This window comes from Neobacillus citreus (assembly GCF_018343545.2).
GTDB classification, from domain to species: Bacteria; Bacillota; Bacilli; order Bacillales; family Cytobacillaceae; genus Neobacillus; species Neobacillus citreus.
Genome location: NZ_JAGYPE020000013.1, coordinates 1 through 57,671, shown reverse-complemented (window position 1 = coordinate 57,671; position 57,671 = coordinate 1). Strand labels below are relative to the sequence as shown.

Genomic DNA, 57,671 nt, shown 5'->3' with positions numbered 1-57,671 from the left:
TGCTGTGCTTGCTCCAGAGCATGCTTTGGTGGATAAAATTACAACTGCTGAGCAGCGGGAGGCGGTTGAAGCTTATTTAGATAAAGTAAAATCAAAGAGTGACCTCGAGCGTACCGACCTTGCAAAGGAAAAAACTGGGGTGTTCACTGGAGCCTACGCCATCAATCCTGTTAATGGGGAGAAAATGCCAATCTGGATTGCCGACTATGTTTTAGTCAGCTATGGTACTGGAGCAATTATGGCTGTTCCTGCGCATGATGAACGCGACTTTGAATTTGCGAGGAAATTCAAGCTGTCGATTAAGGAAGTTGTTGCCGGCGGCGATGTAGAGAAAGAAGCCTATACCGGCGATGGAGAACACGTCAATTCCGATTTCCTAAATGGTCTAAACAAAGTAGATGCGATTAAAAAAATGATTTTCTGGCTTGAGGAAAAGGGTATTGGTACGAAGAAGGTAACCTTCCGTCTCCGCGACTGGCTGTTTAGCCGCCAGCGTTATTGGGGTGAACCGATTCCAATTATTCAATGGGAAGACGGCACTATGACAGCCGTACCTGAAGAAGAGCTTCCATTAATGCTGCCAAAAACAACCGAAATCAGACCGTCCGGGACAGGTGAATCACCGCTAGCCAATATTAAGGATTGGGTAAATGTGGTTGACCCTGTTACAGGCAAAAAGGGTCGCCGTGAAACCAACACGATGCCGCAGTGGGCTGGCAGCTGCTGGTACTTCTTGCGCTATATTGATCCGAACAATAAGGAAGCATTAGCTTCACCGGAAAAATTAAAGCAATGGCTTCCAGTTGACATTTATGTTGGCGGTGCCGAGCATGCCGTACTTCATTTGCTATATTCACGTTTCTGGCATAAATTCTTGTATGATATCGGCGTTGTGTCTACCAAGGAACCATTCCAAAAGCTTTTTAACCAAGGAATGATTCTTGGTGAAAACAATGAGAAAATGAGTAAATCAAAAGGCAACGTCGTCAATCCGGATGACATCGTCAATACCCACGGTGCAGATACGCTGCGCCTATACGAAATGTTTATGGGACCGCTTGATGCTTCAATCGCTTGGTCCACAAACGGCTTAGATGGATCCCGCCGCTTCCTCGACCGTATCTGGCGTTTGCTGGTGGAGGAAAACGGTGAATTGATTCCAAAAATTCAGCCGAACGAAGAAGCTTCCAATCTGGAAAAAGCCTACCATCAAACCGTAAAGAAAGTAACTGAGGATTACGAAGGAATGCGCTTCAACACAGCCATTTCTCAGATGATGGTATTCATTAATGAAGCTTATAAAGCAACTGTTCTTCCAAAGCATTTTATCGAAGGCTTTGTTAAGCTTCTTTCACCAGTGGCACCGCATATTGCTGAGGAACTTTGGGAAAAACTAGGGCATAATGATACAATTTCCTATGAAGCTTGGCCTGCATATGATGAAGCAAAGCTAGTGGATAACGAAGTTGAAATCGTGATTCAGGTCAACGGCAAAGTAAAAGCGAAGCTATTAGTTCCGACTGATGCAAGTAAAGAAGCACTTGAAGGAATTGCAATGGATGATGACCGGGTTAAGGAACAAATCGAAGGGAAAACTGTTCGCAAAGTGATTACTGTTCCAGGAAAACTTGTAAACATTGTCGCTAACTAATATTATAGGAGGCTGTCCTTGGGGCAGCCTCTTTTGAAGGGGATGGATAAAATGGAAGAAATCAAAACAATCACTACTGAGGAATTGAAAAAGAAGCTTGAAGCAGGAGAAAAGCCTGAAATGGTGGATGTCAGGGAAGACCACGAGGTTGCTATGGGCATGATTCCAGGTGCCAAGCATATCAAAATGGGCGATATCCCGGTACATCTCGATTACTTTGATAAAGACAAAGAATATATATTTATCTGCCGTTCCAGCGGCCGCAGCGGTAATGTCTGCCATTACCTGCAGGAGCAAGGATATAAGGTTCGCAACATGGTCGGCGGCATGCTTGAGTGGACGGGTGAAACAGAATAACCGATTCCAATTTTGACAGGTTTACTTGTGAGGTGCAAAACGGTAAATCACAACCCTAACCACATAGCAAATCACATAATTTTTCACAACACAAATCACAGTATATTGCACAGTCCATAAGGCTTTGAGATGAAAATATCTCTAAGCCTTATTTTTATTTATCTGACAAAAGCAACCGTAAGTTGTACAAGTTCATTAGACAGAGTTTGATAAATAAGAGGAGAAATTTCCCTTAATTAGCAAATAAGATTAAGAATAACTTAAATAGGCGTAGAAATTTCCCCTATTGACTCAAAAAACCTTAGTATTGGGGATTTTGCTTTGTTTAAGCGGAAAAACTTCCCTTATTTACGCCGGAATGAGCCCTATTCTCCATTTAGCGGAAAAATCTTCGCTTATTATTATCACTAGTTACTCAATTAAGGATAAGACTTCTTATGTTTCAAAAAAATCACCTCTAAAGTAAACTCGTTATTCCAATTTGGAATCGGTTTTTTTATAAGTGTGAAGCATCAAGTTCCTTTTTCCCCTTTAATAGCAAAATCCCAAAAAACATAAATGGAAGAAGGTTTACTGCTGCTACAATAATTCCTTGAAAATCTGTACCCATCATGAGTCCATGCATGGTTGTAAAAATATATAAAATCGGGTTTAAAGCATGTACTTTTCGGAAAGCCTGATAGCCGATTGCTTTCCGGGCCTTTGATGTTACTATGGTTAAAATCAAGAAGTAGAGGGCAAGTATGCCTAGTGCCATTGGGATTGGCTGATAGTCTGTTTGAAATGGAATCAGCACATCGAACCACTGAAATGACATATACTGATCAATAAGTGTAATGACGACATGTCCTAAAGTAAGGATAAAAGCCCAGTTGGACAACGACTCATGCCAGATTAAAGGTATAGCAATTTTTTGCTTTCGTTTTTTTTGTACTTGTGTGTAAAGACCAATCATGACAGACAAGTAAAGCAATACATAGGCAATAGTTCCGGTCGTACGTATTAGGTACCACTCAAACATTTCCATACAAACTTCCTCCTTTCCAGATGCCGCAATTTTGATTGATTAAAATGGCTCCAAGTCCTTTTTCCAAAACCTTTCCCGGTCCGTCCTTTTCCCCAATTAAAAGGATGATTTTAGCCCAAACATCCGCTTCTATAGCAGTCGGGGCAGTGATAGTGGCGGAAATAATGGAACTTTCGGATGAATGACCTGTTCTTGTATCAATTAAATGGTGCTTTAATTCTCCATTTACAAACCACTTTCGCTTTGCGGAAGTAGAAGTGGCGATGGCCCCTTCTTGAACCTGAACAGATGAAATCATATTGGATAGATTCATTGGATGTTCAATCCCGATGTTCAGCGGGCGGGGCAGTGTTCCAAAAATTCGCATGTCGCCGCCAACATTGATGAATCCATAGCCATATTGTTCGAGTATTTCAGCGGCACGGTCAATCACCCACCCCTTCGCAATGCCGCCAAGGTCGATTCTCGTGTGCAGCGTAACCGCCTGCCGGCCCTGGTTTAACTTAAATGGCTGGGATGTTACCCCGATAGCATCTAGAGGCAGGTCCATATCTTGACCTCTGACAAATTCAATAGATTGATTATATCCATTTGTTTCAAGAGCAGATAAAATTCCTGGATTGAAGATTCCATTTGACTCCCAGAAAAATTTATCCGCTTCCGTTAAAATCGAAAACATTTCAGATGAGACAATGGCCTCCTTTTCAATTTGCCTGTTTAAAAGGGACAACTCACTGTCACTTCTAAAGCGGCTGCAGGTTTTTTCAATTAATTCAAATAGCTGATAGATTAAGCTCAAATCATGGTTAGGAAGCTCATAGCTAATGGCAATTTTAACGGTAGTACTCATCGAGTTAAATTGATAGTTAAATATCAGGTGCCACCTGTCGTCGTGTCAAAGCCGCCATGATGCCCAAATCCAGAGTCGCTATTTGATGAAAATTGATTTTGCCCGTTGTCATCTGAAGAGAACCCGCTGCTGGAGTCAAGGGAGCCATTATCTCCGTTTGTTTGTCCGGAATAATCCCCGCCAAAACGGTCATGGCCATGCCGGAATCCAAAGCTTCCTTGCCCATCTTGGGATTGGGATCCAAAGCTGTCCTCTCCCTGCCCAGATTGGCTTCCAAATTGCTGTGGCTGGTTTCCGGACCCATCCTGCTGCTGCGCGGCAGCCCCCTGATTCGCGGTAAATAGATTGCTGCCGTTTGAAAATCCTAGATATGACATCATTCCTGCTACTAATGCTAAACTCCCAAAGCTAACTCCCCAGGAGATCTTTTGTTTTTTATCCAAGTGAATCTCTCCTTTCTGAACTAACAACCTACAAAAAGAAGTGTATAGGCTTAACCTTAACTTCATCTTAATTTTTAGCGGAAGTTAATTTTTAAAATTTTGAAAAAATGGTCATAATGATAAAAAAAAAGAAAGGGAGAGCCCAATGATTCAGGTAAAGCTGTTTGACCGTGAGCATGAGAAGGATTTGGAGAAAGAAATGAATAGCTTTTTAAGAGGTTTGGATGATAAGAGTCTCTTGGATATTAAATATAATGTTGCGGCATTTCAGGAAGATGAGGAGGAAGATCAGATTTATTGTTTTTCGGCGATGATTATTTACCGGGCCTGATATAAAGAATCAGGCCCATTGTTTTTTGGCAGAGAGGGCAGCGTTGGTCCCTGCAAGTCTCCCGGTCACAAGTGCAGAGGTAATATTATATCCACCTGTATATCCGTGGATATCAAGGATTTCTCCGCAAAAATATAAACCATCCATAAGTTTCGATCCCATTGTTTTTGGGTCTATTTCTTTGACAGAGACCCCCCCGCCGGTGACAAATGCCTTTTCGATTGAGAGCGTTCCATTCACTTTAAATTCGAACTGCTTGCAGTTCTTAGCGAAACTGCGGATTTTTTCGTGAGCAATCGTTCCGCCCTGTGCCGAAGTATCAATCTCGTTTTGTTCGAGCAGAAATAACAGGTACCGTTCAGGCAATAATCCTTTAAACGTATTTTTGATGCTTTTTTTCGGTTCGGCTTTTACAAGCTTCATCATCTCTTGAAAAATCTCTTCCTCGTTGCGGTCAGGGAGAGCATCAAGACTCATGGTTACCTGTGTTAAATTCCACTTTTTCATCGCCTTGACAATAAACTGGCTGCAGCGCAGAACGGCTGGCCCGCTGATTCCGAAATGGGTAAAAATCATGTCCATACGGTGGGAAATCAAGGGTTTCCCTTTTGGGTTCAATACACTTAATTCAATATCCCGGAGTGACAAACCTTGGAGGGTTTTATTTTTAATAAAAGACTCAGCGGAAGTTACTGGCACTTCGGTAGGGAATAAATCTGTAATATTATGGCCAGCTTTCTCGGCCCAGGCATAGCCATCCCCGGTTGACCCTGTATGCGGAACGGATTTGCCCCCGACTGCAATTACAACCGATTTCGCGGCAATCGTTTGTCCGTCCCTTAACAGGACTCCTGCGGTTTGTCCATTTTCATATAAGACCTCGGCGACAGCGCAATTTTTAAAAATTTTGACCTGTAATTTTTCTAATTGAGATAACAGTGCATCGACGACTGATTGGGCTTTGTCTGTTACCGGAAACATCCGCCCATGGTCTTCTTCCTTTAAGGTAATTCCCAACCCTTCAAAGAAACGAATGATATCTTCATTATTAAATATCGAAAAAGCACTATATAAAAACTTGCCGTTTCCGGGAATATGCTTAATAATTTCTTCAACAGGCAGGCGGTTTGTGACATTGCAGCGGCCGCCTCCGGAAATGGCCAGCTTTCGGCCAAGCTTGTCTCCTTTATCAATTAACAGCACCTTAGCGCCTTTTTCCCCTGCGGCGATGGCTGCCATTAGTCCGGATGGCCCGCCGCCTATGACTATACAATCAAATTCCATATATACACCAACTTAAAATATATTCACTTCATTATAAGCATAACATAAGGAAAATAAACGACTTTTCACAAATTTGCTTTGGTTGTGAGTAGCATCGAGGGAGAAGAAGTTGTAAACTATCAATAGTGTGCAAAAAAAGTCGAATTTTTTTCTAAACGAATGCGCACGTATTTCTGCAAGCAGGAAGGGATTCTATGCAATCTAAGCTATTAAGAGGAACCTTTATATTAACGGTTGGAACGATTCTTTCAAAAATTCTCGGACTTATTTATGTTATTCCATTCTTTCAAATAGTTGGCCGGGAAGGGACAGTTCTTTACCAATTTTCGTATGTCCCATATACCATTTTTATCAGTATTGCAACGGCCGGAGTTCCGCTGGCTGTTTCTAAATTTATTTCCAAATATAATGCACTCGAAGAGTATGCGGTTGGCAGGAAGCTGTTTAAATCTGGCTTAGTGATCATGCTGGCAACTGGTTTTGCCGCCTTCTTGGTAATGTATATTGCTGCACCCGTTTTAGCGGAAATGAGTATAGGTGATGAAAAAGCAAACATAGGAAATGTTACCACTGTCATGCGAGCAGTCAGCTTTGCCTTAATAGTGGTTCCATTTATGAGTCTCATTAGAGGCTATTTTCAGGGCCATCAATCAATGGGCCCTTCGGCTCTTTCTCAGGTAATCGAACAAATCGTCAGGATTACCTTTACGCTTTTGGGAGCCTATATCGTCCTTCAAGTTTTTCATGGAAAAATGGTTACCGCCGTCAGTGTTGCAACCTTTGCCGCCTTTACCGGGGCTATCGGGGGCTTGCTCGTTTTATTTTGGTATTGGTATAAACGAAAGCCGCATTTGGACGAACTTCTAACCCATGACAAAGGCACAATACATATATCACTAAAGGAAATTTACAAGGAAATCTTTATTTCTGCTTTCCCGTTTGTGCTGGTTGGAATTGCTAATCCATTGTTTCAAGCAATTGATCAATTTACCTTTACGAAGGCCATGGCTGCCATCGGAAAGGCAAAAGTGGCGGAAGATTATTTTTCTATTTTGAATTTTGAATCGCATAAAATCGTCATTATCCCTGTTTCGTTGGCTATAGGCTTTTCTTTAGCGCTTGTCCCAAGCATCACAAAGGCGTTTGTGGAGGGGAATCGAAAAAGTTTAAATCATCAGTTGAACCAAACCTTTCAAGTGCTTTTGTTTTTGACGTTGCCGGCAGCAATCGGTCTTTCTTTGCTGGCTGAGCCTGTCTATACGGCGTTTTATGAACATAATTTATTGGGCGCGGGAGTTTTAAGCACATATGCTCCTGTTGCGATATTGTTTTCGCTTTACTCTGTAACAGCCGCAATCCTGCAGGGAATCAATGAACAGCGCTTTACGATATTGAGTTTGCTTGTCGGCTTATTAATCAAATTAACCTTAAATATACCCCTGATTGAGCTGATGGAAATAAAAGGGGCGGTGTTGGCAACAACACTTGGCTACACAGCCTCCATAATCATTAATATCATTATCATTAAGAAATTTGCCAAATATCCGTTCCGGCTGGTTTGGCGGAGAAGCTTATTGATTGCCATTTTTGCCGGACTGATGTGGGTCGGCACCGAGGTTGTTTATCGATTTTTATTGTTATTTTTATCACCGGAATCAAAGCTTCAATCTGTGGCCATCATTTTAATAAGTGCAGGGGTTGGCGCTGGTATTTATTTTTACCTTGGAGTAAAATCGGGTCTGGCCCGCCGCTTATTTGGAAATAGAGTAGACCGTTTACTATCCAAATTAAAATTATTTGGAAGGAGAAAAGCTGTTGAGAATTGATAAAATGCTTGCCAACCTTGGCTTTGGCAGCCGTAAGGAAGTCAAACAGCTTCTGAAAAATGGTGCTGTTAAAGTAGATGATGTTGTCATCAAGGATGCCAAGCAGCATGTGGATCCAAATACACAAACCGTGACATTAAACGGGGAAGTGATTGAATACAAAGAGTTTATCTATTTGATGATGAACAAGCCTCCAGGAGTAATTTCTGCAACAGAGGATAACGTAGATGAAACCGTCATTGATTTACTGGAGATGGAGGATCAGGTGTATGAACCATTTCCTGTCGGCCGCCTCGACAAGGATACAGAGGGCTTGCTGTTGATTACGAATGATGGTCAATTGGCGCATCGACTTCTATCACCGAAAAAGCATGTTCCGAAAACCTATTTTGCTGTTATTGATCGTGAAGTAACTGAGGACGATGTGAAAGCCTTCGCAAAAGGTGTTGTCCTAGATGATGGCTATTTGACCAAGCCCGGTGAGCTGAAAATCATAAAATCCGGTATCCGCTCAGATATCGAGCTGACAATTACCGAAGGGAAATTTCATCAAGTGAAAAGAATGTTCGAAGCTGTGGGCAAAAGAGTCGTCTATTTACAGCGGATATCGATGGGACCATTGCAGCTGGATGAAACGATCGAACTCGGAGAATATCGGGAATTGTCAGATGAAGAACTAGAGTTATTAAAAAATTATCAAATAACATGAAAAAAGCAGCCTAAAATTCGGGCTGCTTTTTTGATGCAAGGGGACGGTTCTTATGCTTCAAAATATGTGATTATGCACCTAAAAAGGCTTTTAACATCCAGTTATGTTTCTCAAGTTTGCCTTTCAGTCCCAAGAACATGTCGCTGGTTACTTCGTCATTGTTTTGTTCAGCTGTTTCCATTCCAGCTTGTAATTCAGCGATGATTTGTGTGAAATCCTTTACAATGGACTGGACCATTTCCTCAGCTTTCAAAGTATCTGTAGCTTCCTTGATTGTTGCGATTTCCAAATATTCCTTCAAGGTTGAGACTGGGCTGCCGCCGATTGTAAGTAATTGCTCAGCAAATTCATCAATGGTTGCTGAGGCTTCGTCATATAATTCCTCAAATTTAGCATGTAATGTAAAGAAGTGAGGTCCCTTTACATACCAGTGAAAACGGTGAAGCTTTGTATATAATACATTCCAGTTTGCAATTTGTTGGTTAAGAACTTTTTCTAGTGTCATTTAGCATTCCTCCTATTTTTCTATCTGTTTAAATTATAACATATATAATATTATAATTAATACCAAATTATAATAATTATAAACAAAGTTTTTTACTCAAAAAAATCATAGCCCCCGACGTTTTTAATCCATACCTTTGCGTTTTTACCATCAGGGTCTGAAATCCATAAGTCTCTTGTTGTCATGGCTATATCCTGATATCGCAGCCAAGTTATTTTACCGGCTGCAGGAAGATATATTGGATCGTAATCTCCATAGTCCTTTGGCGGAAAGGTAATTTGTTTCTGTAATGAATCACCGATTTTTATAAAAAATAACGATGGGTCAGGCCGCTGTTTTGGGTTATTTGACCATTCACTTTCTTTTACCCTTGAGACATAAAGAGAATGGTCATCCTTCCAAGAGAAGCCTAATTCTGCAAAATGGGCTGGTGTCAGGCTGGTGGTTTGAAAGGCAGGCAGGTCCGTGACCTTCATATCTTTGTTCTTAAAGCCGGAGACAATTCTCCCGCCTCCCGCGATATATCCAATCCGATTTTGCTGAAACGCCCATTTGGGTGCCCCCACTTCCCAAATAATTTCGTCTAAAACTTCAAACGTTTGCCCATCAGACGAAATAACACAAACCAAATTGCTGTCCATTGACCAAGAGGCAGTAGGGCTGACCATAAAGGAAATCCATTTTCCATCAGGAGAAAATTTAAAATCGGTCGCATCAATTGCTAACAAGCTAACGTTCCCTTTTTTCAATTCACTGGGAATGGTATAAAACTTGTTCACATTCTTAGTGAGGCTAGTGATTTTGTCTAAATTCCTTTCAAGCCCAATCTTGTAGAGAATAGTATTGGTCCATCCATCAGGCCTTAGGGAAGCCCCCGAGCTTGTGATGAAAGACCGTCCATCCGGAAACCAATTGTAGTCTCCCACACCAAGGGCAATATTATAAAAAGATTCAAGATTCGAGACATTTAAGACACCGCCGCTTTTAAATGCAACAAGGTTTTCCACTGGGGACCATTTCGGATTAGTTCCATCTAGAGTTATTCTCTTATGTTTTTTCGTTTCTAGATTGTATACCCAAACCTCCGTCTGGAATTCTACATTGGGACTAAGCTTCTCTTTAGGTTCGACTTGATATACAATCCATTTGCCATCATGGGACCATTGAGGCGGATATGGATATTTTGCCGGCTCTTTTGTAATTCTTTCTTCCTTTCCATATATCTTTGTCCAGAGGAACCCATCCCTTACAAAGGCAACCATCACCTTGTTGCTTCTCGGCTCTGCTCTCGTAAGGTTCGGCATTATTATTAGGAATATCAATACTATCAAAAACCTTTTTTTCATTTCTTCACCTCATTGTCAATCCTTCAATTATTTTCCTCCGAAATTTGAAAAAAATTAAGGTTTTCTTCAAAAAAATAAAACAGTGGCAACACTTTGCACCTGTTTCTAAATGATAATTCCCATAAAAATGACGATTAATGGGTAAATTAATATTATTTATAAGCGAAAAAGGTCTTTAGGGGGAAGTGAAATGAAACTAACACATCAACAACGCATCGAATTACACGGCTTTAATAATTTGACGAAATCACTAAGTTTTAATATGTATGATATTTGTTATACGAGAACAAGAGAAGAGAGGGAAGCATATTTAAAATATATCGATGAGCAATACAGTGCCGAGCGGTTAACTAGGATATTAAAGGATGTAGCAGACATTATAGGAGCACATGTATTAAACATCGCGAGTCAGGATTTCGAGCCTGCGGGAGCAAGTGTCACGATCTTAGTATCGGAAGGCCCGGTTGAAAATGCGCCGTCTGAAATCTTTGAGGAATCACCTGGTCCGTTGATGGAATCTGTAGTCTTCCAATTAGATAAAAGTCATATTACCGTTCATACATACCCTGAATATCATCCTGACGAGGGAATCAGCACATTTCGAGCCGACATAGATGTTTCTACATGCGGGGAGATTTCGCCTCTTAAGGCGCTCCATTATTTAATCCGTTCCTTTGAAACGGACGTGATGACAATTGATTACCGTGTTCGAGGCTTTACGCGTGATAAGGATGGATATAAGCTGTTCATTGATCATGAAATTAGCTCCATCCAAAACTATATTCCTGAGGACGTCGGCGAAATGTTTGATATGATTGATGTGAATGTCTATCAAGAGAACATTTTTCACACCAAATGTAAGCTGAGGGAATTTGACCTTAATCATTATTTATTTGGCTATACAAAAGATAGATTGTCACCTGATGAGGTTATTGAAATAACAGAGAGAATTAAGTTTGAAATGGACGAAATCTTTTATGGAAAAAATATTATCTAAAAAAGCTCAGGTTCTCCTGAGCTTTACTCATTTAATAAATGATGCAGCATCCTATTTTTATCTTCAAAAAACTGCTTCATAAGCCTGTAATGATTTGTGTTCTCGAGCCGGCTTTCCCTAATGCCATCTTCAGTGAATTCAAAAATTTTCGCATCAGGGTAGGCCATGATGATTGGTGAATGGGTAGCAATGATAAATTGGGAATTCTCATTCACTAAATCATGAATCCGCGTCAGCATCGACATTTGCCGTAATGGAGATAAGGCAGCTTCCGGTTCATCTAAAATATAGATTCCATTGCCTCCAAATCGATGAAGGAACGTTGAGAAAAAGGCTTCACCATGGGATTGCTCGTGAAGGGAAACCCCTCCAAAAGAATCTATGACCGGACGACCTAATATCTCACGATCCATCTCTTCAATATTAGAAGCCACATTATAAAAGCTTTCCGCTCTAAGGAAAAAACCATCCCGCGGTTTTTCTGCGCCTTTAATAACTTTAAGATATTCTCCAAGTTCTGAATGGGAGTCATAGGTGGAAAAATTAAAATTGAAGGAACCGCCTTCCGGGTTAAAGCCAAGTGTGACCGCAACGGCCTCTAATAATGTGGATTTACCCATGCCGTTTTCCCCGACAAGAAAAGTAACCTTTGGATGAAAAAATAGTTCATGCCAATTTTTCATGCACGACAGATTAAAAGGGTACCGATTGGAAGAGGGTAATTCCTCTCTCATTAATCGAACGCTTCTGAGATATTGACTACCAATTAAACTCATATTTATAACCTCAAAATGACTTTTTCTCATTTTACCATTTTCGTACCAGGAATGTGCGAATAATTTAAAGGCCTATCCCATAGATTGTCAGGGGAGGGGATGTCAATGCAATTTTACTACGGACAGCAAATGCCGTTAAGAATTTTAGACGAGGCGGAATTTTGGAAGCATCAGGAGGAAGAACATACCGTTGTTATCCGCGAGTTGGTGAAGGGGCTCGAGCCGGAGTTTGTGGATGCGTTGAAAAAATGGGAGGCAGCATTAGCTGAAACTCATCAGCAGGTTGTCCGCTACATTGAGACAGTCATTCGTTCCGGTGCCAATGTGACCAATGAATTGCACCAGCATGTCATCCAGCTGATATCGTACTGCCTGCAGGAGAGCCTGTCCTTTATCAGGCTGTGTGAACAAATCAAAAACGAAAGTGCCGCCGTCAGCGGCAATCCTACCGCGAAGGTGGTCTTAGTTCATATTATCAGAGAATCGGAATACTTTACCGGAATTGCCCAGGCTTTGCTCTATAATACACAAACCACAACTTAATCATATAAAGAAAAAGGCAGCCCCCAAAAATGTCGTCATTCAACGACCTTTTGGGGCTGCCTTTTAAAAGGGACTTGATGGATTTATGCTAAGTTTTGTGCCTCTTTTTTGTGTAAAAAATGAAAGGATAACCAATACTCCAACAGTAATTACACAAACACTTGATCCAATTAAATTGTTAGGGTTAAGCAAAAACATAATAAAAATGGTACTTAGAGAAATAACAGCGAAAATGGTAGTGTACGGGAACCATTTTACAAGAAATCTCGGTTTTTCGTTATAATATGGGCGGAGTTTTAATTGCGCAAGGCAAATACTAATCCAAATTAACATGATTGTAAATCCGGGGATGGTCATTAGATAACTGATGACCTGGCTGGGTGTTAAATAGGCAAGATAAACCCCCGCTGCAATAAAAACACTTGTAATGGAGATCCCTGCAATAGGAATTCCGTTTGCAGATGTCTTGGCTAACCCTTTCGGTGCTACACCACTTTGAGCCATTGAAAACAGTGTCCTTGAAGTTGCATAAATGCCAGAATTGGCAGCAGACAAAACAGCTGTTAACAATACAAAATTCATGATGTGGGCCGCACCCGGCAGTCCGGCGCTGCTGAATACCTGAACGAAGGGGCTATCCTCGCCAGTTACCTTATTCCAAGGCATAATTCCACAAATAATAAGGATTGGAAAAATGTAAAAAATGATTACACGGAAAATGGCACCTTTAATAATTTGCGGCAGAACACGTTCACTGTCCTTCGTTTCTGTAACAGCAACTCCAATTAGCTCTGCGCCTCCATATGAAAACATAACAACCAAAAAGGCGCTCATGATCCCGCCAATACCATTAGGGAAAAATCCACCGTTTCCTGTATAATTTGATACCGGGTCATGTACGGTGCTTGGAATAAATCCAAATATAAGTAACGCTCCTAAGATAATAAAAGCCACTAAGGCAAGGATTTTGATTCCGGCAAACCAAAATTCAAGTTCACCATAATATTTTACTTGAAAAAGATTGATCCCAACTATTACCGCTGCGCATATAAAACTTAGTAGCCATAGCGGGGCAGTCGGAAACCAAAATTGCAAGAAGCTTCCTGCTGCCAGCAATTCAACGATGGTCACAAGAATCCAGTTAATCCAATAAAGCCAGCCGACAATAAATGAAAAGCGGAATCCAAAGGCTTTATGGACAAGATGCTGGACATTGTGATTGGGGTTTGCCAGCGCCATTTCCCCCAAAGCCGCCATAACGATAAATAATAGCATCCCGCCTATTAAATAGGTGATCACAACACTCGGACCGGCAATATGCAAAGTATCAGAGCTTCCTTTAAAAATACCCGTTCCAATCATTCCTGCTAATGCCATAAACTGTACATGCCTCGGCAGCAGCCCTTTTTTTAAATCCTGTTGACTTTTTTTTAACATAATCAGACCCACTTTTTCTTTTTTACTTAAACGCTTTTAAGTGCTAAAGTATTTTATACTAATATACCATTTTTTCTTCGTTTGTCAAAGAAAATATTATACTAGGAATATTAATGTGCAACGATTCTAAGCCGATTATGTTCATTTACTCTAATATCCCATGAGGAATGTGAAAGATGAAATTTTTCATTAATAGATTTCCGGTTTTTTCTCATCCACCTGACGGCAAATTGGTTTGCGTCTTTTTCAACCCATTGTAGGGTCCTGAATTTAATGAATATGAGTGAAACTGCTGTTTGTTAAGGGAAAACTGCTGATGGTGACGGATTTCATGAAATAAACAATAGGCGCCATGGAGTTTGACTAAATGCTTATCTTTATAAGGTAAATTAAAAAGGTAAAGGAATATTATATTATGTTTAAAGTTAAAGGTTGAAAAAACACAGTTTTGAATAATAGATTTTAATAGACTGTAGCGTTCAAACAGGCTGGCGTGAGCACCTATTAATGAAACTACAGATTGTCAATCCTCGAAAAGATAAATATCAGGAAGAGGTTCTAAATTATTTGGCAATAGATTAAGAAGGAATTTCATATCTCCATCAGTCAGAATAGAAGAGTCGCTATAAATAGTCATGATAAATTCCGCCTTTTAGAGTGTTGCCAAAAAGGGTGATTACCTTGTTAAACAAAACAAAACAGCACAGGTAATTTTTCCCTGTACTGTTTTTATGTTCAAATGAAATTTTAGTTGATAATTTAAGATGACATCTTCACTTTCTTTTCTGTTGTTGTCCATTTTCCGCGGCTTGGGCTGATTACCAAGTCATTGTAGGCTAAGACATTTAAATCTCGTTGTATGGTGCGAGGAGTGATACCAAATTCCTCTACAAGTTCCTGCGTTGTTACAGTGCCGTTATTGCGGATAAACATGTAGATACATTTGATGCGGTTTAACATCCGGTTAGTTGAAGGTTTCAAAGAACCACTCCCTATCCTTTTTTCAAACCTATGGCTTAATCCCTCTACCGACAGCCTCTTTGAAGAAGATTCTTCAACATATGTAGTTTTCTTTTCCGCGCAGACATCTCCTTTTTTGGAATCATTGAAGTGGTACTTAGATGTCATACATCTAACCATATTGTACCCATAATTTCAGAAAATTTCTACCACAATAGTAAAGTTTACGTAAAAATGCTTACAAGGTTTCAAATTTTTGAGATTTTCTGCCTCCTTTTTTAGCTAATAGGAAAGCATAAATTTTTCAAATTAATACTTTCCTAACGCATAAATTCAACTACGCCTCTGACTTCGTCCTATTGGACTCGTCAATCGACGAGTTTTCATTTATTTTCATACTATAAGTTATGGGGCTACATGTTAGGATTATGATAATTTTTTGAATTTTTTGTAAAAACATCTCAATTATAACTCAAGGAAAAAAGACGAATAGGCTGTCCAGAACTTCGTTTTTCACGAAAATATTGGTAAGATATTTTCAGGAAGATTTTCTTAGGAGAGAAAACACTAGTAAAATAGTATAAAAAGGAGTATTGGACATGACTTATGCAATTTTAAATGGTACGCTGATAGACCGGTCAGAAGCTATGGTCGACATTGAAGACCGCGGCTATCAATTTGGTGATGGAGTATATGAGGTCATTCGCGTCTATAACGGAAAAATGTTTACCATTAAGGAGCATTTGGATCGCTTTGTAAAAAGTTCAGAAAGTATTGGCATAACGCTACCATACTCTACAGAACAATTATCAGAAATGCTGGAGGAATTGGTTGGAAAGAATAAGCTGCATACCGGCATCGTTTATATGCAGGTTACTAGGGGGGTTGCGCCTCGTAATCATTCTTTTCCGGCAAAAGAAGTGGTACCGGCCCTGACTGCCTATACGAAGGAGCTTCCAAGGCCGGCTGAGAATTTGAAAAATGGTGTGAAAACGATACTTACAGAGGATATCCGCTGGCTTCGCTGTGACATAAAAAGCTTAAATTTGCTCGGCAGTATCCTTGCCAAACAACAGGCCGCTGAGAAGGGCTGCTTTGAAGCAATCCTGCATCGCGGACAGGATGTGACTGAAGGAAGCTCTACTAATATTTTTATTGTGAAAAATGGCGTGGTCATCACGCATCAATCGGATAACTTGATTTTAAAAGGGATTACCAAGGACGTTGTTTTGCAGGTCTGTGCTGCCAACAATATCCCGGTTGAGGAACGGACATTTACGCTGGATGAATTGGCTGCTGCTGATGAAGTGTTCTTATCAAGTACAACAGGTGAGGTTATGCCAATCATTGAAGTTGGGGGCAAAAAGGTTGGAAACGGGGTTCCCGGCCCGTTAACAAGCAGATTACAGGAACTATTTACTCAAGAAATTGAAAAACAATGCGGATCGTTATAAGGGAAAAGACGTGGATTAGGGTCCACGTCTTTTTAAAGTCAGAGAAAAATGGGCTTTCGAGAGTAAATTTTATTTATCCGAGAGTAAACCGGGCGTATCCGAGAGTAAATCAGGATTATGCGAGAGTAAACCGGGCGTATCCGAGAGTAAACCAGGCTTATCCGAGAGTAATCCGAGCTTATCCGAGAGTAAATCAAACTTATCCGAGAGTAAACCAAACTTATCCGAGAGTAAACCAGGTAGTCCAATCATGAGGCCCTATGGATTAAAACTGAAACAAATCACTCGATAAATACCGTTCTCCTGTATCACAGGCGATGCAGATAACGATTTCATCAGGAGATAAACGCTTGGCAACCTGTAACGCGGCAAAGCAGGCTCCGCCTGATGACGGGCCGACGAGTATTCCTTCCTCCGTCGCTAATCTCCGCGCAATATCGTAGGCATCTTCATCGCTAATTTGATGAATTTCATCATAAACATCTTGGTTCAGAATTTCCGGAATAAATCCCGGGCTTGTTCCGACAAGCTTGTGCTTTCCGGGTTTGCCCCCTGATAAAACAGGCGATCCCTTTGGTTCGACGACGTGGACGGTTATATTCGCAAAATGCTCCTTTAACACTTCACCAGTCCCGGTAATCGTACCACCTGTTCCCGCTGTTGCAACAAACGCTCCAAGCGGCTTGCCAATTTCTTTAACAGCCTCGATAATCTCCAAAGCCGTGGAAGTCCGATGTGCATTGGGATTTGCTTCATTTTCAAACTGCATTGGAATAAAACTGTTTGGTATTTCAGCGGCAAGTTCCTGCGCCTTCCTAATGGCACCTGGCATTTTTTCATCTCCTGGGGTAAGCACAACCTCAGCCCCGTAAGCTTTTAAGATATTAATGCGTTCCTGGGTCATTGTATCAGGCATGATAATAATGGCTTTATATCCGCGTGCCGCTGCATTCATGGCCAGCCCGATTCCTGTGTTGCCGCTTGTCGGCTCAATGATTGTTGCGCCGGGAGTTAACTTTCCTGCCTTCTCTGCTTCTGCAATCATATTAAAAGCAGCTCGGTCCTTTACACTTTTACTTGGATTAAAATACTCCAGCTTCAAATAAACTGAGGCCCCGTCTCTAGGAACAATCCGATTGAGTTTGACTAAAGGTGTTTCTCCAATTAAATTTGCAATATTACTGACAACTTTCACTATAGGGACCATCCTTTCCTTTACTTCTATTTTCTATAATAAATAAAAATAATTTTAATGTAAAAAATATCGGATAATCTTTGTTGCAAAATAGATATAATGAGAAGAAAAAATACTAAAATGGGAATAAAGGAATGAAAAAAGCCGGTGGAACATCAAACTCATTTTTTCTATGCTTTAAGAATTCCTGAAGGAACGAAAGGAATTCTGAAAAATCATATCGAACAATTAAGGACAGCGCTTCCTTTCCAGCGCTGGGTGCACCATCTGGACCTGCACATCACATTGGCGTTCCTTGGGTCTGCTCCAGCCGAAAAGCTTGAAGCTTCCGTAAACAATGTCAAATCAGCCATAAAATCTGAACAAGCATTTACACTTAAAATTAATGATCTGGGGATATTCGGTGCGAAGGATTCCCCGAGAGTGTTTTGGGCGGACACAGAAGAAAGCCCCGAGCTGCAAGCCCTTCGAAAAAAGATATTCCAAGCATGTGAGGAAGCAGGATTTGAGCTCGAAAAAAGGCCGTTTCGCCCACATATTACAATGGCAAGAAAATGGCGTGGAGACGCTCCCTTCCAAAAGGAGCAGCTTACAATTTGGAAAGAGCTTCAGCCCGAATCGCTCCCTTTTCTAGCTGGGGAAGTGGTGTTATATCAAACACATCTTAACCAAACACCGAAATATGAAGCCATTAAACTTTTTCCTTTACAAACATAAAAAAGGTTGGTTATATGAAAGAATTATACTTTGTGATAAATCCTAAAGCCGGCAATGGCCATTGTTATAAAATTTGGAGAAAAATTGAGCTGAATTTGAAGTCAGAGGAAATTTCTTATTTGGCTTTTTTTACGGAGTATTCTGGACATGCTAGAAAACTGGCTGCGCAAATTGCGGCCCAGAATAACCATTCTAAAATCGTCGTTGCCGTCGGAGGTGACGGGACACTTCATGAAGTGGTGAATGGAATCATTAACCATCCAACTATTACGTTAGGATTTATACCGGGTGGATCGGGAAATGATTTTTCAAGAGGATTTCAAATTCCAGCGGACCCAGCTGCCGCCCTAAAAGTGATGCTTCGTCTGATGAAAAGTGATGCTCCATTGATGGATGCCGGGAAAATTACGATGCAGGACAAGTCCGATCAATATTTTATTAATAATATGGGAGCCGGATTTGATGCATTGATAGCATATCAGGTCAATCATTCGCGGGTAAAATCCCTGCTAAACAAATTCTCTTTGGGCCGTCTGGTTTATGTTTACTTTCTTCTGAAAGAACTATTTTGTTATAAAACTTCTACAATTGATTTATCAATTGACGGTAAAGAGCATAAATTTAAACAAACATGGTTTGTGACTGTCTCCAACCAACCTTACTATGGGGGCGGAATGAAAATTGCACCTGCAGCTGAAGCACAGGATGGTTTACTTGATATTACAGTGGTTCATGAGTTATCAAGATTGAAGCTTTTAATTGTTTTTATCAGTGTTTTTTGGGGGAAGCATATTTATTTCAAAGAGGTAAAATCATTTCAAGGAAGAGCAATAACAATCCGTTCAGATGTGAAACTCTATGTTCATGGAGACGGGGAGCATGTTGGACATATTCCATTAAAGGCAGAGATTATTCCAAAAGCGTTACAAGTGTTAACGCGAATGCGCTATAAGGACGAAGTTGATTTGAAAGAGAGGGACTCGAATGGAATCCACTAAAAGGATCTTTCAGGCCTATTTGGATGAAATGACCATTATTACGATACTTCTTCCCCTTTCCTACCACAATGGCCAGTCATCTTCATTTTCTTTAATCTGCGGTGCGGAAAAGAGTCCTTTGAACATCATCGATAAAATTCCTATAGAAAATTATCTGAAATACATTTGCCGGTTAGCTGATGAGATTTGTTTTGGCAAAGAATATGTGATTGCTGATGACCATGGCGGCAGGACGGATCTTCAAATAGGGGCAGTTATTAGGACAGAAGCTTTTGATAATAAGTTTTTTTATGAAGGAAATGACTTGGGAGTTACGTATCAACGTGATAGGGCCCAAATTAAATTATGGGCTCCGACTGCCACGCAAGTGAAATTAAAATTGCGCCACCCCGCCACCCAGTATGCGGAAATCATAAAAATGAAGCTTGGGGATCGAGGCGTATGGTGTTTAGATATTAATCGCGACTTGGAATTGTATCAATATAGCTTCCTGGTACAGGTTAACAAAACATGGCGGGAAGCAGTGGATCCGTATGCCAAGGCGGTATCAGCCAATGGGGAGCATGGAGTTATTGTTAGTTTAGAGAAAACAGCACGGCCAAAGGTAGAACAGCCGCCGATGACCAGTCCAGTAGAGGCAATCATTTATGAAGCCCATATCCGCGACTTTACGATTCATCCGGAAAGCGGTGTGAAAAATAAAGGACTATATCTTGGTGCTAGTGAACTAAATACCAAAGGGGTGGATGGAGAACCCACAGGCCTATCCTATGTAAAGGATTTGGGCATTACCCATCTTGAACTCCTTCCTTTCCACGATTTCGCAGGAGTCGATGAATGGAATTCAGACAAAGAGTATAACTGGGGTTATAACCCGCTCCATTTTAATGCTCCGGAAGGCAGCTATTCCACCAATCCCTCTGACCCGTATTCCCGGATATCCGAATTAAAAGATCTAATTGACCAAATTCACCGAGTCGGCCTCAGGGTCATTATGGATGTTGTTTATAATCATGTCTATATCCGTGAAGAATCCTCTTTTGAAAAAATTGTTCCCGGTTACTACTTCCGGCATAACGAAATAGGCCTTCCTGCCAATGGAACAGGCGTGGGAAATGACATTGCCTCAGAGAGGAAAATGGTCCGAAAATTTATTGTTGACTCCATCCGCTACTGGCTGGAGGAATATCATGTTGACGGTTTCCGGTTTGATTTAATGGGAATCCTGGATATTGAAACAATGAACGCGGTCAGAAAGGTATGTGATAGCCTAGAAAAGGGTATTATCATCCTCGGTGAGGGCTGGAACTTAAATACACCGCTTCCTTTTCAGAAAAAGGCAATTATCGCCAATCAGGCAAAGCTGCCCGATATTGCCCAGTTTAATGACCAGTTTCGCGATACCATCAAAGGGAGTACCTTTAATATATTGGATAAAGGATATGCTTTAGGGAATAAGCAATATCTCGAGGCGGCCTTTGAAATGATTACTGGAAGTATTGGGTTTAGGGCCAAAGGGGCAGGAATCTTTAATGAACCAGTCCAATCCATCAATTATGTGGAATGCCATGATAATCATACCCTATGGGATAAGCTGCAATCTTGTCTGCCGGATGTCGATGATGCCGTAAGAATGAGGTATCATCGTCTTGCTACAGGGATCGTTCTTCTCGCGCAGGGAATTCCTTTCCTTCACAGCGGGCAGGAATTTTTTCGAACAAAACAAGGTGAAGGTAACAGCTACCGATCTCCAGATCCCATAAACCAACTGGATTGGAATCGCAAAAGTCAATTTAAAGAAAATGGAGATTATATAAAAGGGCTTATTCAAATCAGAAAAGAATACCCTTGTTTCCGGTTAAGAACCGCAGCAGAAATTCGCAATCAAGTAAGCAGGTTGCCACTTCCATCGCCAATTTTGGGATGCTCTTTTCAACAGGGAGATTCTGTTGTTATTCTAATCACTAATCCTTCGTTAACTTCTCATAAGGTTAATATTCCAAACGGAGAATGGAGCGCTTTAGTCGACAGAGATTCTGCCTGTGTTAATGCAAAAAAAGTCTTTCGAGGTGCAGAAATTCAGGTAGAACCTATATCGTTAAATGTTTTAGTGAAAAAATAGTTTCCCAGGATTACTTGACGAAAAATAGCAATAGGAGATAAAATTTATTAAGATGGCTATTGTATGCTATTATTCAATAGCTTTTTTTTATTAATAAAACAATTCGTAAAACCTTCGCACGTCTTGGTTTTACTTCTGATTTAGATGAGGGCCCCATCCTCAAGAACGGCATAAGTTGAAGGTGAACAGTTTTGGAACATATATTAGGACAAGAGTGGGAAATTATTCCTGCCGGCGGGGCCACCGGAGAGGCCTTTTATGCGAGGCATGAAGACCAACGGCTTTTTTTGAAGCGAAATTCGTCTCCATTCCTTGCAGTACTTTCGGCAGAGGGAATTGTCCCAAAGCTTGTTTGGACAAAACGATTGGAAAATGGAGATGTCATTACAGCCCAGCAATGGCTTGAAGGCAGGGAACTGAAATCGACGGAAATGAATCAAGAGGTTGTGGCGAAACTTCTAAAGAAAATTCATCGTTCTGAGCCCATGCTTGGAATGCTGAGCAGACTGGAAAAATCACCATTGCAGCCTGAAACAATCTTTCAATCGGTGGTCTCGGGACTGGATGAAGAGCTATTTATCCTTCCGGAAGTTAAAGAAACACTAAGCTTTTTAAAAAAAGAAGCGAAGAACGTTTATTGTGAGGAAAAGGTCGTTTGCCACGGTGACGTCAATCATAATAACTGGCTTTGGACTGATGACAATCAGTTGTACCTCATTGATTGGGATGGGGCGATGATTGCGGACCCTGCCATTGACTTAGGAATGCTCCTTTATTGGTACATTCCTGAAGAAAATTGGCAGGATTGGCTGAAAATGTACGGGGAAAACTTAACCGACGATTTGAAACTTAGAATGCAATGGTATGTGGCATTGCAGACCCTATCTTCGATCCAATTTTATAAAAATAAACATCGTATGGATGAGATGAATAAGTGGATTCAATTCTTAAGGGATATACTTTAAGAAAATTGCCCAATATCATCTACCCATTGTGACAGGTTTTCTTGATGGGCTGTAATATGCCCGTCTAAATCTGCGGTTTGCGCTCCCGCCTGGCTGTAATGGTAAACTTCCTGTAAGATAGATTTGACATTTTGATCAACCTGATTGTTTACCATCAAGGATTTGATTAATCGTTCCAATTGTTCACATTCGGCAACGGACCCGCAGCAATCTGTCTGATGATTGCTTAATATATCTTTAAGCAAGGTTACTTGGTCATGATGACTTAATGGCATAAAAAGCACACCCTTTCAAGTGGGAATGAAAAAAGAATTCACAGTTAGGTTGTGAATTCTTTTTTTATTTATTCACACCAGCATCACGGTTTTACTTGCAAGACAAAAATGAGCATGCTATGTATTAAACGATAATATTTTTTAGGAGTGGCAAATAAATGAGACTCAGAAATAAACCTTGGGCAAAGGATAAAATAGAGGAGTATCCGCAATATGCAGTCCCAAATCCGGAATTAAACAAAGGAAAATGGGATGAAGTGTTTGGAAATAACAACCCGCTTCATATAGAAGTTGGCACTGGCAAAGGGCGGTTCATAACTGAAATGGCCAAAGCCCATCCGGACATTAATTATATGGGAATTGAGCTATATGACAGCGTCATTGTGGCGGCTTTGGATCGCTTGATTGAAGCGGAATTGCCTAATGTAAAGCTTCTTAATGTCAATGCCGCAGAATTAGAAAAATACTTCGCCAAGAATGATGTGGATCGGGTTTATTTGAATTTCTCCGACCCATGGCCAAAGACCCGTCATGAAAAAAGAAGATTAACCTACAAGGATTTTCTTAAATCCTATGAGAATATCCTCGTCGATGGTGGAGAGATTCATTTCAAAACGGATAATCAAGGTCTGTTTGAGTATTCCTTAATGAGTTTTTCTGAATATGGTTTGTTATTAAAGTTCCTTAGCCTTGACCTTCACAAAAGTGATTTTGAAGGAAATATCATGACCGAGTATGAACAGAAATTTTCCGAAAAGGGCAATCGGATTTACCGTTGTGAAGTGAAATATACTAACGATTCCAAGGGGCAGTCTTAAAAAGACTGTCCTCTTTTACGCTAATAGGAAAGAATAAATTTTTTCAAATTTATACTTTCCTAACGCATAAATTCAACTACGCCTCTGTCTTCGTCCTAACGGACTCGCCAATCGGCGAGTTTTCATTTATTTTCATACAATTCCGGTAATGGTAAACTATAGAAAAGGGAAGGAGAGGAAACATGCAATCATTAAAAATTGGTACTGTTACTTTGACTTGGGTTTCAGGCGGGGTTACGAATTTGGATGGGGGGGCCATGTTTGGTGTGGTCCCAAAACCGTTATGGTCAAGAAAATACCCGGCGAATGAGAATAACCAAATTGAATTGCCAACAGATCCAATCTTAATTCAATTTGATGGAAAAAATCTGCTGGTGGAGTCGGGGCTTGGCAGCGGCAAGTTGACTGAAAAGCAATTAAGGAACTTTGGCGTCACAAAGGAATCCGAACTTGATGCCTCTTTAGAAAAAATAGGCCTAACTCCGAAAGACATCGATTATGTGTTAATGACCCATCTTCACTTTGATCATGCTGGCGGATTGACTAAACTTGTGAACGGGGAGTACGTATCAACATTCCCGAATGCCCAGATTATTGCATCGAAGATAGAATGGGATGAAATGAGACAACCCAATATTCGTTCAAAAAATACATACTGGAAGGAAAATTGGGAGGCGGTGCAAACGCAGGTTGTTACCTTTGAGGAGACGTGGAGCTTTGGCCCGATTCAAATGTTTCACACCGGAGGGCACAGCAATGGGCATTCGATCCTTATAATTGAGGATGGAGGCGAAACAGCCATTCACATGGCTGACTTAATGGCTACCCACGCCCATCAAAATGCTCTATGGGTAATGGCCTATGATGACTATCCAATGGACTCCATCCGGGCGAAGGAAAAATGGCTTCCATATGCACTCGAGAAAAATGCCTGGTTTACCTTTTACCATGATGCCTTTTACCGGGCTGTTAAGTGGGGACCTGATCATAAAATAGCGGAAAGCATTAAAAGGGAAGTTTAAAGCCTAATGAAAAATAGCCGTATCATTATGATGCGGCTATTTTTCATTAAGACACCAAGTTCTCAGATAGCTTGCGGATATCCAAAATCGTTCCGGTTAAGGCATCGGCAATAAATTCATATTGTTCATTGTTTCCATCATTATTTTTTGAAATACCGCCCTTATAGACCTGATATTGCACCTGATGCTGTTCATAAGGCTCCACTTTCATATGTATCCACGACCCATTGATTGGTCCGTTTTGTTTAAATTGTGCTTTTACATGCTCTAATACCTTTTCCGGTGAAACTTTTGTTTTTTGTGAAATAATCTGTTTCGCCGCATATCCCCCAACGATACCTACCGATACTCCGATTAAAAAAGACTTCCAGTTCACTACAAAGCCCCCTTTTCTTCAAAAAAATGCCAGAATTTTTTCTCCTTTCAGTATATCGCATTTTAAAATAAGAAGATAATAATACCTATAGAAAATGAAATATTGGAAAGCTGTTTATAACTTCTGTAAAATAAAAATGATACATAGTATGAGATAAAAAGACTAAAGGAGTTTTCTACATATGAATGAACAAACCTTGAAGCTTTTTCAAACCTTAACCGAGCTGCCTGGAGCGCCAGGCAATGAACATTTAGTCCGCAAATTTATGAAAGAACAGCTTTCGCAATATGCCGATGAAATAGTTCAGGATAAGCTTGGCAGTGTTTTCGGCGTGAAAAGAGGGAATGAAGCCGGCCCGACAATAATGGTAGCAGGGCATATGGATGAAGTTGGTTTTATGGTTACGGCAATCACCGAGAATGGAATGATCCGTTTCCAGACGCTTGGCGGTTGGTGGAGCCAGGTACTTCTTGCCCAGCGCGTCCAAGTCATGACAAAAAACGGCCCGGTCATCGGTGTTGTAGGATCCATCCCGCCGCATCTGTTGGATGAATCAAAGAAAAACAAACCGATGGAAATTAAGAATATGCTGATTGATATTGGGGCGGATAACCGTGAAGACGCTGAAAGAATCGGCATTAAGCCAGGTCAGGCTATCCTGCCGATTTGCCCGTTCACTCCTATGGCAAATGAAAAGAAAATTTTAGCGAAGGCATGGGACAACCGCTATGGCTGCGGTTTGGCGATTGAACTGCTTCAGGAGCTAAAAGATGAAACATTGCCTAATATTCTTTATTCGGGGGCAACGGTTCAAGAGGAAGTAGGCCTGCGCGGTGCTCAGACTGCCTCTAACATGATTAAGCCGGATCTCTTCTTTGCGCTTGATGCCAGCCCGGCCAATGATATGACTGGCGATAAAAATGAATTTGGTCAATTGGGCAAGGGAACATTATTGCGTATCCTTGATAAGTCAATGGTAACACACCGCGGGATGAGGGAATTTGTTCTCGATATGGCCGAGACGCACAAGATTCCGTATCAATACTTTGTTTCACAAGGTGGAACAGATGCCGGCCGTGTTCACCTGTCAAATGAAGGGGTACCAAGCGCTGTTATCGGAATTTGCTCCCGTTACATCCATACCCACGCCTCCATCGTTCATGTCGATGATTACGCAGCGGCTAAGGAATTATTGGTTAAGCTAGTAAAGGCATGTGACAAAACAACTGTGGAAACAATTAAATCAAACAGCTAATTTAGCGGGGGCGTGATGTCACATCATGCCTCCTTTGCTGTATTTCTAAAAAGGAGAAACGAGCATGAAAATTATTATTGGATCAAAAAATCCTACCAAAATTACGGCGGTCAAAAATAGCTTCCAACACCTGGAGGCAGAATTTATATCCTTAGACGTACAATCAGGGGTTAGCGAGCAGCCCTTCTCAGACGAAGAAACAATAAAAGGGGCGATCAACAGGGCAAAAGGCGCGCTTGAACAAGGAAATGGAGATATCGGCATCGGACTTGAGGGAGGCGTCCATGAAACTAGTCACGGACTGTTGCTTTGCAATTGGGGAGCGCTTGCCACCCTCGATATGGAGCCGATTGTAGCTGGCGGCGCAAGATTTTTACTGCCTGAGGAAGTGGCGGTAAGATTAAGGGCTGGTGAAGAGCTTGGCCCGGTTATGGAGGATTACGCGAAAAAGAAAAACGTCAGCAAGCAGGAAGGTGCTGTCGGGGTCTTTACGAATGGAATGGTCAATCGGGCCGAGATGTTTACGCATGTTATGAAGCTTTTAGTAGGGCGATTTACCTATCAGCAAAAATTAAAAGTAAAATAAGGTATATTTTTCGACACTATTTTTCGACAAAGTCTTGTCATTTGAATATTCTGGCAGTTATTATGGAGATAGAATATTGTTTTTATAAGGGGGAGAGCAGTCTGAGACTCTTTAAAATCATAACGATCTTCATAATATCGCTGGGATTATTAACTGCATGTGGAAATGCATCATATAAAAAGGAAAGTAAAGCAACTATTAAAATTGTGAATACAACGTTTCATGAGAAGGCAAAAAAGCCTTCGAAAAAAAGTGAAAAAATTCATTTTTACCTTCCGTTCGGATATGAAATTGATGACAGCACACCGAATAATATCATTTTAAAAAATGGCTCGAAAACTTATATTTTGTTTGTGAATCCCCAAGAAGGCCCTTCAAGTGAAGTGGTGTATAAAACGACAGTTGAACAGTATAAAAAACTGGATACAAATGAGAAATTCACAGACGATAAAATGTTCGGTTATTTGACCATTAAAAAGTTAAAAGATGATATGAATGAAATGACCGTTGGTGTAGGCGGCGCGAAAATAACCACTCAGGTAAAGACTTCAAGCCTTGAAGAAGAAGCGAAAGCAATGACGCAAATAGTCCATTCGGTTACATACAAATAAAAAAACGAAGGTAATCCCTTCGTTTTTTGTTTGGCATGGTTGGTTAAGATAATAGGGGATGTCCGATTGCATATTATTGGACTGACAAGCGGATGGATTGTTATGATTGAAAAAACATTCTTTCAATACGGGGGTCGTTAATAATGAAACATTTAGAATCCATGGAGCAATTTGAGCAATTGCGTGACCAGGGAAAAACGATTTTTATGTTCTCAGCTAATTGGTGCGGGGACTGCCGGTTTATTGAACCAGTCTTGCCAGAGATTGAGTCCAAATTCACGGAATATACCTTTATCCATGTAGACCGTGATCAATATATAGATTTATGCCAGCAGCTCGATGTTTTCGGGATCCCAAGTTTTATTGCCTTTGAAAACGGTAAAGAACTGGGCCGCTTTGTTAGTAAAGACCGTAAAACACAAGAGGAAATCGAAAAATTTATTACTGGTCTAAAATAAATCAGCACAAGGCTCCATCTCCTTTTGGAGAAGGAGCCTTTTTATCTAAAAAAGAAAACTACTCCTTTTAATATCGGAGGGATATATATGAAAATGGACAGTAAAAAGATGAGGCGAGAACTAGAATCGCGTTTAGATAATGAAGATAGAGTAGTAACCTATGATCGTGATAAAGATCAGCTGCGTATTGAAAGTAAACGAACTGGAAAAGGGATTACGGTTGCTCTAGCCGGGATTGTGGCTAATTGGCACGATGAGAAGGATAAAGCGATTGACGAGGTTGTTTATTATGTGGAAGAAGGGCTTCGGGCCATGGAGGAAACCGTCCAGTTAACCGACCATGAGAAAAAAATCTTCCCGGTTATCCGCTCGACCTCTTTTCCGAAGGAAGCCGAAGAAGGGGTTCCTTTCCTGACTGACGACCATACTGCGGAAACAAAAATCTATTATGCCTATGATATGGGGAAAACCTACCGATTAATTGATTCCCGCATTATGCAAAAAGAAGGATGGGATCCATCACGGATTAAGGAAATTGCCTTATTTAACGCAAGATCGCTTTCCACATCTGTAAAGGAGGATCAGGTCGCTGGAAATATTTTTTATTTCCTTAACACCAATGATGGCTATGATGCAAGCCGGATTTTAAACAAGGGATTCCTGATTGATATGGAAAAACGGATTACCGGGACAATGGTAGTGGCCGTTCCCCATCAGGATGTCTTAATTATCGCGGATATCCGCAATGACAGAGGCTATGATGTGATGGCACAAATGGCGATGAGCTTTTTCGCAAGCGGCAGAGTTCCTATTACCGCCCTATCGTTCTTATACGAAAACGGAGAATTAGAGCCGATTTTTATTTTAGGAAAAAATAAATAAAAGGGTAGGATCACTTGATGAAGGTGATCCTGTTTTTCTGTGTCTCAAGAACGAAATTTCATATATTTTGGCTGTTTCTAAAGAATAGTGTCGAAAAAATAAAAAATGCTGATAAAATAGAGTGACAAGAAGTGAAATAGAAAGAGTGATAGTTTTGAGCTGGATCCAAAACTTTTTTCAAAAATTAAAAAAAGATGAGGAAGGGGAATTTGACAAGCACCCCTTACATAATGATAAATCGGAAGTTCCTACATTTGCTTTTCAAAGTGAAAGCACTAAGGATTTGGATGCAAGAGTTTCTTATCAATATCCAAAAAACAAATTAAAGGCACCCTTACCTTTGGAATCAATAAAACCCCTAGAAGGAAAGCGGCGGAAAAAGAAAATCGGAAGAGAGACAGAGAATCTCCCACAATCGGTTAAAGAACGGCAAAAAGTAATTCAAAAAGAACCAATTAAGGCGAAAATTGAACCGTTAAAAAAAGCCCGGGGGCCGTTTCAACCAACCGAAATTCCTTCCCCAGTATTTGGGTTCAATCGCCCGAGAAAAACAGACTCGGTAGTTGAACATGAATTAAGTCATATTTTCGAGGAAGAAAAATTAAGCCAGTCCGCTCCGCTACTGACGGAAGAAAATCCCACAATGACAATATCAAATTTTGTCCATAAGAGTTTGGAGACAGAAACTGAAATTAAAGAGAATGTGGCCCTTGATGAAATCACTCCAATGGACAATACATACTCCGAAGAGACAGATAACAGCTCTGTTCTGATTGAAGGTGTTCAAGAACCTGAAGGCAAGGTTGGTGAACTGCTACTTCGTATCGAGGAATCCACGATACCACTAGGTGTTGAAGATAACCAGAGCGATGAATCCAAACCACCACTTCGTATTGAAGATAACCAAAACGAGGAATCCGAATTACCACTTCGTATCGAAGAGGACCAATTCGAGGAATCTGAACCTCCTAAGCCTAAGCGTTCTCATCTTCCTTTCAACGTCATGATGTTAAAGCAGGATCGGGAAAAATGGGAAGTAAAGAAAAGAAGACTCGACGAAGAACGGCAAAAGCAGGCTTTAATTGCCGCTTCTCAACAAGAGCAAGTCGTGGAAAACAACAGCCTGCTTAAAGTGAAAGAGGAACCGCAAAAGCAGGAATCAATTAATACACAGCAAAAAGAAATAATCGTTGAAACCAATAGCCGTCATGAAGAGCAAAAAGACCACCATATCCAAGAGATTGCCGCAGCAGGCGAATATCAATTCCCAATGGCGGATTTGCTCCATCCCCCGGTTTCCGAAATCATCGATACAAAATGGATGCTTTATCAAGAGGAATTGCTAAACCAAACCTTGCAAAACTTTAATGTTGGCGCAAATGTGGTAAATGTAACGCAAGGTCCGTCTGTTACCCGTTTTGAAGTACAGCCTGAACCTGGTGTCAAAGTGAACAAGATTACCAATCTAAGTGATGATATCAAATTAAGCCTTGCTGCCAGGGATATCCGGATCGAAGCACCAATTCCGGGGAAACACACGATTGGAATTGAAGTGCCGAACCAACAATCAAGGCCGGTGAGAATCAGCGAAATTATCGGCAGCGGCGTTTTCAATGATACAGCATCCCCGTTAACGGTGGTGCTTGGCCTCGATATTGCCGGCAAGCCGATTGTGACAGATTTAAAGAAAATGCCCCACGGTCTGATTGCCGGGGCAACAGGATCCGGAAAAAGTGTCTGCATTAATTCGATTTTAGTTAGCTTATTATATAAAGCCAGACCTGAAGATGTTAAGCTCATGCTAATTGACCCGAAAATGGTGGAGCTTGCACCATATAACCGGATTCCTCACCTGGTCAGCCCGGTTATTACCGATGTTAAGGCAGCAACCGCTGCGTTAAAATGGGCAGTCGATGAAATGGAACGCCGCTATGAGCTATTTGCCCATACCGGCGTCCGCGATATCAGCCGCTTTAATGAACTGGCTATGGAGCATAAAAGATATTCCGACAAGCTCCCATATATCGTCATTATTATTGATGAGCTGGCTGATTTAATGATGATGTCACCGGCTGATGTAGAGGAAGCCATTTGCCGGATAGCCCAAAAGGCAAGAGCGTGCGGTATCCATTTAATTATCGCAACGCAACGGCCGTCTGTGGATGTCATCACTGGTTTAATAAAAGCAAACGTCCCGACAAGGATTGCCTTTTCGGTCTCATCCCAAGTCGATTCGCGTACCATCATTGATATCAGCGGTGCCGAAAAATTGCTTGGCCGCGGCGATATGCTCTTTTTGGAAAATGGCTCATCAAAGCCGGTCCGCTTGCAGGGCACATTTGTAACCGATGAAGAAATTGATGTGGTTGTCGCCCATGTTAGAGAACAGCGCGACCCGGAATATTTATTTGTGCAGGAAGAACTTTTAAAAAAGGCCCAAATAACGGAGGAGGAGGACGAGTTGTTTTATGATGCCTGTGAATTTATCATCGAACAAGGAGCAGCCTCAACTTCCAGCCTGCAGCGCCGCTTTAAAATTGGCTATAACCGGGCTGCACGCTTAATGGATATGCTCGAGCAGCAGGGTTATATTTCAGGTGCAAACGGAAGCAAGCCGCGGGAAGTGTTAATCAACGAAGCGGATTTGGAATCTATCCAGGATGCAAGTCTAAATATGTAAATATAGACAAATAATAAATAAAACTCAGCGATTGGCGAGTCCGATAGGACGATTCAAGTGTTGTAGTTGAACTTATGCGTTCAAATTTACAACAGTAAATTCTGATTAGCGAATAGTACCATTGGAGCAATTCGGGTTCGAAAATAGTTTTTACGGATAAACAGTGATATAATATTGAAATATGTTCAGGAAAAGCAGGTGTCCAATTCTCCCTGCTTTTTCAGATTAGCAAATACAGACAGATGTCATATACTGTTTTACAGATAGACGTTGGTTGGAGGTTCTTCTATGACAATTTACCATTTTGTCGGTATAAAGGGGTCTGGTATGAGCGCACTTGCACAAGTGCTCCATGATATGAAATTTCAGGTCCAAGGCTCCGATGTCGAAAAGCGCTTTTTTACTCAACTGGCCCTTGAACAATCGGGGATTAAAATACTCCCGTTCCAGAAAGAAAATATCGAGCCAGGGATGACAATCATTGCCGGGAACGCATTTCCTGATACGCATGAGGAAATTCAAGAGGCCATGAAACTAGGGCTTCCTATTATACGTTACCATCGTTTTTTAGGCGACTTTATGCAAAATTTCACCAGCATAGCCATCACAGGTGCCCATGGCAAAACATCCACCACGGGTCTGCTTTCGCATGTAATCGCAGGCGCGAAGCCTACTTCCTTTTTAATTGGTGACGGTACCGGTAAAGGAGAAGAAGGTGCGGAGTATTTTGTTTTTGAGGCATGTGAGTATAGACGGCATTTTCTTTCCTACTTCCCTGATTATGCCATAATGACCAATATTGACTTTGATCATCCTGATTATTTTGCCAATATCGATGATGTTTTTTCGGCTTTTCAGGAGTTGGCCTTCCAAGTGAAAAAAGGGATATTTGCTTATGGTGATGATGAGCAGCTTCAAAAAATTCAGGCTAAGGTTCCTGTCTTGTTTTATGGATTTGCGGAGGAAAATGATTATCAGGCCGCAAATATTGTGAAAACGACAGAAGGAACAAGCTTTGATGTATTTATTCGCAATACGTATTATGACACCTTTTCCATTCCAACATTCGGTGACCATAGTGTTCTAAATGCTCTAGCTGTCATTGGCGTTTGCCATTATGAAGATATTAATGTGGAAGTAGTGAAAGAACTTTTAACGACCTTCCAAGGGGTTAAGCGAAGATTTACGGAAAAAAGGATGGGCAGCCAAATTTTAATTGACGATTATGCCCACCATCCGACTGAAATCAAAGCAACCATCGATGCAGCCATGCAAAAATATCCTGATCGTGAAATTGTTGCCGTGTTCCAGCCGCATACCTTTACAAGGACGCAGGCCTTTTTAGAAGATTTTGCTGAGAGCCTAAGGCTGGCGGATAAAACTTATTTGTGTGAAATTTTTGGGTCAGCTCGTGAAAAACAAGGAAAGCTTTCTATTCACGACCTTGAGGAAAAAATCCCTGGTGCTGAAATTCTCACTGAAGAGACCACATATTTATTAGGGAACCATGATAATAGTGTCATCCTCTTTATGGGGGCTGGAGACATTCAGAAATTCCAGGAATCTTATGAAAAACAAATTGCTAAATAAGAAAAGGATTCCGCCAAGTGCGGCATCCTTTTTTCATATCAATAATATAAGGAATTTTTTTTAACAAATTGCAGGAAAACAAGACAAATCACTGGAAGTAGTATAAGATATGAACGAGGTTTAAACCATAGTTTGAACGGTAATACATAATTAATAGGATATATCGGAGGTTTTATGATGATCTTGATTTTATACATAAGCGCAGCCTTGATTGCAGTAGCTTTTTTAGTGCTGGTTTTCTATTTATCAGCGACACTTAAATCCCTGAAAATTACCCTTACGAGTGTTTCGGACACTTTAAAGGGACTGGAAAAACAAGTTGAAGGTGTCACAAGTGAAACAACACAGCTCTTACAAAAAACAAATGCCCTTGCCGAAGATTTACAAGATAAATCAGTGCGCTTAAATAGTGTCGTTGATTCTGTTAAAGAGGTTGGAACCTCAGTCAGGAAATTTAATGGAACCTTAAAGAATATTACGAATACGATTGATGAGCAAGTCGAAGAGAGCAAGGAAAAAGTTTCGCAAATTATTCAGTGGAGCAATGTATTTTTTGAATTAAAAGACATGTGGCAGGCTCGTAAGGAAGCCAAAAATGAAGAAACCATTTATGAAAGGCAAAAGGAACGTTCACATTAAAAAAGAGGAGTGAAGGGATTATGACAAAAAGAGAGTATGAATCACGTGAAACCAATCAAGTTCGAAGCGACGAATCTGGCAGCAGCAGTTTTCTGCTGGGCGTTATCGTTGGCGGTCTGGCGGGTGCTGCAGCGGCGCTGCTCTTAGGTACAAAAAAAGGCCAGGAATTTCGCCATACACTTTCTGACCAAACGGGATCTCTTCTCGATAAATCTTCACCGCTAAGGGAAAATGTAAAGTCCAAAACTATCTCACTTACCCAGGGGCTTGCCCAGCAATCCTCTAATCTAATGAATAAAGTGAAAGGGAAAACAGATACCACTTTTGAGCAGCATGAGGATTCCGAAACCACCTATATTTCGATTCAAGGTTCAAACGAAAAAACGGCATCAACAAAAGCTTCAGCAAATAGCGATGAAATTCGAAAAAAATTAGAGGAAGCTCAAAAAGCACTAGAGGAAGAAGAAAGCAAGGTTAGGATTTAAAAGGAATATAAGTTATACAGTTTGTGAAACATTACGGTGAAGTGTTAAAATTACTTCACCGTTTATTATTATCTGGAGGTAAAATTATGCTGAAAAAAATTGATTCAATTGAAGAGTTTACGGAATTACTAAATAACGAAAATTCATTTTATCTATTAAAGCACAGCTTAACTTGCCCAATCAGCCAAGCAGCCTACAAAGAATACGAGAAATTTTCGAATGAACATGAAAATATCCCAACTTACTACTTGGCAGTTCAAGATTCCCGCCCATTATCAAACGAAATCGCTGAACAATTTCAAATTAAGCACGAATCTCCACAAGCCATTCTTTTTGCTGATGGGAAACCATCGTGGAATGCTTCACACTGGAAAATAACGAATCGTTCTTTGGCACAAGCTATTCCCGTTCAGGAATAAAAAATAGTTCCATATCGCCATATAACAGTCACCTTTTTTCAAAAAACACATATATTACTTTAATATATATCAAAAAATACTTTAATACTTAAAAGCTTAAAAGCGTTTAATCGTTAAAGAAAAAAGTGATGACAAAGAAATTTATTTCGGCTATAATAACCCTAATTATAAAAAAGTTTATAATTTTTAAAAATCTTTGATTGTGAGGCAGTAAACTTAATCCTATTTAAAAAAGATAACTTTACTTAGGAATAAATGCCGACAAAAGAAAGGACGGGGACGAAAAGATGGGCAATAATGAATTGGATCAGTTAAGAGACCGTGTAGATGAGTTAAACTTGGAATTGTTGAGGTTAATAAATGAAAGAGCTCGACTCGTCCAAGAGATCGGGCAGGTAAAAGGAAGTCAAGGCGTTTTCCGCTTCGATCCAGTCCGCGAAAGAATGATGCTCGATAAAATTAAAGAGAATAATGATGGTCCATTTGAAAATTCAACAATTGATCACCTGTTTAAGGAAATTTTCAAAGCGGGGCTTGACCTCCAAAAGGACGACCATAAGAAAGCTTTGTTAGTTTCTAGAAAGAAACAGCCAGAAAATACAATCGTAGACTTAAAAGGCGAAAAAATTGGCGATGGCAAGCAGCATTTTGTCTTCGGTCCATGTGCAGTTGAATCCTATGAGCAGGTGGCAACTGTGGCTAAAGCTATGAAGGAAAAAGGCTTAAAGCTTTTGCGCGGTGGTGCTTACAAGCCAAGAACGTCTCCATATGATTTCCAAGGATTAGGTGTAGAAGGACTGAAAATATTAAAACGTGTTGCAAATGAATTTGATATGGCCGTCATTAGTGAAATTGTCAGTCCTGCCGATATTGAAATGGCTATTGATTACATCGATGTTATCCAAATTGGTGCACGTAATATGCAAAACTTCGAATTATTAAAGGCTGCTGGTGCAGTAAATAAACCTGTTCTATTAAAGAGAGGGTTAGCTGCAACCATCGAGGAATTCATCAATGCTGCCGAATATATCATGGCGCAAGGAAATGGACAAATTATCCTTTGCGAGCGTGGAATTCGGACCTACGAGAAGGCAACTAGAAATACCTTAGATATTTCCGCTGTTCCTATCTTAAAGCAAGAAACACATTTACCGGTTATGGTAGATGTTACTCACTCAACTGGAAGAAGAGATTTACTGCTTCCATGCGCGAAGGCTGCAATTGCAATTGGGGCAGACGGCGTTATGGCTGAAGTACACCCAGACCCTGCTGTAGCACTTTCTGATGCACAGCAGCAAATGAACCTTGAGCAATTTGATCACTTCTACAATGAACTCCTTGCATCCAACTTTGTAAGAGTATAATGAACAAGAACCTTCTGCTATGATAGCAGGAGGTTTTTTCCTGCTTTTAAAAAAATATTGACAATATAATTGCGGCTTTTTTCTTCTTGTCGTATCATAAGTACATACTTAAAGATTGTTTACTTTATCACATAAGCAATAATGACTAGATTTTAGCTAAATGCTATAAAATAAAGAAAACAATGAACGTTTTAGGAGAGTGTTACAAGTGAATAATATTACAATTTATGACGTAGCTCGTGAAGCGAATGTTTCCATGGCCACAGTATCCCGCGTTGTTAACGGGAATCCTAATGTAAAGCCGGTTACCCGGAAAAAGGTCCAAGAGGTAATCGAAAGATTAGGATACCGTCCAAATGCGGTTGCCAGAGGATTGGCAAGTAAAAAAACAACTACAGTAGGAGTTATCATCCCTGATATCTCCAATATCTTCTTTGCAGAGCTTGCACGCGGGATTGAAGATATTGCCACCATGTATAAGTACAATATTATCTTAAGTAATTCAGATCAAAACAAAGAAAAGGAACTACATTTATTTAACACAATGTTAGGTAAACAGGTAGACGGGATTGTTTTCATGGGAGGACATATTACTCCTGAGCATGTCGATGAGTTTGAAAGGTCTCCAGTTCCAGTTGTGCTAGCGGGATCTATCGAAGAATCTGAAAAGATTCCTTCTGTTAACATTGATTATGAACAGGCTGCCTACGATTCTGTAAAAGAGTTTATCGGTAGAGGGCATAAACATATTGCTTTTGTTATTGGACCGCTTTATGAACCGGATATCACCGTTAAAAAGCTAAATGGCTATAAGAGAGCCTTAGAAGATGCAAATATTCCTTTTAATGAAGAGCTAATTATTGAAGGAGATTATACGTACGATTCCGGAATTGAAGCATTTGAAAAAATGCTGGAACTATCTGAGAAACCAACGGCCATTTTGGTTGGTGCGGATGAAATGGCACTTGGTGTCGTCCATGGTGCTGAGGATAAGGGCTACAGTATTCCAGAGGATTTTGAGGTTATTACTTCTGACAATACGAGACTGTCGCTGATGGTCCGTCCGCAGCTTACGACGATTGTTCAACCTCTTTATGATATTGGGGCTGTTGCAATGCGCTTGTTAACCAAATTAATGAACAAAGAAAAAGTAAGTGAACAAAAAGTGGTTCTTCCACATCGAATTGAACATCGTCAATCAACAAGGGAATAATAAAAAAGGGCGGCTAATTAGTCGCCTTTTTTATTTTGTCTAAATCCTGCTAACGGGCCTGTTGATTTCCTCTCCGGGCACTCGCTTTCCGCGGGGAGGTCCTGGAGCCTCCTCGGCGCTGAAAGCGCCTGCGGGTTCTCCAGTGACCTCTATATCCCGCAGGACACTGAAAATCTTCTCCCTTGAATCGGCCCACGCACGAAGGAAATGCGATAGCATTTTCGAGGAGTCGAGTGCCCTCTGCTCCAATCAACTGGGAGTCAAATATCCTAAAGTATTGCAACACACATTTTCTCCACCTGGTAAGTGTGCTGCTTTATGAGGACATTTCCATCCAGGAAGTGTCCGAACCTGCGCAACCTTCGGACAAAATCGCTTGAAAAAGAGGAGGGAGTGTCCGAACCAGTGCAACGTTCGGACAAAATCGCTTGAAAAAGAGGCGGAAGTGTCCGAACCAGTGCAGCCTTCGGACAAAACCGCTTGAAAAAGGGGCGGAAGTGTCCGAACCTACGCAACCTTCGGACAAAATCGCCTGAAAAAGAGGAGGAAGTGTCTGAACCTCGCGGAAATCGAAGTGCCTAGGGCGCAAATCAACAAACATGTTAAAAAGGCTTTAAATTAATATTTTTATATAAAAATTAACGTGGTGAATCGACAAAGGTAATGAGGTAAAATAAAAGGCTATCGAAAGGTTTTCGATAGCCTGAGGTGCTAAATAGCCGCCTTTTCTTATTATCTTGATTCACTTTTTTGATGATTACGAATTGGATATAGTGCTTTTTCAAGTGTGATTAAGTTCTTTTCTGTTATTTCTGCTTTTCTTGGGATTGGAGGATAAATATCCTCTGGATCATCCCACTCCCTTGGCAGTGTCACCGGGGACTCCTTTTGCCACTGCTCTATCCAGTCTTCAGGCAAACTGCCAAAACAATTGGGATTTTCCGTCATCTCCATCCAAATAAATGCCCAAGCCCTTGGGACAACACGCCAAATGTCATATCCGCCGCCGCCTACGGCAATCCATTTGCCGCCGCAATATTGATGCGCAATTTCATGGGCAAGCTTTGGGATTTCCCGATATATTTTCATCGTTGCCGACAAATGGGTTAATGTGTCATAATAATGCGAGTCTGCTCCGTTTTGCGTCAAGATCACATCAGGCTTAAAAAACTCGGCCACATCTCTGATTGCATTTTTATAGGCATGCAGCCACGAATCATCTTCTGTAAAGGCATCAACAGGGATGTTGAATGAATAGCCGTATCCCGCTCCCTGGCCTCTTTCGTTAATATTGCCTGTACCCGGAAATAGATACCGGCCAGTCTCATGAATTGATAGTGTACAGACATTCGGGTCATCGTAAAAGGACCATTGAACTCCGTCACCATGATGGGCGTCTGTATCAACGTATAAAACGCGGGCATTATATTTTTGCTGGATATATTTAATCGCAACAGAACTATCATTGTAAATGCAAAATCCGGAGGCTTTCCCCCGAAATCCGTGATGCAGACCGCCGCCAAGGTGCAGGGCATGAAGTGTTTTTCCAGTCATTACCTCATCGACAGCCGTTAAGGTCCCCCCCACCATCAAAGAACTAGCCTCATGCATATTAGCGAAAATAGGGGTATCTTCAGTACCTAAACCATAGTTTTCAGCCATTTCTTTCGGAAGAAGCCCCTGGCCGGCCTTTTTTACTGCTTCTACGTAACTTGGGTCATGGATTAAGGTTAACTCCTCTTCAGTCGCCATTCGTGGCTTAACAATCTGATTGGGGTCTAAGGCATTTATTCTATTTAATAAATCTACTGTGAGTTTAAGCCGGAATTGATTGAAAGGATGATGGCTGTTGAATCGATAATTCAGAAGGTCTTCTGAGTAAATAAAGGAACAGCGATCATTCATATAGACATCCCCGGCAAATTTGGCCATAACACCTGGTGGCCAGCTTCTTTAAGGTCTTGAATCAATCCGGTAGGGTTCATTAATTGAACTCTGATTACAAGTATTTTATATTGCTCATCCTGTTTATCTGGGTAAACCAGTACACTTAAGATGTTTGCCTTCCGTTTTCGGATAATTTCTGCGATTTCACTGAGAATTCCGGAGATATTCGGCACTTTTATTTCTATTTGCGAGCCAGGCTGATGAACACCTGTTAATTCAATCATTGTTCTTAATAAATCGGTTTCTGTCACAATTCCCACTAATTTTCGATTATTGATGACCGGAAGGCAGCTTATTTTATGTTCATAGAAAAGAGCGGCGATCTCTTCAACAAAATCCAGGGGATGGCTTGTGATGACGTTTTTCTCCATTATCGTATCTAGGGGTTTTTTCAAAATTTCCGGGTGTTCATTTGCATGAAAAATGGACGGTGTAGCCTCTCTTATTTTAGCAACGGTAACAAGACCAACCAGGTGCCCGTCTTTATCAATGATTGGGATGTGGCGAATTTTCCTTAATTCCATTAATGCCATGGCGTCTGCAATGGTATCAGTGGGAGAGAGGGCAGCTACATCCGATTGCATAATTTCTTCCACGATCATAGGATTTCCCCCAATTCTCTATAGTTCAATCATGTTTAGTACATAAATCGATTCATAAAACGAAGACGATCGAAACGCTGAATGGATTCATTATCGATTCGTTTGCCCATTTTGGCCATCAAACAGTTGGCTGGGTGGGAGCAGATTTCCGGGTCATCAGTCGCATACCATTCCAAACCGCCGGCATTCATCATTTTCTCCATGATTTTTCGATATTCCCAAACATTGAGTTTGGTTCCTTTTAAATCCCAATGCCAATAATACTCGGTGGTGATAATAATATAGTCTTCCATGGCATCATCCATCATCGAAACAATCAGGAGGTTTTTACCGACAGCACAGCCTCTAAATTGAGGGATCACCTCGATAGCGCCCAATTCTATTAAATTATCCATCTTTCCTTCCGACCAGCGTTCGAGAGGGTCCGGGTATAAATAGGTAACATAACCGACGATTGTATTTTGATGCCGCGCAATAATAATTCTTCCTTCCGGTAAATCGGCGATCCCGATTAATGCCTCGTGCTGCTGGGCAGGGGGGCGAAACGCAACAAGGTCTTCATGAAAATCATAGCCTGCTAATTTTTCTGCAGTGACAGGGCCTTCAATAATTAATTTGCCTTGAGGAGTTTTTAATTCCTTAGCATTATAGGTTTTTTTGTGCTCCATTTGGTCACCCCTGGAAAAAATCTAGGTACTTCAATTCTATTATACATGAAATTTATATCTTTAAAGATTTTTCACTAAATTTTCGAAAAATTAAACACTAGGTTTATATTTTTTTAAAAAATGTTTTTTTAAAATTGTGAATAGTTATTATTTGTACTATAATTATCTCAAATACTTCAGAGGGGGAGATAGGAATGAGAGTGGAAGCGCTGCCAGTAGTCCAAGGGGATTTCAATTTGCGAAACTATGAAGAAACATATAAGAATTTTGACTGGAAAGATACAGAAAAGGAATTCTCTTGGAGTGAGACAGGCCTTGTTAATATGGCTTACGAGGCGATTGACCGCCACGCGGGTACGTATAGAAAAAATAAGGTGGCATTATATTATCGTGATGCTTCGAGAAATGAAAAATATACTTTTAAGGAAATGAAGGAGCTTTCCAATAAAGCCGGGAATGTGCTGAAAAATTACGGCGATGTCGAAAAAGGCGACCGTGTCTTTATTTTCATGCCGCGTTCTCCAGAACTTTATTTTACTGTTTTAGGAGCAATTAAGCTTGGTGCGATCGTTGGCCCATTGTTTGAAGCCTTCATGGAAGGGGCTGTCAGGGATCGTCTGCAAGACAGTGAAGCAAAAGTATTAGTAACTACACCAGAATTGTTAAGCCGTGTACCTGTCCAGGATTTACCGGCATTAAAGCATATTTTCCTCGTTGGAAAAAATGTGGAGGAACAAGGTAATTGCATTAACTTTTTAGAAAAATTTGAGACTGCCAGCAAAGAGCTGAAGATTGAATGGGTTGAGCGGACAGATGGATTAATCCTCCATTACACATCTGGATCCACTGGTAAGCCAAAGGGCGTACTGCATGTGCATAATGCGATGATTCAGCATTATCAAACAGCTAAATGGGTTCTTGATTTAAAAGAGGATGATGTTTACTGGTGTACAGCAGACCCAGGCTGGGTGACAGGAACTTCATATGGTATCTTTGGCCCATGGCTGACTGGTACTTCGAATGTTATTGTCGGCGGACGTTTCAGCCCAGAATCCTGGTATCAAATGATTGAAGACTTCGGTGTTACGGTTTGGTACAGTGCTCCAACAGCATTCCGGATGCTGATGGGAGCGGGGGACGAGCTGGTTAAGAAATTTAATTTAAGCAGTCTTCGCCATGTCTTGAGTGTTGGTGAGCCATTAAACCCAGAAGTGGTAAAATGGGGTGCCAAGGTATTCAATAAGAGAATTCATGATAACTGGTGGATGACAGAAACTGGTGCCCAGTTAATCAGTAACTATCCTTGCATGGAAATCAAGCCTGGTTCGATGGGGAAGCCAATCCCTGGCGTTGAGGCGGCGATTGTTGATAATCAAGGTAACGAGCTTCCGCCATACAGAATGGGGAACCTTGCAATTAAAAAAGGCTGGCCTTCGATGATGCATACGATCTGGAACAATCCTGAGAAATACGAGTCGTATTTCATGCCAGGTGACTGGTATGTCTCTGGAGACTCTGCGTACATGGATGAGGATGGCTACTTCTGGTTCCAAGGCCGCGTCGATGACGTCATCATGACATCTGGAGAGCGTGTAGGTCCATTTGAAGTGGAAAGCAAGCTTGTTGAACACCCAGCAGTTGCTGAAGCAGGGGTTATCGGAAAACCGGATCCTGTGCGCGGGGAAATTATTAAAGCCTTCATCGCGTTAAGGGATGGTTATGTGGCAACTGAAGAGCTTAAAGAGGAAATTAGACAGTTCGTCAAAAAAGGTCTGGCAGCACATGCCGCACCTCGTGAAATTGATTTCCGTGACAAGCTGCCAAAAACACGAAGCGGCAAGATCATGAGACGTGTTTTGAAAGCATGGGAGTTAAATTTGCCGACTGGTGATTTATCGACGATGGAAGACTAATTTTTAAAGATATAAAGATAGAGGCTGAATCCAATTGATGACTGGAGCAGCCTCTTTTTTTGTTGGTATTAAATCCTTCTTTTGGATTCGCTGATAAATGGTAAAAATTCGCTGATATATGCTAATTCCGTTTGCGTTCGGCCCAGCCAATTCCCTTTCGATAGCCGAATCCCAAGATTAGATAAATTACCAAAACAATTACTCCCGTGACCAATCTTTCCCGCATGCTTCCATCTGCCAAAAGAACAGGACCAAGGCCAAAAAACGTAACCAAGCCAATGAGAAGGATAAAAACAGCGTGTACTAAAATTCTCACTACTTTCACCTCCAAATTTCCTTTTTATATATTGACGTTGAAAAGAAAAAAGCTGTTACAAATAAAAAGGACTTTGGGTTGCAGTCCCAAAGCCCCTTTATACCAATTAATATTTAATTAACGTATATTTCTTTTTCCCTCTTCGGACAATCGTAAACTGGCCTTCAATTTTGTCAGTTTCCTGAAGAGTATAAGAGGTATCAGTTACCTTTTCTCCATTAATGGCAATGGCACCATTTGAAATATCTTCACGAGCCTGGCGCTTGGAAGGAGAGATCTTTGCCGCTACTAATAGCTCAACCAAATTATTTTCCTCTTCATTTTGAAGCGCGTAAGACGGTACATCTTTAAAGCCCTGCTTGATTTCGGCAGCCGATAAACTGCGAACGTCTCCACTAAATAGTGCTTCGGAAATCTTGATGGCCTGCTTTAGTGCATCCTCTCCGTGAATCAGACGTGTCATCTCTTCCGCCAGTGCCTTTTGGCCTTTACGGAGATGCGGCTCTTCTTGGACACAGACTTCCAATTGTTCAATTTCCTCACGAGAAAGGTAGGTAAACAGCTTCAAGTATTTCACCACATCGGCATCGGCTGTGTTAATCCAGAACTGGTAGAACTCGTAAGGAGTGGTTTTTTCCGGGTCGAGCCAGATAGCGCCGCCTTCTGATTTTCCAAACTTGGTACCGTCGGATTTGGTTACAAGCGGAATTGTCAGCCCAAAGGCTTTCGTCTCTTCGTTATGCATTTTCCGAATTAACTCAAGACCTGAGGTAATGTTCCCCCACTGGTCACTGCCGCCAACCTGTAATTTGCAGTTATAATGATCATATAAATGGTTGAAATCCATCGCCTGTAAAATCGTGTAGGTGAACTCGGTAAACGAGATCCCTGTTTCAAGCCTAGAGGCAATCGTATCCTTTGCCAGCAGGTAGTTGACACCGATATGCTTGCCGATATCACGCAGGAAGGCAATGACACTCATGGGCTCGGTCCAGTCGTAGTTGTTGACCATAACTGCGCCATTTTCTCCTTCAAACTCAAAAATGGCCGTTAATTGCTTTTTAATGCCTTCAACGTTTTTCTGAACCGCTTCGATTGTTTGCAGCTTTCGTTCTTCGCTTTTACCGCTCGGGTCGCCAATCAGCCCAGTTGCGCCTCCGACCAATACAAGCGGACGATGTCCATGCTGCTGGAATCTTCTTAGTGTTAAAAACGGCACCAAATGGCCGATATGAAGACTGTCAGCGGTTGGGTCTGTCCCGCAATAGAGGGAAATTTTTTCGTTATCTAAAAGATTTTGCAACCCTTCTTCATCTGTTTGCTGATAAATAATGCCCCGCCATTTCAAATCCTCTAATAAGTTCATTACTCAAAACCTCCAATAAAAAATAAAAACGCCCCTGCAATTATGCAGGGACGTAAAATATACGCGGTACCACCCAGCTTGAGGAAATTCCTCCAACTTGAAAAAGTAACGGTTTAAACCGTTCTCCGCTACTGTTTCTTCACAGAGAAAGCTCCAGGATGTAATTCACTCTTCTATATGTGGCAGCTTTCACCGGCCGCTGCCTCTCTATTTACAGGGATAGAAGAACTACAATTGATTCCCTTCAAAGCCTTAAATTATAAAAAAATGCTTATTGATTTTTTAACATATATTAAAGATAAAGTCAAACGGTAAAATGGAAATTTCAGAAAAATGTAGAAGCTTGTCAAATTTTATACCACCGATATGCTATAATGGATGTGATTTTATTAGAGGTGATGCTATGAAAGAAAAGTGGCAAATATGGAAGGAAAAAGCTGATTCCCTCCTTAATTTTATTACTCATAAAAAAACCGTCAAAGGTGCCAGGATTACGTATCAGGTTTTCTGGAACCTGTTTCTGCTTTTATTAACGGTTGTAATCCTTGGAGGGGCTTTTGCAACAGGTGTTGGCGCCGGTTATTTTGCCTCGCTCGTCAAGGATGAACCCGTGCGTTCATACGAAGGTATGAAAAAAGATATTTACAACTATACGGAAACATCGGACTTATATTTTGCTGATAATGTTTATCTTGGAAAACTACGGTCGGATCTGGTCCGTGATGAGGTCAAATTGAATCAGGTCTCCGATAACGTAATCAATGCTGTAATCGCTACGGAGGACGAATATTTTTACGAGCACAAAGGGGTCGTCCCAAAGGCCGTTTTTCGAGCCCTTTTTCAGGAAGTGACCAATTCTCCTATCCAATCGGGCGGAAGCACGCTAACACAGCAATTAATTAAAAACCAAATTCTAACCAATGAGGTTTCCTTCCAAAGAAAAGCAAATGAAATTTTGCTGGCCCTTCGTTTGGAGAAGTTTTTCGATAAAAAGGAAATTCTTGAAGCGTACTTAAATGTGGCGACTCTTGGCAGAAATTCATCAGGGCAGAACATTGCCGGTGTCCAGGCCGCAGCAAAAGGGATCTTTGGAAAAAATGCTAGTGAGCTTACACTGCCGGAGGCTGCTTTTATTGCCGGACTGCCGCAAAGTCCGTTTGGTTATACCCCATTTACCCGAGAAGGCACAGTGAAGAATAATCTGGAGCCGGGCATAACAAGAATGAAAACAGTTTTAAAAAGAATGTACGATGGCGGATACATTAATGAAAAGCAATACGCAGAAGCATCCGCCTATGACATCACAAAGGATTTTACTCCGTCAGTACCAAATCCGCTTGATAACTATCCTTGGTTGACATTTGAAATTGAGAAACGGGCCATTGATGTTCTGACAACGGGGTTGGCTAAGAAAGATGGCCATACCGAAAAAGATTTAAAACAAGATGAAAACCTTTATTACAAGTATAAGACGATGGCTAGCCATGACCTGCGGCAAAATGGCTATCAAATTCATACAACTATTAACAAAGATATATATGATGCCATGCAGGTGGTAAAAGATAACTACAAATATTACGGACCAGATAAACCGGAGGAAAAAGAAGACCCGGAAACCGGTGAAAAGAAAACCGTAATGGAACCTGTTGAGGTCGGTGCAGAACTGATTGAAAATAGTACCGGCAAAATAATCAGCTTTGTTGGCGGCAGAGATTATAATAAACAGCAGCTCAATCACGCTACCAGTGCAGTCCGCCAGAACGGTTCGACGATGAAGCCGCTGCTCGTTTACGGGCCGGCTATTGAACTCGGAAAAGCGGCGCCGGGAACCCCGCTTCCGGATGTCGAACTGAGACTAGATAAAAGCAAAAGTACACCATGGCCTCATAACTATGACAAAAGATATAGCGGGCTAGTATCAGCACGGTATGCTTTGGCCAAATCCTATAACGTGCCGGCAGTAAAGCTATACTCTGAAATCGTGGACCAGCGTCCAGCACAGTATCTGGAAAAGATGGGCTTTACCTCGCTAACAAAAGGGGACTACACGAACCTGGCTACCTCTATCGGGTCCTTGGATAACGGCGTGACTGTTGAAGAAAATACAAATGCCTTTAGTACCTTTGCCAATGGCGGGAAATTTATCGATGCTTACCTGATTGATAAAATTGTCGACAAGGACGGTAAAATTATCTATCAGCATGAAGTAAAACCTGTTGATGTCTTTAAACCTCAGACTGCATTCTTGACCATTGATATGATGCGGGATGTAATAAATATGGGTACAGCAGCAGGTGTAAAGAGCAAACTGAATTTCAGTGCTGATTGGGCAGGAAAAACCGGTACTGGTAACAATTATTTTGATTCGTGGTTTGTTGCCTTCAACCCGAATGTAACACTTGGAATTTGGACTGGATATGATACGCAGAAATCTTTAAAAACCAGCGGAATGTCTTACAGTCAGCGGACCAATAATCTTTGGGCTGAACTGATGAATGCGGCTTATAAAATTAAACCGGATTTAGTTGCTCCAAAAGAAAGCTTTCAAATGCCTGAAGGGATTGTTAAAACGTCGTATTGTGCCGTTTCCGGCCTGCTTCCGTCAGCGGCGTGTTCAAAGGCAGGTTTGGTTGAAAGTGATTATTTCAATGCCAAAGATGTTCCTACGAAAGTCGATGATAGTTTAATCGAAGGAAATTATGTAACGATCGGAGATAGTAAATATCTGGCTCTTGATTCCACACCAAAAGAGTTTACCCAGTATGGAACAATCTTAAACCCAGACTTTATCAACAGAATAGTAGGCAATGACTTTAAAAATATCAGCCAGCTTATTCCAAACAGGGGCAGATGGGACAATGTGCTTGTCTCAAGTGCTAAAATGGCCGATAACGGCAAGAAACCGGACGGTGTCACCTTGACCGCATCCGGCAATACCCTCACATGGAGCGCACCGGCAGACAATGATATCGTCGGCTATCGTGTCTATCAGGGTGGATTTTTTGGAGCGAAGATCGCAAGCATCAATAGCGGTTCCTCACTATCCTATAATGTTGGAAACGGAAGCTTCTATGTAACGGCAGTTGATATTGCAGGAAATGAATCCGCACCTTCAAATGTAGTGGAAGTAGGAGTTTTAACTCAACAATAACATTTAATGGGGGTCTCAAAATTAGATTTTGGGACTCCTGTTTTTTATTTCCAAATGCATTTTCAAAAAACATAAAAAAAGCCCCAGAATTGAAATTCTGGGGCTTTACAAATGCTAAATACAAATTAACGAGAGTAGAACTCGACGATAAGAGTTTCGTTAATTTCAGCAGGTAATTCAGAACGCTCTGGTAAGCGAGTGAAAGTACCTTCTAATTTGTCAGCATCGAAAGTTAAAAAATCAGGAACGAAGTTAGTTGCTTCGATTGCTTCTTTGATTACATCAAGGTTGCGAGATTTTTCGCGAACGCTGATTGTTTGACCAGCAGCTAAGCGGTATGATGGGATATCAACGCGTGCGCCATCAACTAAGATGTGGCCATGGTTAACTAATTGACGAGCCGCACGGCGAGTGCGTGCAAGACCTAAACGATAAACTACGTTATCAAGACGAGACTCAAGAAGAACCATGAAGTTTTCGCCATGAACGCCGCCTAATTTGCCAGCTCTGTCGAATAGGTTGCGGAATTGACGCTCATTAACACCGTACATATGACGAAGCTTTTGCTTCTCTTGTAACTGCAATCCATATTCAGAAAGCTTTTTGCGTTGGTTTGGACCATGTTGTCCAGGAGCGTAAGGACGCTTTTCTAATTCTTTACCTGTGCCGCTTAGAGAGATTCCAAGACGACGGGATAATTTCCAGCTTGGGCCGGTATATCGAGCCATGAATGACTCCTCCTTTAAGTTTTTATTTTGGTAAAATAAAAACCGTAACGAAACATCGATAACAGCCATTTTGTTTTCATGCACCATCGCCCTAGCAGCTAAGGGTTACGCGATGCACCTTCGCAAGAAGCTCTCGCGAGGAACAAAATGGAACAGCTAAAATCGTTTCATAGGCTGCAATATTTTACACAAAGAGTATTATATAATTTTTATTCGTGGTAAGTCAAGCTAATTTTTATTATAACACTGAAGTCATTCAGATAAGGTGATTTTAACAGACCAATCTTATTATACATAAAGCTATTCAAATTTTTGAAAGGTCATCCAAAAGTAAAGGATATATATTATCCTGGTGACCCGGAACATCCTGATTATTCCATAATGAAAAAGCAGATGAAACAAGCTGGCGGGCTGCTTTCCTTTTCACTTCATGGGACAAAGGAAACAGCGCAGCATTTTATGAATCAATTGGAACTAATTAAAATTGCGGTAAGTTTGGGAGACACGGAAACATTGATCCAGCATCCGGCGACAATGACTCACGCGGTCGTACCAGAAGAAGAACGGCTAAAAATGGGGATTGACAATACATTACTTCGGCTTTCCGTCGGTCTTGAAGCTTGGGAGGACTTAAAAGAGGATTTGGAACAAGCGCTTGATAAAATATAAAACTCGCCGTATGGCGAGTTTTCTTTATACGTGTTCGATTAGGATGGAGACGAATTCCTCAAGCTTTTCTTGGTCCAACTCATCAAAACGGTTTTTTTCCGGCGAATCAATATCTAGGACACCTATAACCTGATCACCTTTTACAAGTGGAATGACAATCTCTGACTGAGATGCAGCATCACAGGCGATATGGCCCGGGAATTGATGCACGTCTGCGACCCGAAGCGTTTCTGCTTTCTGGACTGCTGTCCCGCATACACCTTTTCCAACCGGAATACGGACGCAGGCAGGCAGGCCTTGAAATGGTCCAAGCACTAGCTCCCCGTCCTCCATCAAATAAAAGCCGACCCAATTAATCCGGTCTAAAAATTGGTTCAACAAGGAGGAAGCATTGCTCAAATTGGCAATTTGATTTTTTTCATCGTGGATGAGGGCATGCAATTGCTTCTTTACTAATTCATAATTTTCTTCACGAGTCCCTTTGTACATTTCGACGTTAAACATCCTTTTTCCCCCTGCTTTTTAAAGTTTTATAGTCTATTTTAGCAGATTGAAAAGAAAAAGAGCAGACTTTGTCGATTTTTTCATAGAGGAATCCTTATCTAGAAAAAGAACAATTATATTAGGGGATTTTGTGTTCGAAAGGGGGAAAAGGGATGAAGAAAAGTTCAAAGGATTCGGTCGTTGCAGCTGCTATTTTGTTGTTCAATTCCAAAGGCTACTCAGGTACGTCGATAAGGGATATCGCTGATGCCGCGAAAGTAAATACGGCCACCATTGCTTACTACTTTGGCAACAAAGAGGGGCTATTGGAATATTGTTTTACCTATTTTTTTGAACAGTACATCAATAAAATGGAAGCGGCTTTTGCCACCATTGAAAAAGGGGCAGCAATTTGTCTGAAGCGCGTGGTAGCGGACTTGCTCCATTATCAATGGGAAAACATTCAGCTTGCTAGCTTTGTGTACAGGGAAATGTCAATTGATTCGCAAATGGTAAGAGAAATCATGGCCACCTATTCCTTGAAGGAAAAGTACTATTTTCAAAAGATATTTGAAAGAGGCTTTGAGTGGAATGAATTTCGGCCGCATTCGATTCCTTATTTAATTATCCAGTTAAAGGGTCTTTTAATGATGCCGTTTATGAATACTCATTACATGAGAGAAGTGCTGTATGTTTTCCCAAATGAAAAGTTTTTCGAGCAAAAATATTTAAAGGACCTCTATCAATGGATTGACAAAACTCTTTGTTCCGATGTTCAAATAAAAAAAGAAGCGATTATAAAGTAGAGTTCAGGATTTGAATCAAAGCCCTCAGCTGAAAAGCTCCCTCAAAATGATCTAAAAAAAGGTAAAGCACTGGCTGTCATGATGAATTTATACAGCTGAGTGCTTTTTTTGATTTTCTTTTACAAAAAAATTGAAATTACTAGTCAAAAATTGTCGTATACATGGTATCATTAAGGCATCGAATTTAATCATTAACGGATTTTTTAAATAGATGAGAATGACAGCTGTTCGGAACAGGAGGCTTGCAAGTGAAATATATAATAGGGTTATTCATCCTTATCCTTGCGATATTTGTATTAGGATATCTAATAAAGAAAAAGCATTTTAAAGAAATGGACCATCTCGAGGCCTGGAAAATTGATTTGTTTAATAGACCAATCCCTGATGAAATGGCTAAAGTAAAACAGCTTAATATGACCGGACAAACAGAGGAGCTTTTTGAGCGCTGGCGGAATGAATGGGACGATATTGTGACTGTCAAGCTGCCGGATTTGGAAGAAATGCTGTTTGATGCAGAAGAATACATAGACCGCTATAGATTCAAAAAAGCAAAAGAGGCCCAAAGCAAAATCACGGAAAAATTACAAGAAACTGAAAATCAAGTTAATAAAATTATCGAAGAGCTTCATGAACTGGTCGGCAGTGAGGAAAAGAACCGTGTAGAAATTGAGGAATTAAAGGAACTGTATCGAGAGACAAAGAAAACCTTGCTCGCGCATCGCCATAGCTTTGGCAATTCCGAGAAGCATCTGGAAGCGGCGCTTACTGAGGTCATGGGGAAATTTCATGAATTCGATGAAAAAACTGAGCAAGGAAATTACTTGGAGGCACGTGAAGTCGTACTATTCATTCACGATAAACTAACTGGTATAAAGAATAATATGGATTTAATTCCGCAACTTTTAATTGAATGTCAGTCGCTGATTCCAAACCAGTTGGCCGAGGTAAGGTCTGGTTTACGGGAAATGATGGAACAGGGGTACTATTTAGAACATGTCCATGTGGAAACAGAAATAGAGCGTCTCGAGGAAAAAATCAGAGAAAATTTAGCTTTAGTTGAAAAAAGCGAAGTTGATCAGGCTCAGGATGGAAATAAAGAAATAAAACAGCGGGTCGATATTCTTTTGGACCTTTTAGAAAAAGAGGTACATGCCAAGCATTTTGTAAAGAAAAATGAACAGACTGCCAGCAGTCTGCTTGCTGAGGCGGAAGAAGTGAATAAATATCTCGCATCGGAAGTCCTTCATGTACAGGCTACCTACCAATTGGCTGATCAGGATTTGGAAACACTGAACAATTTGGAAAGAGAGCTTGAGGCTGTTTATAAACGCTATGAAATATTATCAGAGAAAATAAAGCAAAACCAAACAGCTCAGTCCATCATGGGTGAAGAGTTAAATGAAATAAAGGAACACTTAGACCTCATACGTGAGGAGCAGCAAACCTTTGCCTTTAAACTTCAAGCCCTTAGGAAGGACGAACTGGAAGCAAGAGACAAAGTCCAAGAATTGGCGAAAAAGGTTGGAGAAACCTTCCGCCTTGTTCAAAAACAAAATGTTCCAGGACTGCCTGAAGAATATCGGTATTTATTGGAGGATACGAACGAGAGCATCCAAAATGTCAGATACCAGCTCGAGGAAAAGCCACTTAATATAGCGGCACTAAATCAGTATTTAGAGATTGCTGTTCTATCAGTTGATAAATTGGTAAATACTACTTTGGAATTGATAGAAAATGTTACGCTTGCTGAGAAGGCAATCCAATACGGGAATCGATACCGGAGTCAGTATCCTTCTGTTGCAAATGGATTAAGGAATGCAGAAGAGGCTTTTCGCCGTTATGATTATCAAGAGGCGTTAGAGCAGGCTGCTGCTACGATCGAGGGGATCGACCCGGACGCATTAAAAAAAATAAAGACACCTGTAACCATTGATTAGGAAAAACCGATTGTCATATCGGTTTTTTTTCTTTGGCTAATAAGAAAGTATAAATTCAACTACGCTTCTGTCTACATCCTATCGGACTCGCCAATCAGCAATTTTTTATTTGCTTTTTCAAGATAATAATTTATGGTAAGATTTATTTCGGCAGAGGTGTTAAAGGAAGGTTGTAAACCATGATTTATTTTGATAATAGTGCAACAACTAAACCATATAAGGAAGTATTGAACTCATTTCTAACTGTTTCGAGTGAATATTTTGGGAATCCCTCTTCATTGCACGGTTTCGGGGGACAGGCAGAAAAGCTTCTTTCCCAGGCAAGAGAACAAACAGCCAAGCTCATTGGGGTTAAAACGAATGAATTATATTTTACCTCGGGTGGTACAGAGAGCAATAACCTTGCCATTAAAGGGGCAGCTTTAGGTAACCGAAACAGGGGGCGCCACCTGATTACATCAAGTGTGGAGCATCCATCTGTTCTAACTGTAATGGAGCAGCTTGAGCAGGAAGGCTTTGAAATAACCCGCCTCCCTGTTGATAAAGATGGGCGTGTATCTGCCGACGATGTAAAAAGCTCGATAAGAAAAGATACTATTTTGGTGTCTATCATGAAGGTCAATAATGAGGTTGGTACAATTCAGCCCATTAAGGAAATAGGGGACATGTTAAAAAGCTATCCATCCGTTATATTCCACGTTGATGCGGTTCAGGGAATTGGCAAGGTTCCTATAAACATATATGAAAGCAGGATAGATTTATTATCCATATCGGCTCATAAAATCCATGGATTAAAGGGGACAGGTGCCCTTTTTATTCGGGAAGGAGTCAGGATAGCACCGCTTTTTTTAGGAGGAAATCAGGAACGGAAAATCCGTAGTGGTACGGAAAATGTCGCCGGTGCAGTTGCAATGGCCAAAGCACTCAGGATGACACTGGATAAAAGTGCTGAAGCAATGGAGAGCATGGTTAAGCTTAAAAACCTGTTAAGAGATAAGTTAAATGAAATGGAACAGATTCAAATCAATACTCCGATAGAAAACTCAGCACCGCATATTTTAAATTTTTCTTTAAAAGGGATCAAATCAGAAGTGTTCATTCATGCACTTGAGCAGAAAAACATTTTTGTATCGACCACGAGTGCATGCTCTTCAAAAAAGAAGGCCCCTAGCAATACTTTGCTTCAAATGGGAGTGCCTGAAGACCTTGCTGAAAGTGCAATAAGAATCAGCCTTTCCTTTGACAATACAGAAGAAGAAGCAAGGAAGGCGATCTTAGCGATAGAGGAAACAGTAAAACATTTAGGAAGGGTAATGAATAAATGAATTATGACCGTATATTAATCCGCTACGGGGAAATATCTACAAAGGGAAGAAATCGCAATAAGTTTGTTGATAAACTTAGAAAAAGTGTGAGAATTGCCCTTACCCCGTTTCCAAATATCAAAATTGAAGCTAGCCGCGATCGGATGTATGTCCTATTAAATGGAGAAAACGGGATAGAAATCATCAAAAAATTAAAGAATATATTTGGGATTCAGTCCTTCAGCCCGGCCATAAAGGTCGAGAGGGAAATGGAGTCCATTAAAGAAGTGTCTTTAACATTAGTAAAGTCTCTCTATAAAGAGGGGAAAACTTTTAAGGTAACAGCCAAAAGATCAGATAAAACCTTTGATCTGAATACAGATGAAATTAATAATGCTATAGGCGGCCATTTATTAACAAACATACCCGGGATTAAGGTGGATGTTCGAAATCCCGATATTAATTTACGGGTAGAGGTACGTAAAGAGGCCGTTTATTTGTCCTGCGAAACGATAAAAGGAGCGGGTGGACTTCCTTCAGAATCAAGCGGTAAAGCCATGTTGATGCTTTCCGGAGGAATTGACAGCCCGGTAGCGGGATATATGGCAATGAAGCGTGGCCTGGAAATTGAAGCAGTTCATTTTTTCAGTCCGCCGTTTACTAGTGAACGTGCGAAAGAAAAAGTTATTGACCTTTCAAAGAAACTGGCCGAGATGGCAGGCGGCTCATTAAAGCTTCATATTGTGCCATTTACCGATGTTCAGCAGGCCATCCGCGAACAGGTGCCTGAAAATTATACGATGACTTCAACAAGAAGAATGATGCTCCGCATTACGGATGAAATCCGCATAAAACAAGAGGGGTTGGCCATTGTTACCGGCGAAAGCCTTGGCCAGGTTGCCAGCCAAACACTTGAGAGCATGTATGCGATTAATGAAGTGACAAATACACCGATTTTACGTCCCTTGATTTCAATGGACAAAACGGATATTATAAAAATCGCGAGTGAAATTGATACACTTGAAATTTCCAATCGGCCGTATGAAGATTGCTGCACTATTTTTGTGCCAGCATCACCGAAAACAAAGCCAAAAAGAGAAAAAGTGAATCAATACGAAAGTTATTTCGATTTTGACCCATTAATTCAAGAGGCTGTACAGGAAGTTGAAACGCTTTTAATAAAACCTGACAGTGAACCTCATTCGGAATTCAGTGAATTATTTTAAACGTATTTAAGTATATTTTGTGAACATTTACCAATTCTAATTTTGCATGAAGCGTTAGTGTTCTACACATTCTATACTCACAAGGAGGTGAGTATAGATGGCTAACAACAACTCTAACCAATTGGTAGTAAACGGTGCTCAACAAGCTCTTGATGCAATGAAATATGAAATTGCTCAAGAATTTGGCGTAAACCTTGGTGCAGACACTACTTCACGCGCTAACGGATCTGTTGGTGGTGAAATCACAAAACGTCTAGTTCAAATGGCTGAATCACAATTAGGCGGCGGATTTACTCGTTAATTAAAAAAGAATATGATGGCTACAGAGAGCGGGATTTTTTCTCGCTCTCTCTTTTTATTTTTCAGAAAAGGGCGTATAATTAGGACTAGGTAATAACATCAAATATAATACATTGTTACCAAGTGGAGGGGATATTAATGAAGCGGGAAGATTTAATTGCACCTGAAAAATACAATCTTGTTGCCGAGGTTGAGCAGTTTGCGAAGGACCCACACAAATTAGCCCTTAAATGGGAAAATGAATCAGGTGAAACAAAAGAAATTACATATGAAAATTTAATGAAGCAAGTAAATCAAGCCTGCAATGTCTTTGCCCAGAATGGGTTACAAAAAGGCGATGTAGTTCTTGTCATAGTCCCGCGGCTGATTGAGGCATACGTTGTCTATCTGGCTGCATTAAAAGCAGGTATGGTTGTAATCCCAAGCTCGGAAATGCTAAGGGAGAAGGACCTTCAGTACCGTATTACCCATGGTGATGTAAAAGCACTCATTAGCTATTATCCATATGTCGACCAATTTAAAGACATTGCAGAAGTACAAAAACTAGTCAAGTTCACAATCGGGGCCGACGTGGAAGGGTGGAAACGATTGGATGCTGAAATGAAAGAAGCATCAGATGAATTTCTTCTTGCGGAAACCAACCGTGATGACATGGCTTTCTTATCCTATACCTCTGGTACTACAGGCAACCCTAAAGGGGTTGTTCACACGCATGGATGGGCTTTTGCACACTTACGGACAGCAGCAGCCAAGTGGCTTTGCATTGAAGAAAGCGATACGGTTTGGGCGACTGCCGGCCCTGGGTGGCAAAAGTGGATTTGGAGTCCCTTCCTGTCGGTATTAGGGTCAGGGGCAACAGGATTCGTTTACAACGGCAAATTTGAGCCGCAAAAATATTTAAGCCTTCTTCAGAAATATGACGTCAATGTATTATGCTGTACACCAACCGAATATCGTTTAATGGCGAAGGTCGATAATTTAGCTGACTATCAGCTTCCAAATCTTCATAGTGCTGTATCAGCTGGCGAACCGCTAAATCGTGAGGTTATTGATACATTCCGTAAATATTTCCATTTGGATGTTCGAGATGGCTATGGTCAAACAGAAAATACATTGCTTGTTGGAGTTACAAAAGGTATGGAGTTGAAACCAGGTTCCATGGGCAAACCAACGCCTGGCAATCGCGTTGAAATCATTAATGAAGAAGGTCAAGTTTGCGGCGTTGGTGAAGTAGGCGATATTGCTGTACACGTCGAAACCCCTGCCCTGTTTAAAAACTACTATAAAGATCCTGAAAGAACAGCCATGCAATTCCGTGGTGATTATTATGTCACCGGAGATAAAGCGAAAATGGATGAAGACGGCTATTTCTGGTTTGAAGGACGAGGCGATGATATCATTATCAGCTCCGGCTATACGATTGGACCATTCGAAGTGGAGGATGCCCTTGTTAAGCACCCGTTTGTCAAAGAATGTGCGGTCGTGGCAAGTCCAGATGAAGTCCGTGGAAATATCGTTAAAGCCTTTGTTGTTCTAACAGAGAATGTGAACCAAGCTGATCCTGAATTGACAAAAACCCTTCAGGAGCATGTCAAAACGCTGACAGCGCCATATAAGTATCCAAGAAAAATAGAGTATATCCCAGAACTACCAAAGACCACTTCTGGAAAAATACGAAGAATCGAGCTGCGTCAAAAGGAATTGGAATCAGCCAAAAATCTATAAAATGGTTTCTTAAAGGCACACGGTAAACCGCGTGCCTTTAAGAATAGAATGAAAAATTTGTCAGGCAGAAAAATCCCTAATCATTGCTGTTTCAAGTTATAATAAGGAGTATTTCGAGAATAGAAAGAATTGGGGATGCGGAATTAATGAATAAGAATGAAACGCAGCAAGGGGTTATTTATGCCGCTGTTTCCTATTTGCTTTGGGGATTGCTGCCAATATATTGGAAACTTTTAGGGGATGTGCAAGCGGAAGAAATCCTTGCCAGCCGTGTTGTTTGGTCGTTTGTTTTAATGCTTTTAATACTTATTTTCACGAGGAAAATGGGACTATTTACAGAGACTTTAAGAGGCTTCGCGAAAAATAAAAAACAAATGTACGCATTAATATTGGCGTCCTTGTTAATAAGTGTAAACTGGTTTACTTACATTTGGGCGGTCAATAATGGCCATATGATTGAAACAAGCCTTGGATATTATATAAATCCACTGGTCAGTATTTTATTGGGAATGATTGTCCTGAAAGAAAAGCTATCATTTTATCAATATATATCCTTTGGGCTGGCAGCCATTGGCGTATTAATCATCAGCATTTCCCATGGCACATTCCCGTGGGTTGCCATTGTTTTGGCGCTGACGTTTGGATTATACGGGCTTGTAAAAAAGCTTGTTAACGTTGAATCATCCGTCGGATTGACTTTAGAGACACTAGTGGTTACACCGCTTGCAGTTATTTATATAGGATATTTGTTTATCAACGGGTCCATGGCGTTTTTGCATAAAGGAATTGGCACGGATTTGCTCTTAATAGGGGCAGGTGTCGCAACAGCAGTACCTCTTTTATATTTTGCAAAGGGAGCGCAAAAAATTCCATTATCATTACTTGGCTTTTTGCAATATATTGCACCGACACTCACCTTACTTTTAGGGATTTTTGTATATAATGAACATTTTTCAAAAGTGCAATTGCTATCCTTCATCTTCATTTGGTCAGCATTAACCATCTACTCCCTATCCAAAACAAAGCTACTACCGGGAAAACAGTTCAAATGGAGAAAAGAAAAAAGAGCAATATAAAAAAAAAGAGCGCCTGACTGTTTGAACTGCCCCCTGTCAAGTAGACAGTGGAAATAAAAAAACGATTTTAAGCGGCTTTAGCTCTGTATTCAAGGGGGCTAAGGCCGTTTAATCTTCTTTGTAATCTTTCATGATTATAAAAGTTTATGTAATCCTCAATGTCTTTTTTCAACTCTTCAAAAGTACTGTATTTATTTAGGTAATATTTTTCACATTTTAAGGTTCCCCAAAATGCCTCCATTGGTCCGTTATCAATACACCTTCCGACTCTCGACATACTTTGCACCA

General features: G+C 40.8%; 55 protein-coding genes, 1 pseudogene and 1 other annotated feature (1 of these 57 running past the window's edge). Of the genes and pseudogenes, 36 read left to right on the top strand and 20 right to left on the bottom strand.

Annotated features, from left to right (window positions below):
- Both leuS and KHB02_RS09820 read left to right on the top strand, forming a co-directional pair.
- Positions 1-1,651: the 3' portion of a leucine--tRNA ligase gene (gene leuS / locus KHB02_RS09825; RefSeq protein ID WP_213144553.1), read on the top strand. It extends 767 nt beyond the left edge of the window; only the last 1,651 of its 2,418 coding nucleotides appear in the window; the start codon falls outside the window, past its left edge; the stop codon is at positions 1,649-1,651.
- Positions 1,652-1,702: 51 nt separating this feature from the next.
- Positions 1,703-2,008: a rhodanese-like domain-containing protein gene (locus KHB02_RS09820; RefSeq protein ID WP_213144554.1), complete on the top strand. Its 306-nt coding sequence runs from the start codon at positions 1,703-1,705 to the stop codon at positions 2,006-2,008.
- A 496-nt stretch (positions 2,009-2,504) separates the two neighbouring features.
- On the opposite strand, the gene KHB02_RS09815 is transcribed toward KHB02_RS09820, so the two are convergent.
- Genes KHB02_RS09815 through KHB02_RS09805 form a run of 3 tightly spaced genes read right to left on the bottom strand, consistent with a single transcriptional unit; the run spans position 2,505 to position 4,328 of the window.
- Positions 2,505-3,035 carry a ferric reductase-like transmembrane domain-containing protein gene (locus KHB02_RS09815; RefSeq protein ID WP_213144555.1) on the bottom strand — a complete coding sequence of 177 codons (531 nt, stop codon included), beginning with the start codon at positions 3,033-3,035 and terminating at the stop codon, positions 2,505-2,507.
- Entirely contained in the window at positions 3,022-3,885 is an 864-nt protein-coding gene (locus tag KHB02_RS09810) for an FAD:protein FMN transferase (RefSeq protein WP_213144556.1), read from the bottom strand. Before KHB02_RS09810 ends, KHB02_RS09815 begins: the two co-directional genes overlap by 14 nt.
- A gap of 23 nt (positions 3,886-3,908) precedes the next feature.
- Positions 3,909-4,328 (bottom strand): hypothetical protein, encoded by a 420-nt coding sequence (locus KHB02_RS09805; RefSeq protein ID WP_213144557.1) that lies wholly within the window; start codon positions 4,326-4,328, stop codon positions 3,909-3,911.
- Positions 4,329-4,473: 145 nt separating this feature from the next.
- Between KHB02_RS09805 and KHB02_RS09800 the strand changes: the two genes are divergently transcribed.
- Positions 4,474-4,659 carry a sporulation protein Cse60 gene (locus KHB02_RS09800; protein WP_213144558.1) on the top strand — a complete coding sequence of 62 codons (186 nt, stop codon included), beginning with the start codon at positions 4,474-4,476 and terminating at the stop codon, positions 4,657-4,659.
- 9 nt (positions 4,660-4,668) lie between these two features.
- Here the strand turns inward: KHB02_RS09800 and KHB02_RS09795 are convergent, their stop codons facing one another.
- Complete coding sequence (locus tag KHB02_RS09795) at positions 4,669-5,943, bottom strand: BaiN/RdsA family NAD(P)/FAD-dependent oxidoreductase (RefSeq protein ID WP_213144559.1); 1,275 nt, start codon at positions 5,941-5,943, stop codon at positions 4,669-4,671.
- Positions 5,944-6,137: 194 nt separating this feature from the next.
- Here KHB02_RS09795 and KHB02_RS09790 point away from each other — a divergent pair, with 194 nt between their 5' ends.
- Together KHB02_RS09790 and KHB02_RS09785 are read left to right on the top strand one after the other, a co-directional pair.
- On the top strand, positions 6,138-7,769 hold the full coding sequence (locus KHB02_RS09790) for a putative polysaccharide biosynthesis protein (protein ID WP_213144560.1): 1,632 nt from the start codon (positions 6,138-6,140) through the stop codon (positions 7,767-7,769).
- Positions 7,759-8,478: a pseudouridine synthase gene (locus KHB02_RS09785; RefSeq protein ID WP_213144561.1), complete on the top strand. Its 720-nt coding sequence runs from the start codon at positions 7,759-7,761 to the stop codon at positions 8,476-8,478. Before KHB02_RS09790 ends, KHB02_RS09785 begins: the two co-directional genes overlap by 11 nt.
- A gap of 70 nt (positions 8,479-8,548) precedes the next feature.
- On the opposite strand, the gene KHB02_RS09780 is transcribed toward KHB02_RS09785, so the two are convergent.
- The gene (locus KHB02_RS09780; RefSeq protein WP_213144562.1) at positions 8,549-8,983 is read right to left on the bottom strand and encodes a Dps family protein; all 435 of its coding nucleotides are present in this window, start codon (positions 8,981-8,983) and stop codon (positions 8,549-8,551) included.
- Between the two features lie 92 nt (positions 8,984-9,075).
- Entirely contained in the window at positions 9,076-10,329 is a 1,254-nt protein-coding gene (locus KHB02_RS09775) for a TolB family protein (protein WP_213144563.1), read from the bottom strand.
- A 190-nt stretch (positions 10,330-10,519) separates the two neighbouring features.
- Here KHB02_RS09775 and speD point away from each other — a divergent pair, with 190 nt between their 5' ends.
- Positions 10,520-11,326, top strand: coding sequence for an adenosylmethionine decarboxylase (gene speD, locus KHB02_RS09770; RefSeq protein WP_213144564.1), 807 nt, complete (start codon positions 10,520-10,522; stop codon positions 11,324-11,326).
- A gap of 23 nt (positions 11,327-11,349) precedes the next feature.
- On the opposite strand, the gene KHB02_RS09765 is transcribed toward speD, so the two are convergent.
- Positions 11,350-12,102 (bottom strand): AAA family ATPase, encoded by a 753-nt coding sequence (locus KHB02_RS09765; protein WP_213144565.1) that lies wholly within the window; start codon positions 12,100-12,102, stop codon positions 11,350-11,352.
- A 105-nt stretch (positions 12,103-12,207) separates the two neighbouring features.
- On the opposite strand from KHB02_RS09765, the gene KHB02_RS09760 reads away from it, so the two are divergent.
- Entirely contained in the window at positions 12,208-12,645 is a 438-nt protein-coding gene (locus KHB02_RS09760) for a DUF2935 domain-containing protein (RefSeq protein ID WP_213144566.1), read from the top strand.
- 63 nt (positions 12,646-12,708) lie between these two features.
- Here the strand turns inward: KHB02_RS09760 and KHB02_RS09755 are convergent, their stop codons facing one another.
- Positions 12,709-14,082, bottom strand: a complete 1,374-nt coding sequence (locus KHB02_RS09755; protein WP_213144567.1) for an amino acid permease — start codon at positions 14,080-14,082, stop codon at positions 12,709-12,711.
- A gap of 759 nt (positions 14,083-14,841) precedes the next feature.
- Positions 14,842-15,063 (bottom strand): DeoR family transcriptional regulator, encoded by a 222-nt coding sequence (locus tag KHB02_RS09750; protein ID WP_173058944.1) that lies wholly within the window; start codon positions 15,061-15,063, stop codon positions 14,842-14,844.
- A 578-nt stretch (positions 15,064-15,641) separates the two neighbouring features.
- Here KHB02_RS09750 and dat point away from each other — a divergent pair.
- Positions 15,642-16,496, top strand: coding sequence for a D-amino-acid transaminase (dat, locus tag KHB02_RS09745; protein ID WP_213144568.1), 855 nt, complete (start codon positions 15,642-15,644; stop codon positions 16,494-16,496).
- Between the two features lie 265 nt (positions 16,497-16,761).
- Here dat and cysK read toward each other — a convergent pair whose 3' ends face one another.
- Positions 16,762-17,691 (bottom strand): cysteine synthase A, encoded by a 930-nt coding sequence (cysK, locus tag KHB02_RS09740; RefSeq protein WP_338088276.1) that lies wholly within the window; start codon positions 17,689-17,691, stop codon positions 16,762-16,764.
- Positions 17,692-17,838: 147 nt separating this feature from the next.
- Between cysK and thpR the strand changes: the two genes are divergently transcribed.
- The 4 genes from thpR to KHB02_RS09720 all read left to right on the top strand — a co-directional run bounded on the left by thpR (position 17,839) and on the right by KHB02_RS09720 (position 22,493).
- Positions 17,839-18,408, top strand: coding sequence for an RNA 2',3'-cyclic phosphodiesterase (gene thpR / locus KHB02_RS09735; protein WP_213144569.1), 570 nt, complete (start codon positions 17,839-17,841; stop codon positions 18,406-18,408).
- 14 nt (positions 18,409-18,422) lie between these two features.
- The gene (locus KHB02_RS09730; RefSeq protein WP_213144570.1) at positions 18,423-19,406 is read left to right on the top strand and encodes a diacylglycerol/lipid kinase family protein; all 984 of its coding nucleotides are present in this window, start codon (positions 18,423-18,425) and stop codon (positions 19,404-19,406) included.
- On the top strand, positions 19,393-21,528 hold the full coding sequence (gene pulA, locus KHB02_RS09725; RefSeq protein ID WP_213144571.1) for a type I pullulanase: 2,136 nt from the start codon (positions 19,393-19,395) through the stop codon (positions 21,526-21,528). The genes KHB02_RS09730 and pulA overlap by 14 nt, the downstream gene beginning before the upstream one ends.
- Positions 21,529-21,719: 191 nt before the next feature.
- The gene (locus tag KHB02_RS09720; RefSeq protein WP_213144572.1) at positions 21,720-22,493 is read left to right on the top strand and encodes a phosphotransferase family protein; all 774 of its coding nucleotides are present in this window, start codon (positions 21,720-21,722) and stop codon (positions 22,491-22,493) included.
- Here KHB02_RS09720 and KHB02_RS09715 read toward each other — a convergent pair.
- Entirely contained in the window at positions 22,490-22,768 is a 279-nt protein-coding gene (locus tag KHB02_RS09715) for a YtzH-like family protein (protein WP_213144573.1), read from the bottom strand. The two genes, KHB02_RS09720 and KHB02_RS09715, sit on opposite strands and share 4 nt — an antisense overlap.
- 158 nt (positions 22,769-22,926) lie before the next feature.
- Here KHB02_RS09715 and trmB point away from each other — a divergent pair, with 158 nt between their 5' ends.
- Together trmB and KHB02_RS09705 are read left to right on the top strand one after the other, a co-directional pair.
- Positions 22,927-23,586, top strand: a complete 660-nt coding sequence (trmB, locus tag KHB02_RS09710) for a tRNA (guanosine(46)-N7)-methyltransferase TrmB (protein WP_213144574.1) — start codon at positions 22,927-22,929, stop codon at positions 23,584-23,586.
- A gap of 182 nt (positions 23,587-23,768) precedes the next feature.
- A complete protein-coding gene (locus KHB02_RS09705) occupies positions 23,769-24,608 on the top strand; it encodes a YtnP family quorum-quenching lactonase (protein WP_213144575.1) in 840 nt (279 codons plus the stop codon).
- Between the two features lie 46 nt (positions 24,609-24,654).
- Here KHB02_RS09705 and KHB02_RS09700 read toward each other — a convergent pair whose 3' ends face one another.
- Entirely contained in the window at positions 24,655-24,984 is a 330-nt protein-coding gene (locus KHB02_RS09700) for a PepSY domain-containing protein (protein WP_213144576.1), read from the bottom strand.
- 181 nt (positions 24,985-25,165) lie between these two features.
- On the opposite strand from KHB02_RS09700, the gene KHB02_RS09695 reads away from it, so the two are divergent.
- The 12 genes from KHB02_RS09695 to ccpA all read left to right on the top strand — a co-directional run bounded on the left by KHB02_RS09695 (position 25,166) and on the right by ccpA (position 37,166).
- Complete coding sequence (locus tag KHB02_RS09695; RefSeq protein ID WP_213144577.1) at positions 25,166-26,239, top strand: M42 family metallopeptidase; 1,074 nt, start codon at positions 25,166-25,168, stop codon at positions 26,237-26,239.
- Positions 26,240-26,303: 64 nt separating this feature from the next.
- Positions 26,304-26,825, top strand: a complete 522-nt coding sequence (locus tag KHB02_RS09690) for a DUF84 family protein (protein ID WP_213144578.1) — start codon at positions 26,304-26,306, stop codon at positions 26,823-26,825.
- Positions 26,826-26,887: 62 nt separating this feature from the next.
- A complete protein-coding gene (locus tag KHB02_RS09685) occupies positions 26,888-27,436 on the top strand; it encodes a hypothetical protein (protein ID WP_213144579.1) in 549 nt (182 codons plus the stop codon).
- A gap of 143 nt (positions 27,437-27,579) precedes the next feature.
- Positions 27,580-27,894, top strand: coding sequence for a thioredoxin family protein (locus tag KHB02_RS09680; RefSeq protein ID WP_213119873.1), 315 nt, complete (start codon positions 27,580-27,582; stop codon positions 27,892-27,894).
- Positions 27,895-27,987: 93 nt separating this feature from the next.
- Positions 27,988-28,776 (top strand): DUF1444 domain-containing protein, encoded by a 789-nt coding sequence (locus KHB02_RS09675; RefSeq protein ID WP_213145270.1) that lies wholly within the window; start codon positions 27,988-27,990, stop codon positions 28,774-28,776.
- A 145-nt stretch (positions 28,777-28,921) separates the two neighbouring features.
- Complete coding sequence (locus tag KHB02_RS09670; protein WP_420848079.1) at positions 28,922-31,456, top strand: DNA translocase FtsK; 2,535 nt, start codon at positions 28,922-28,924, stop codon at positions 31,454-31,456.
- Positions 31,457-31,744: 288 nt separating this feature from the next.
- Complete coding sequence (murC, locus tag KHB02_RS09665; protein WP_213144581.1) at positions 31,745-33,046, top strand: UDP-N-acetylmuramate--L-alanine ligase; 1,302 nt, start codon at positions 31,745-31,747, stop codon at positions 33,044-33,046.
- Between the two features lie 174 nt (positions 33,047-33,220).
- Positions 33,221-33,685, top strand: coding sequence for a DUF948 domain-containing protein (locus KHB02_RS09660; protein WP_338088275.1), 465 nt, complete (start codon positions 33,221-33,223; stop codon positions 33,683-33,685).
- A gap of 20 nt (positions 33,686-33,705) precedes the next feature.
- Entirely contained in the window at positions 33,706-34,170 is a 465-nt protein-coding gene (locus KHB02_RS09655; RefSeq protein ID WP_213144582.1) for a YtxH domain-containing protein, read from the top strand.
- Between the two features lie 86 nt (positions 34,171-34,256).
- Positions 34,257-34,589 carry a bacillithiol system redox-active protein YtxJ gene (gene ytxJ, locus KHB02_RS09650; RefSeq protein ID WP_213144583.1) on the top strand — a complete coding sequence of 111 codons (333 nt, stop codon included), beginning with the start codon at positions 34,257-34,259 and terminating at the stop codon, positions 34,587-34,589.
- A gap of 287 nt (positions 34,590-34,876) precedes the next feature.
- Complete coding sequence (locus KHB02_RS09645) at positions 34,877-35,953, top strand: bifunctional 3-deoxy-7-phosphoheptulonate synthase/chorismate mutase (protein WP_213144584.1); 1,077 nt, start codon at positions 34,877-34,879, stop codon at positions 35,951-35,953.
- A 208-nt stretch (positions 35,954-36,161) separates the two neighbouring features.
- Positions 36,162-37,166, top strand: a complete 1,005-nt coding sequence (gene ccpA / locus KHB02_RS09640) for a catabolite control protein A (protein ID WP_213144585.1) — start codon at positions 36,162-36,164, stop codon at positions 37,164-37,166.
- Positions 37,167-37,898: 732 nt separating this feature from the next.
- Here ccpA and KHB02_RS09635 read toward each other — a convergent pair.
- The 3 genes from KHB02_RS09635 to KHB02_RS09625 are packed head-to-tail and all read right to left on the bottom strand — an operon-like array spanning position 37,899 to position 40,383.
- Entirely contained in the window at positions 37,899-39,071 is a 1,173-nt protein-coding gene (locus KHB02_RS09635; RefSeq protein WP_213145272.1) for an acetoin utilization protein AcuC, read from the bottom strand.
- Positions 39,068-39,715 (bottom strand): acetoin utilization AcuB family protein, encoded by a 648-nt coding sequence (locus tag KHB02_RS09630; protein ID WP_213144586.1) that lies wholly within the window; start codon positions 39,713-39,715, stop codon positions 39,068-39,070. The genes KHB02_RS09635 and KHB02_RS09630 overlap by 4 nt, the downstream gene beginning before the upstream one ends.
- 35 nt (positions 39,716-39,750) lie before the next feature.
- Positions 39,751-40,383 (bottom strand): GNAT family N-acetyltransferase, encoded by a 633-nt coding sequence (locus tag KHB02_RS09625; protein ID WP_213144587.1) that lies wholly within the window; start codon positions 40,381-40,383, stop codon positions 39,751-39,753.
- 194 nt (positions 40,384-40,577) lie between these two features.
- Between KHB02_RS09625 and acsA the strand changes: the two genes are divergently transcribed.
- Entirely contained in the window at positions 40,578-42,296 is a 1,719-nt protein-coding gene (gene acsA / locus KHB02_RS09620; RefSeq protein ID WP_213144588.1) for an acetate--CoA ligase, read from the top strand.
- Between the two features lie 121 nt (positions 42,297-42,417).
- Here the strand turns inward: acsA and KHB02_RS09615 are convergent, their stop codons facing one another.
- Entirely contained in the window at positions 42,418-42,612 is a 195-nt protein-coding gene (locus tag KHB02_RS09615; RefSeq protein ID WP_213144589.1) for a DUF6954 family protein, read from the bottom strand.
- A gap of 106 nt (positions 42,613-42,718) precedes the next feature.
- On the bottom strand, positions 42,719-43,978 hold the full coding sequence (gene tyrS / locus KHB02_RS09610; RefSeq protein WP_213144590.1) for a tyrosine--tRNA ligase: 1,260 nt from the start codon (positions 43,976-43,978) through the stop codon (positions 42,719-42,721).
- A 43-nt stretch (positions 43,979-44,021) separates the two neighbouring features.
- Positions 44,022-44,235, bottom strand: a binding site (T-box leader).
- A 146-nt stretch (positions 44,236-44,381) separates the two neighbouring features.
- Between tyrS and KHB02_RS09605 the strand changes: the two genes are divergently transcribed.
- Positions 44,382-47,129, top strand: coding sequence for a transglycosylase domain-containing protein (locus tag KHB02_RS09605; protein WP_213144591.1), 2,748 nt, complete (start codon positions 44,382-44,384; stop codon positions 47,127-47,129).
- 125 nt (positions 47,130-47,254) lie between these two features.
- Here KHB02_RS09605 and rpsD read toward each other — a convergent pair whose 3' ends face one another.
- The gene (rpsD, locus tag KHB02_RS09600; protein ID WP_213144592.1) at positions 47,255-47,857 is read right to left on the bottom strand and encodes a 30S ribosomal protein S4; all 603 of its coding nucleotides are present in this window, start codon (positions 47,855-47,857) and stop codon (positions 47,255-47,257) included.
- Between the two features lie 297 nt (positions 47,858-48,154).
- On the opposite strand from rpsD, the pseudogene KHB02_RS09595 reads away from it, so the two are divergent.
- A pseudogene (locus KHB02_RS09595) lies at positions 48,155-48,526 on the top strand (PLP-dependent transferase); the annotation flags it as partial.
- Positions 48,527-48,550: 24 nt separating this feature from the next.
- Here KHB02_RS09595 and KHB02_RS09590 read toward each other — a convergent pair.
- Positions 48,551-49,030: a GAF domain-containing protein gene (locus KHB02_RS09590; RefSeq protein ID WP_213144593.1), complete on the bottom strand. Its 480-nt coding sequence runs from the start codon at positions 49,028-49,030 to the stop codon at positions 48,551-48,553.
- 152 nt (positions 49,031-49,182) lie between these two features.
- On the opposite strand from KHB02_RS09590, the gene refZ reads away from it, so the two are divergent.
- The 7 genes from refZ (at position 49,183) to rarD (ending at position 57,383) form a co-directional block, all read left to right on the top strand.
- The gene (refZ, locus tag KHB02_RS09585; protein WP_213144594.1) at positions 49,183-49,815 is read left to right on the top strand and encodes a forespore capture DNA-binding protein RefZ; all 633 of its coding nucleotides are present in this window, start codon (positions 49,183-49,185) and stop codon (positions 49,813-49,815) included.
- Between the two features lie 248 nt (positions 49,816-50,063).
- Entirely contained in the window at positions 50,064-51,752 is a 1,689-nt protein-coding gene (ezrA, locus tag KHB02_RS09580; protein WP_213144595.1) for a septation ring formation regulator EzrA, read from the top strand.
- A 179-nt stretch (positions 51,753-51,931) separates the two neighbouring features.
- Positions 51,932-53,077 carry a cysteine desulfurase family protein gene (locus tag KHB02_RS09575; protein ID WP_213144596.1) on the top strand — a complete coding sequence of 382 codons (1,146 nt, stop codon included), beginning with the start codon at positions 51,932-51,934 and terminating at the stop codon, positions 53,075-53,077.
- Entirely contained in the window at positions 53,074-54,282 is a 1,209-nt protein-coding gene (thiI, locus tag KHB02_RS09570) for a tRNA uracil 4-sulfurtransferase ThiI (RefSeq protein WP_213144597.1), read from the top strand. Before KHB02_RS09575 ends, thiI begins: the two co-directional genes overlap by 4 nt.
- A gap of 97 nt (positions 54,283-54,379) precedes the next feature.
- Entirely contained in the window at positions 54,380-54,583 is a 204-nt protein-coding gene (locus KHB02_RS09565) for an alpha/beta-type small acid-soluble spore protein (protein ID WP_213144598.1), read from the top strand.
- Between the two features lie 137 nt (positions 54,584-54,720).
- Complete coding sequence (mbcS, locus tag KHB02_RS09560; RefSeq protein ID WP_213144599.1) at positions 54,721-56,307, top strand: acyl-CoA synthetase MbcS; 1,587 nt, start codon at positions 54,721-54,723, stop codon at positions 56,305-56,307.
- A gap of 146 nt (positions 56,308-56,453) precedes the next feature.
- On the top strand, positions 56,454-57,383 hold the full coding sequence (rarD, locus tag KHB02_RS09555; RefSeq protein WP_213144600.1) for an EamA family transporter RarD: 930 nt from the start codon (positions 56,454-56,456) through the stop codon (positions 57,381-57,383).
- Positions 57,384-57,450: 67 nt separating this feature from the next.
- Here the strand turns inward: rarD and KHB02_RS09550 are convergent.
- Positions 57,451-57,671, bottom strand: a 221-nt coding sequence (locus KHB02_RS09550) for an IS3 family transposase (protein WP_241113795.1), incomplete at its 5' end; no start/stop codon positions are given.

Bases quoted from the DNA above. Each gene is read 5' to 3' on its own strand.
- speD (WP_213144564.1), top strand. From the start codon at position 10,520: ATGAAACTAACACATCAACAACGCATCGAATTACACGGCTTTAATAAT.
- KHB02_RS09790 (WP_213144560.1), top strand. From the start codon at position 6,138: ATGCAATCTAAGCTATTAAGAGGAACCTTTATATTAACGGTTGGAACG.
- trmB (WP_213144574.1), top strand. From the start codon at position 22,927: ATGAGACTCAGAAATAAACCTTGGGCAAAGGATAAAATAGAGGAGTAT.
- KHB02_RS09775 (WP_213144563.1), bottom strand. From the start codon at position 10,329: ATGAAAAAAAGGTTTTTGATAGTATTGATATTCCTAATAATAATGCCG.
- KHB02_RS09660 (WP_338088275.1), top strand. From the start codon at position 33,221: ATGATGATCTTGATTTTATACATAAGCGCAGCCTTGATTGCAGTAGCT.
- KHB02_RS09590 (WP_213144593.1), bottom strand. From the start codon at position 49,030: ATGTTTAACGTCGAAATGTACAAAGGGACTCGTGAAGAAAATTATGAA.
- KHB02_RS09630 (WP_213144586.1), bottom strand. From the start codon at position 39,715: ATGATCGTGGAAGAAATTATGCAATCGGATGTAGCTGCCCTCTCTCCC.
- rpsD (WP_213144592.1), bottom strand. From the start codon at position 47,857: ATGGCTCGATATACCGGCCCAAGCTGGAAATTATCCCGTCGTCTTGGA.
- KHB02_RS09780 (WP_213144562.1), bottom strand. From the start codon at position 8,983: ATGACACTAGAAAAAGTTCTTAACCAACAAATTGCAAACTGGAATGTA.
- thiI (WP_213144597.1), top strand. From the start codon at position 53,074: ATGAATTATGACCGTATATTAATCCGCTACGGGGAAATATCTACAAAG.
- ytxJ (WP_213144583.1), top strand. From the start codon at position 34,257: ATGCTGAAAAAAATTGATTCAATTGAAGAGTTTACGGAATTACTAAAT.
- KHB02_RS09765 (WP_213144565.1), bottom strand. From the start codon at position 12,102: ATGAGTTTAATTGGTAGTCAATATCTCAGAAGCGTTCGATTAATGAGA.
- KHB02_RS09695 (WP_213144577.1), top strand. From the start codon at position 25,166: ATGAATGAACAAACCTTGAAGCTTTTTCAAACCTTAACCGAGCTGCCT.
- acsA (WP_213144588.1), top strand. From the start codon at position 40,578: ATGAGAGTGGAAGCGCTGCCAGTAGTCCAAGGGGATTTCAATTTGCGA.
- KHB02_RS09605 (WP_213144591.1), top strand. From the start codon at position 44,382: ATGAAAGAAAAGTGGCAAATATGGAAGGAAAAAGCTGATTCCCTCCTT.
- KHB02_RS09795 (WP_213144559.1), bottom strand. From the start codon at position 5,943: ATGGAATTTGATTGTATAGTCATAGGCGGCGGGCCATCCGGACTAATG.
- KHB02_RS09675 (WP_213145270.1), top strand. From the start codon at position 27,988: ATGGACAGTAAAAAGATGAGGCGAGAACTAGAATCGCGTTTAGATAAT.
- tyrS (WP_213144590.1), bottom strand. From the start codon at position 43,978: ATGAACTTATTAGAGGATTTGAAATGGCGGGGCATTATTTATCAGCAA.
- KHB02_RS09820 (WP_213144554.1), top strand. From the start codon at position 1,703: ATGGAAGAAATCAAAACAATCACTACTGAGGAATTGAAAAAGAAGCTT.
- KHB02_RS09810 (WP_213144556.1), bottom strand. From the start codon at position 3,885: ATGAGTACTACCGTTAAAATTGCCATTAGCTATGAGCTTCCTAACCAT.
- refZ (WP_213144594.1), top strand. From the start codon at position 49,183: ATGAAGAAAAGTTCAAAGGATTCGGTCGTTGCAGCTGCTATTTTGTTG.
- KHB02_RS09690 (WP_213144578.1), top strand. From the start codon at position 26,304: ATGAAAATTATTATTGGATCAAAAAATCCTACCAAAATTACGGCGGTC.
- KHB02_RS09800 (WP_213144558.1), top strand. From the start codon at position 4,474: ATGATTCAGGTAAAGCTGTTTGACCGTGAGCATGAGAAGGATTTGGAG.
- rarD (WP_213144600.1), top strand. From the start codon at position 56,454: ATGAATAAGAATGAAACGCAGCAAGGGGTTATTTATGCCGCTGTTTCC.
- KHB02_RS09645 (WP_213144584.1), top strand. From the start codon at position 34,877: ATGGGCAATAATGAATTGGATCAGTTAAGAGACCGTGTAGATGAGTTA.
- KHB02_RS09625 (WP_213144587.1), bottom strand. From the start codon at position 40,383: ATGGAGCACAAAAAAACCTATAATGCTAAGGAATTAAAAACTCCTCAA.
- KHB02_RS09705 (WP_213144575.1), top strand. From the start codon at position 23,769: ATGCAATCATTAAAAATTGGTACTGTTACTTTGACTTGGGTTTCAGGC.
- KHB02_RS09755 (WP_213144567.1), bottom strand. From the start codon at position 14,082: ATGTTAAAAAAAAGTCAACAGGATTTAAAAAAAGGGCTGCTGCCGAGG.
- KHB02_RS09715 (WP_213144573.1), bottom strand. From the start codon at position 22,768: ATGCCATTAAGTCATCATGACCAAGTAACCTTGCTTAAAGATATATTA.
- KHB02_RS09680 (WP_213119873.1), top strand. From the start codon at position 27,580: ATGAAACATTTAGAATCCATGGAGCAATTTGAGCAATTGCGTGACCAG.
- murC (WP_213144581.1), top strand. From the start codon at position 31,745: ATGACAATTTACCATTTTGTCGGTATAAAGGGGTCTGGTATGAGCGCA.
- pulA (WP_213144571.1), top strand. From the start codon at position 19,393: ATGGAATCCACTAAAAGGATCTTTCAGGCCTATTTGGATGAAATGACC.
- KHB02_RS09760 (WP_213144566.1), top strand. From the start codon at position 12,208: ATGCAATTTTACTACGGACAGCAAATGCCGTTAAGAATTTTAGACGAG.
- KHB02_RS09565 (WP_213144598.1), top strand. From the start codon at position 54,380: ATGGCTAACAACAACTCTAACCAATTGGTAGTAAACGGTGCTCAACAA.
- KHB02_RS09730 (WP_213144570.1), top strand. From the start codon at position 18,423: ATGAAAGAATTATACTTTGTGATAAATCCTAAAGCCGGCAATGGCCAT.
- dat (WP_213144568.1), top strand. From the start codon at position 15,642: ATGACTTATGCAATTTTAAATGGTACGCTGATAGACCGGTCAGAAGCT.
- KHB02_RS09655 (WP_213144582.1), top strand. From the start codon at position 33,706: ATGACAAAAAGAGAGTATGAATCACGTGAAACCAATCAAGTTCGAAGC.
- mbcS (WP_213144599.1), top strand. From the start codon at position 54,721: ATGAAGCGGGAAGATTTAATTGCACCTGAAAAATACAATCTTGTTGCC.
- KHB02_RS09635 (WP_213145272.1), bottom strand. From the start codon at position 39,071: ATGAATGATCGCTGTTCCTTTATTTACTCAGAAGACCTTCTGAATTAT.
- KHB02_RS09575 (WP_213144596.1), top strand. From the start codon at position 51,932: ATGATTTATTTTGATAATAGTGCAACAACTAAACCATATAAGGAAGTA.
- KHB02_RS09685 (WP_213144579.1), top strand. From the start codon at position 26,888: ATGGAGATAGAATATTGTTTTTATAAGGGGGAGAGCAGTCTGAGACTC.
- KHB02_RS09815 (WP_213144555.1), bottom strand. From the start codon at position 3,035: ATGGAAATGTTTGAGTGGTACCTAATACGTACGACCGGAACTATTGCC.